The sequence below is a fragment of the Aminobacter sp. Y103A genome (genome assembly GCF_030294925.1).
Lineage (GTDB): Bacteria > Pseudomonadota > Alphaproteobacteria > Rhizobiales > Rhizobiaceae > Aminobacter > Aminobacter ciceronei.
In genome coordinates, this window is sequence record NZ_AP017986.1 from 5,056,493 (window position 1) to 5,111,528 (window position 55,036).

Below are 55,036 nucleotides of genomic sequence, written 5' to 3' on the forward strand. Positions count from 1 at the left end.
GCCATCGCCCTTGCTCGGCAACAAGGCGCTGGCCGCCGAGTGCAGGCGGCGGCTCGACAATAGCGGGCTGACGGTGACGGAGGTCGAAAGCTGGATGATCCGCCGAGGCTTCGACCTGTCGCACAGTGCCGGCGCCATGGAGGCTGCAGCGGAACTCGGTTCACCACGCCTGATCGCCGTAGCTGACATGCGCGGCGCGATCGAACAGGCCGAGATCGAAGATAGGTTCGCAGGTCTCGCCGAAATGGCCTCGGGCTTTGGGCTCGGCGTCGACTTCGAGCCGATTGCCCATCGCGCGGCGGGAACGCTCGACGAGGCGCTGGCGGTGGTAGCGGCGGGTGCACCCCATGGTGCCGGGCTGATCCTCGACATGCTGCATATCGACCGCATGGGCATTTCGCCAGCTGAGCTGGCGATGCTCGACCGTAGCCTGCTGAACAACGTCCATCTGTGCGACGCCCCGCCCAAACCAGCAGATCCTGAAACGATGGTGCGCCATTCGGCCTTCGACCGCGACCTGCCCGGCGAAGGGGCATTGCCGCTCAGGGCCTATCTCGCCGCTCTGCCAACTGACCGGCCACTCAGCATCGAGATCCCGATGCTGCGGCTGGCGAACACGGTTTTGCCGCAGGAGAGGGCGAGGCGCGGCCTGGCCACATCGAAGCGACTGCTTGCAGAGATTGAGGCGGCGGGCTGAGGAACTTGCAGCCGTCGTACGGCGTTCACCTTGTTGTGAAACGAGACTATCGGCGCACTTGTAAACACGGCAGATTTGATGCCCTATTTGTGAGCTAGACTGTCACATCAGCGGCAATGGCGCGGGGTCACCAGCGATGACACAGACCGGGCACTTCCACCCCTCCGACAATCGCCTGGGCGGACAGAGCGGACTTTCCGCATTCTTTTCGCGCCGCTGGAACGGCGACGTGCCGCTCGGCCAGCTGTTCTGGTGGGACATGGTGGTGGTTGGCAGCATCATCAACGTCGCGACGACGATCGTCGCGCTGCTGATCCTGGCCGCAAAAATGTCAGCGCTGCTCGCAGTCGCCGTCCACCTGATCCCGCTGCCCTACAATCTGTTCCTCTATGGCAGCGTACTGAGGACGGCTGACATGGCTGGCACGCCGAATGCCAATGCTGTCAAGCTGAGCGCCACATTGTGGATCATCCTCGCCAGCCTGCTCTGAGCAACACTGGTGCTGCCATCAGACGATCGCGCCGCGGGCAGCACCCGCGGCGTCTCTTGTCAAAAGAGCGAATTAAGCTGCCGGCTCGAAATTCAGCGCCACGCCGTTGATGCAGTAGCGCAGGCCGGTGGGCGGCGGGCCGTCGGGGAAGACGTGACCGAGGTGGCTGCCGCAATTGGCGCAATGCACCTCGGTGCGAACCATGCCGTAGCCGCGATCGACGGTGGTTTCGACCGAACCCTCGACCGGGTCGTTGAAGCTCGGCCAGCCGGTGCCGCTCTCGAATTTGAGCTTGGATTCAAACAGCGGCTGATCGCAGCCGGCACAGGCAAAGGTGCCGGCGCGCTTCTCGTACAAAAGCGCACAGCTGCCGGGCCGCTCGGTGCCGTGGTGGCGCATCACCTGGTATTGCTCGGGCGTCAGCATCGCGCGCCACTCGGCATCGGTACGGGTGACGGGGAAGGTCTTGGCGTCCATTCTGGGTATCTCCCTCGATTGTTCTTCTTGTTCGTGGTCTTCGCACAGATAGTTACGAAAGGTGCCGACTGACAGGGCATCACTTGATGGTGAGCCAAAACGCTCGGGCAACCCGGCCCGCTAGTGCTTGCGCGACAGCTGCCTGGTCGCTCCTTCCAGCCCGGCCAGCGTCAGCGGGTACATGCGGTTGGCGAAGATCTCCGAGATCATCTTGATCGAACTGGTGTAACCCCAGTGCTTTTCCTGTGTCGGATTGAGCCAGACGGCGTTCGGCCACTGGTCGAGCACGCGGCGCAGCCAGATAGCACCCGGCTCCGGGTTCCAGTGCTCGACCGAACCGCCGGCATAAGCGATCTCATAGGGGCTCATCGAGGCGTCGCCGACAAAGATGACTTTGTAGTCGTGGCCATATTTGTGGAGCACGTCGAGCGTCGGGATGACCTCGGCATGGCGGCGGCGGTTGTCTTTCCAGACGCCCTCGTAGAGGCAGTTGTGGAAGTAGAAATATTCGAGCTGGCGGAACTCGACGCGCGCCGCCGAAAACAGCTCTTCCACCACCTTGATGTGGTCGTCCATAGAGCCGCCGACGTCGAAGAACATCAGGAGCTTCACCGCGTTGCGCCGCTCGGGCCTGGTCTTGACGTCGAGATAGCCGTGGTCGGCGGTGGCGTGGATGGTGCCGGGCAGGTCGAGCTCTTCCTCGGCGCCCTCGCGCACCCAGCGGCGCAGGCGCTTCAGCGCCACCTTGATGTTGCGAGTGCCGAGCTCGACGGAGTCGTCGAAATTGCGGAACTCGCGCTTGTCCCACACTTTCACCGCGCGGCGATGGCGGCTCGCCTCCTGGCCGATGCGCACGCCCTCGGGATTGTAGCCATAGGCGCCGAAAGGCGAAGTGCCCGCGGTGCCGATCCATTTCGACCCGCCCTGGTGGCGACCTTTCTGCTCTTCGAGCCGCTGCTTCAACGTCTCCATCAGCTTGTCGAAGCCGCCCAGCGCCTCGACCAGTTTCTTCTCTTCATCGGTCAGCGTCTTCTCGGCAAGCCGGCGCAGCCATTCCTCGGGGATGTTGGCGACGTCGACACTGCCCTCGCCCGCAACGGCCTCGACCCCCTTGAAGTAATGGGAAAAAACCGTGTCGAAACGATCGATATGGCGCTCGTCCTTCACCAGCGCAGCACGGGCGAGGTAGTAGAAACCCTCGACGTCATAGCTGACGAGGTCGGCGTCGAGTGCCTCCAGCAAGGCCAGATATTCACGCAGCGACACCGGAACCTTGGCCGCCTTGAGCTCGAGAAAGAAGGGTATGAACATGGCGGGCACTTTGCTTCGGCGCGCTCGCGCAGGCAAGTCCGCCGATGCCGCAGCCGTGCCGACAATCAGGCGATGGGCGCATTGGCAGCGTTGCAACACCCGAAATCTAATTAAAGTAAAAATCGGATTCAGTCTTTCTTGGTAATTTCCCGTTAGCAATTGCCGTCAGTGGGGAAGCGGGGCGAGTCTGCCTTCGATCCGAGTTTGTTTTGCGTACGGGTACCTATGCGTTTCTCAGCGGCGTCAGCGATCGTTCTCGCCAGCCTGGCCCTTGCCGGCTGCACCTCGAGCTCGGGCCTCGGTAGCCTGATGGAACAGGCGTCGCCATCTCCTGAAACAACGAGTTCGGTGATACGGCCCTCGGCCGACATCGCGCCAATGGTCGCGCAGGCACCAATGCCCCAGCCTGTCATGGCAGCGCCGGTCGAAGTGACCACGTTGACGGCAGCGCCGGTGCAGGTGGCGATGGCAATGCCCACACCGATGCCGCGGGCGCCCATGGAGCCTGCCATCGAACTTGAGGACATGCCCACGCCCGACGCCAAGCCGATTGCGCTGGTGGCGCCGTCCAACCCGATAAAGGCGACGCCGTTCGCGCCGGGCAAGATCTATGGCCGCCGCTTCCGCGACGCCAAGCCGATCAATTTCGGCCGCACGATGTCGCCCAAGAATTTCGCCGTTCACGGCGTCGACGTGTCGCGCTGGCAGGGCGAGATCGACTGGCCCAAGCTGCGCACCCAGGGCGCCAACTTCGCCTACATCAAGGCCACCGACGGCGGCGACCATCTCGACCCGATGTTCCGCAAGAACTGGCGCGCGGCCGAGGCCGCCGGCCTGAGGCGTGGCGCCTATCACTTCTTCTACTGGTGCCGCACCGCCGGCGAACAGGCCGACTGGTTCATCCGCAACGTGCCCAGGGTTCCCGGCGCGCTGCCACCGGTCATCGACGTCGAATATAACGGCGAATCGAGCTGCAAGCGCCGCCACAGCCCCGAAAAGATCCGCGAGAAGATGCAGGTCTTCATGGACAAGCTGGAGCGCCATTACGGCCAGCGTCCGGTCATCTACACCGCGCCCGACTTCTACAAGGACAATCTGCGCGGCCACTTCCAGAACTATCCGTTCTGGCTACGCGCCGTGGCCGAGCCGCCGTCCAAGGTCTATCCCGGCCGCAACTGGGTGTTCTGGCAGTATTCGGGCTCGGGCCTGTCGCATGGTGTCGAGGGCAAGATCGACCTCAACGTCTTCCGCGGCAGCGCAGCCCAGTGGAACCAGTGGCTGGAACGCACCGCGGGCTGATCGCCCGCGGGTCCTGGCCAGTGATTGCCTGTCGCCTCAGAGCAGGTCGTACTCGATGAACCCGGTGCGGCGAGCGACGCGATCGTAGAGCTTGCGCGCCGTGGCGTTGGTCTCGTGGGTCATCCAGTAGACATTGGTAACGCCGAGCTTGCCGGCCTCCTGCTTCACGGCTTCGATCAGGGCGGCGCCGACGCCCTTGCCGCGCGCCTCCGGGTCGGCGAACAAATCCTGCAGGTAGCAATTGTTGGCCTCGGACCAGCCCGAGCGGTGGCAGAGATAGTGCGTCAGGCCGACCGCCTTGCCGTCGACGAGAGCGATCAGCCCCTTGGGCTCGAACTCGCCCTCGGTGAACAGGCGCTTCCAGGCGAGCTTGTAGATGTTTTCAGGCAGGACCGTGTCGTAGAAATCGAGATAAGCGGTCCACAGTCGGCGCCAGTCCTCGTGGTCGGCAAGCTCGAGCGGGCGGATGGTGATGTCGGTCATGAAGCTCTCTCTCTCCTTGGATGCACCAGCGTCCTCAGAAATCTCTGATGGGACAAGGGTCCAGGGCTGCCAAATCGCTGCTCCTGGCTTTCGGGCAACAGTTGGCTGGAAATGACTTCAAATCGACTGGTGCCCTCCAGAGAATCCACAAACCAGGGTCGATACGTATCGACTTCCGCTATTGATCGTCCTTCCGGATCGCAGCCTTGAGACAATACCGAGCAACGCAATGTGCCGGGTTTCGGAAGACGCTGGCCGCATCCAACAACTCTCCCGAAATCACTGCGCATTTTCATGGAAATGCCATTGGCGCCCAGATCGGTCGCTCAAGACGAATTCAATGATTCCCGGCTGCGGTTCGTCGTCAACCCAGCGAATGATCGAGACCTCGACTTCCCTAAGGTCACCGGACGATGCCGCCAAAATTTCACCCCTGCCGTCTCGCCATGAATGCCAGGCGCTCGAACAAATGCACGTCCTGCTCGTTCTTGAGCAGGGCGCCATGCAGCTTGGGCAGCGCGTTCTTGGGGTCGGCGCGCAGGTCTTCCGGTGCGATATCGTCGGCGACCAACAGGCGGATCCAGTCGAGCGCTTCCGAGGTCGACGGCTTCTTCTTGAGGCCGGCAACCTCGCGGATTTCGTAGAACTGGGTCAGTGCGGCGCGCACCAGGTTCTGCTTGATGCCGGGATAATGCACCTCGACGATTTTGTGCAGCGTGTCGACGTCGGGGAAGCGGATGTAGTGGAAGAAGCAGCGGCGCAGGAAGGCGTCGGGCAGCTCCTTCTCGTTGTTCGAGGTGATGATGACGATCGGCCTGACCTTGGCGCTGATCGTCTCGCCGGTCTCGTAGACGAAGAACTCCATGCGATCGAGTTCCTGCAACAGATCGTTGGGGAACTCGATGTCGGCCTTGTCGATCTCGTCGATCAGAAGCACGACCTTTTTGTCGGCGGCAAACGCATCCCACAGCTTGCCGCGCTTGATGTAGTTTTTGATGTCGTTGAAGCGGCCGTCGCCGAGCTGGCTGTCGCGCAGGCGCGAGACGGCATCATATTCGTAGAGACCCTGCTGTGCCTTGGTGGTGGACTTGACGTTCCACTCGATCATTTCAAGGCCGAGGCCGGATGCCACCTGGCGGGCGAGTTCGGTCTTGCCGGTACCCGGCTCGCCCTTGACCAGCAGCGGCCGCTCCAGCGCGATCGCCGCATTGACCGCCACCATCAGATCCTTGTCGGCGACATAAGCCGACGTTCCTTCAAAGCGCATGCGAAACTCCAAATTCGTCGGCGCCGACACTAGGGAGGTGTGGCCGGTGGGGCAAGCGGGACGTCCCGTCGTGATAGGCGTTCGGGGCCGCCGCGGTACAGGAGGCAGAGCTCTCGCTCGAACAGACAACAAAGCGCATGAGCATGAAAAAAGCCCCTCCACACACCACAGCCCCGCAAATATCCTTGCACGAAGCGTCCCACTGCCATGGCGCATTGCGGCCACAGCGCCTATATTGGCGGTGACGGTCTGCGCTTCCCGGCAGGAGAGCATTTTCCCCGGGGCCTTAACGATCCTTAGGGAGCTGTCCCTGGGAGGACCCGTGGGTTCTTCCATACGGCGCCCACCTACTTTGTAGGTCTCCGGGATCGACTTCTTCACCGGTTGTGTGGATCGTCACCTCCCTGTCAGGATAAAACCTGCCCACCCGACGCCTGAAAGCGTCGGTTTCCGCGTTGCCGGTGCAACGGCCAATGTGCCAAACACGTGGCGAACGACAGCAGAACGGGCGAACACCGGCATGACTTCCCATCGCGAAATCAAGAAGCAGCTGCGCAAGGAAGCGCTGGCCCGGCGCGACGCGCTCGATCAGTTCTGGCGCATCGAAGCGTCGCTGGAGATGGCGGAGACGGCGCGCGACAATCTGCAGTTCGAGCCCGGCACGATCGTCTCGGGCTTCTGGCCGATGCGATCGGAGGTGGACGTCAGGCCGATGATGTTTGCCCTGCGCGAGCATGGTGCACGGCTCTGCCTGCCGGCGATCCTCGACAACCACACGATCGTCTTCCGCGAACTGGTGCGCGGCGCACCGATGGTCGATATGGGTTTTGGCACCGTCGGGCCGCATGAGGAAGCCGCGGTGCTGGACCCTGAGATCATGCTGGTGCCGCTGGCGGCTTTCGACAAACGCGGCCACCGCATCGGCTATGGCGCCGGCTATTATGACCGGGCGATCTCCAAGCTGCAGGACAAGGGCATAGAGCCCAGGCTGATCGGCATCGCCTTCGACTGCCAGGAGGTCGAGCGCGTTCCCGACGAGAACCACGACGTCATCATCCCCGAAATACTGACGGAAAGCGGGCTGCGCCGTTTCGAGCCGGCGTGAGGTGATCGGCCAGCGCGAACCCGCTCCGGGCAAATTCGGCCGGCTCCACTTGCATGATTTCGCAATGGCCCTGTAGAAGCATTTTTCATGAGACTTCTTTTTCTTGGCGACATGGTGGGCAAGGCCGGACGCACCGCGGTGTGGAATCAGCTGCCCGGCCTGATTTCTGATTTCCGGCTCGATTTTGTCATCGTCAACGGTGAGAACGCCGCCGGCGGCTTCGGCATCACCGAGGAGATTTTCCGCGAAACGCTTGCTGCCGGCGCCGATGTGGTGACGACGGGCAATCACGTCTGGGACCAGCGCGAGGCGCTGGCGTTTGCGCCGCGTGAGGAACGCTTTTTGCGCCCGGCCAATTTCCCGAAGGGCACGCCGGGGCGCGGCTCCGGCCTCTACATCGCCAGGAACGGCGCCCGCGTTCTCGTCTCGAACATCATGGGCCGGGTGTTCATGCATCCTGAACTCGACGACCCGTTCCAGGCCGGCGAGCGGGAACTGGCCGCCTGCCCATTGGGCGAACAAGCGGATGCGGTGGTGATCGACTTCCACGCCGAGGCGACGAGCGAGAAGATGTGCTTTGCCCATTTCGTCGACGGCCGCGCCAGCCTGGTTGTCGGCACGCATACCCACCAGCCAACCGCCGACCACCAGATCCTCAATGGCGGCACCGCCTATCTGACCGACGCCGGCATGTGCGGTGACTACGACTCCTCGCTCGGCATGGACAAGGAAGAACCGCTCAACCGGTTCCTGTCCAAGGTGCCGAAGGGCCGCTTCGAGGCGGCCAACGGCCCGGCCACCATCTGCGGCGCCGGCGTCGACATTTCCGACCGCACCGGCCTCGCCGAACGGGTTGCGCCATTGCGTCGCGGGCCTAGGCTCGAAGAAACCGTCCCATCCTTCTGGTCCTGACATTGACGTGGGGCCAGTCGAAACCTACTTGCCCGCCGCACGTCAGCATATGTTAGAGCATGATGCATCTATCCGGATGCACCATGTCTCGGCACTGTAGCATGTGAACGAGCGGCCGCCGGCCGCTCGCATCGTATCCAGAAGAACAACGGGGACACTTAGATGATCGAATTCCTGGCGCCGTATTTCGGCTTCATCAACGACCCGACCGCCTGGGTGGCACTGCTGACCCTGATCGCGCTCGAAGTTGTGCTCGGCATCGACAATTTGATCTTCATCTCGATCCTGACCAACAAATTGCCTGAGCACCAGCGCGCCAAGGCGCGGCGGCTCGGCATCGGGGCGGCCCTGATCATGCGCCTGGTGCTTTTGGCCACCATCTCCTTCATCGTCGCGCTGACGGCACCCGTCTTCACGGCCTTCGGCCATGGCTTCTCCTGGCGCGACTTGATCCTGATCGCTGGCGGCCTGTTCCTGGTCTGGAAGGCGACCAAGGAAATCCACCACTCGGTCGATCCCGAGGACCACAAGGACGAGATGGTGTCGCGTACGCTGCAGCTTTCGATGGGCGCTGCGATCTTCCAGATCCTGCTGCTCGACCTGGTGTTCTCGATCGACTCGATCATCACCGCTGTCGGCATGACCGACGAGATCGGCATCATGTACATCGCCGTGATCGTCGCCGTGACGGTGATGCTTTTGGCTGCAACGCCGCTCGCGACCTTCATCGAGAAGAACCCGACGATCGTCATGCTGGCGCTCGGCTTCCTCTTGATGATCGGCATGACGCTGATTGCCGATGGTTTCGGCTATCATGTGCCCAAGGGCTACATCTACGCCGCCATGGGCTTCTCGGCGCTGGTCGAGGGCCTCAACATGCTGCAGCGGAACCGCCGCAGGAAAAGTGGCGGTCACCGATGAACATGACGACGGCGGGCCAAAAGCCCGCCGTTTTCGTCTCGGCCAGCGATTTCACACCGACCGGAACCGGGCTATCATCTGATTCTGGCGCGGCCCACGCCTCCCCCCTCCAGCGGGAAAGTACTGATCGTGCAGGGTGCCTAAATCACCGAACCATCTGTTCGAGCACGTGCATAAGGAGGGGTTGCGACGACAGCTCGTATCTGGAGGTTCGCACAATGAAACTATCCGCGCCCATTCCTGTGCTGAAGCGCAAGGCCAGGCTTCTGGCCAGGACGAAGACGATCCCACTTCATCAGGCACTCGACGAGGTGGCAGCCAGCGAAGGCATTGCCGGCTGGAGCCTGCTTGCCGCCAAGGCCGCTGCCGTGCGCCCGGCGGCAAGACTGTTCGCACGGCTCGCTCCCGGCGACATGGTCCTGCTCGGCGCGCGGCCCGGCCAGGGCAAGACGCTGATGGGTCTCGAACTCGCCGTCGAGGCGATGAAATCAGGCCATCGCGGCAGCTTCTTCACGCTCGAATACACTGAAAAGGAAGTGCTCGATCGCTTCCGCGCCATCGGCGCCGACCGGGCGCAGTTTGGCAACCTGTTTGAGCTCGACAGCTCCGACATCATCAGCGCGGCCCATATCGCCGGGCGCATGGCGTCGGCGCCGCGCGGCACGATGGTGGTGGTTGATTACCTGCAACTGCTCGACCAGAAGCGCGACAATCCGAAGCTGATGGAACAGGTGCGGGCGCTGAGAGCACTGGCGCGCGACAAGGGGCTGATCGTCGTGATGATCTCGCAGATCGACCGCTCCTACGACCCGGCAACGAAGACGATGCCCGACCTCGGCGACGTCAGGCTGCCCAATCCGCTGGATCTCAAGCTGTTCGACAAGGCCTGCTTTCTAGCCAATGGCGAAGTGCGAATCCACTCGGTTTGACAAGACCGGGCGGCGGGAATGCCCGCCGCCCGAACTGTTCCAGCCTCACCAGGCGTCGGGTTCGCGCACCATGTGCACGATGTTGGCCGGGTTCATGATCCAGCCGCCACGGAAGGTTTCGCCGAGCGGCTCGATCGGGTCGCAGCGCACCGCACCGGCATCGCCGAGTTGCTTGAGCGTGCCGGCAAAATCGGGCGTGAACAGCTCCAGCCAGACCTCAGCCTGGCTCATGGTCGGGGCCTCGTCGATCCAGAGCTGGTTCGGGCCGAGCTTGAAGCCAACCGCGGGCAGCTTCTCCGGGATACCCTCGAGGCCGACCACGTCACGGTAGAAGGCGATTGTCGCCTCGTACTGGTGGCTCGGCACCTTCATGGCGATGTTGATGCCGCCTTCGATCTTTGTAGCCATTGTCTCTCTCCTCACTTGCGTTCGCTTGTCGTCGGCAATTGGCCGCGCATTTCAGAGGGATAAAAACCCTTGCGCAGGTTGATGCCGTATTCGAGCCAGGCCTTCATCGCCGACAACATTTCCGCCCAGCCCTCGCAGTTGCCGTAGGACGCCTTGCGCCCGACCGCGTCCTCGACCCAACCTGATTCACCGATGGTGACGAAGGTCGAGCCGTCCTCGAGCACATCGAAACCCATCTCGATCCTGGTTTTGTAGGCCGGTTGGCCCTCGGCCGCCTCGGCGTCCCAGCGCAGCACGATGCGCTTGTCCAACTCGATCTCGTCGACCTCCACCGGCACCGAACCCCACCAGGTGACGGTGGTGCCGGCCACCAGCGGCGCGCTGGCGCCACCCAGCGTGGTGAAGTAGCCGCTCAGCTTCTTCGGGTTGACGACCGCGTCGAACACCTCGTGGACGGGCTTGGCGATACGTCCCGAAACCTTGAATCCCAAGGACATAAGAATCTCCTGTGCTTGCACCCGGCAACAATGTGTTATAAAATTATAACATGTCAAGCGATTCGAAAGATGACAATGTTTTCAAGGCTCTGGCGCATCCGCGCCGGCGATTGATGCTGGACGTGCTGAAGGATGGCGCGCTGACGACGGGCGCCCTGTGCGAGCGTTTCGACGACATGGACCGCTGCACCGTGATGCAGCATCTGAAAGTTCTGGAAGAGGCGGAGCTGGTGGTCGCCCGGCGCGAAGGCCGCGAACGCTGGAACCACCTCAATTCGATGCCGATCAAAGAGATCCACGACCGCTGGATCAGCGAATATGCAAGCCACGCGATGAGCATCCTCGACCGGCTGAAGCTCGACCTGGAAGGCTGAGGCGCGGCCCGAGCTGTTATCTCAGCGAGTGATCAGGCGATCTTCGCCTTGCGCGTCTCGATGGCGGCGCCATGCTCCTTGCCCCACGCCGCTAGCGGCCAGAGCGCCTCGTCGAGCGACTGGCCGAGCGGGGTCGCCGAATACTCGACCCGCGGCGGCACTTCATGAAAGATCTCGCGATGGACGAGGCCATCGGCTTCCATCTCACGCAGTTGCTGGATCAGCATCTTCTCACTGATGTCGGGCACCAGCCGCTTGAGTTCGCCGAAACGGCGCGGCTCGGTGTGCACCAGCCACAAGATCAACGCCTTCCATTTGCCGCCGATCACCTGGAAGGCAGGGCCGAGGCCACAACTTTCTGGCTGGGTCTTCGCCACGAAATCCTCAATTCTTACTTTGAAGTCAGTACCTTACGAAAAGGTAGGTACTTGTTGGAACGAGTTCAATGCATAGGTTCTGCGGCACGCCGCGACTGTCCCGCGGTCAGATCTCAAGAGGATATGACATGGAACCTGTGCTCCTTTACGGCGTGCCGCATGGCTGCTCGTTCGGCTCGATCGTGGCACTCGAATGGCTCGGCCAACCCTACCGCCTGCACCGCATCGACATGACGGCCAAGCATTCCCGCACCTTCGCCAGGGTCAACCCGCTCGGCCAGACGCCGGCGATGGTCACCGGGGATGGCGGCACGCTGACCGAAAGCCTGGCGATCCTGCACAACATCGCCGCGCGCGGCCTCGACAAGAGGCTCGGCTTTGCCCAGGGCAGCAAGGCATTCGATCGGCTGAACCGGATGCTGTCCTACCTGCACACCACGCTGCATTCCGATCTCGGCTATGGCTGGAACGCCTTCAAGCTGGCCGCGGACGACGACGCCGGGCGCAACATGCTGCGCAAGATGGCGCGCGAAAAGGCAGCCATGGACTTCGCCTTCCTGCAGCGCGTGCTCGAAAACAGCGAATGGCTGGCCGGCGACCACAGAACCGTGGCCGACGCCTACTTCATCGGCATCGCGCGCTGGGGCTCGGATCTCGACTTGTTCGACATGGCAAGCGAGTTCCCCGGCATCCACAAGCACATGGCAAAACTCGAAGCCGACCCGGCGGTGATCTTCGCACATGCCATCGAAGACGAGCGAGAAGCCGTGTCATCGGGCGGGTTCCGCGGTCACGCCACGGTCGAGGAACTGGGGCTGCTCATCGCCGCTTGACCTGTCACGCCTCTCGCACCCATCGGTTGCGGAGGCGTCAACGCGGCCAGCGAAATGCTTGGACGTGGCCAGCATCTCAATGTACATCAGAAGGAACTTATTAAGCTCGGATAAAGGCTTGTTGGCCAACAATCCGAACAGGAATTTGCATACGGACGGGGAATGCTGACTGCCACCCGGGAACTGCCTTTCAGGCCAAACACTGAACCGCAACTTGCGATTGCTCTGATCGTTGCCGGCATCGTCTTCCTCGCATCGTTCTTCGGCATACTGACGCGGCCGGTCGGCTTCCTCGCCGCGGTCTGGCCGGCGAACGCCATCCTGCTCGGCATGATGGTGCGCAATCCCAGCTATGCCAAACCTTTGGGCTGGCTCGCCGCCTTCGTCGGCTACATCGTTGCTGACCTTTCAACGGGCGGAAACTTCTTCGTCACGCTGTGGCTGACGATCGCCAACATCACCGGTGCGCTGACCGGGTACCTTTTGTTCCGGCTGGTGCCGGAGAGCGACCGCTGGCTGCAGCGGCCGTCTTCGGTGCTGCACCTCTTCGCCATCTGCTGCGCGGTGGCACTGGCCGCCTCCATCGCCGGCGGCGGCGCGGCACGGCTTTTGTTTGGCAAGGACTTCTTCAGCGGCATCACCTTCTGGTTCATTACCGAGCTGGTCAACAGCCTGATCATCCTTCCGGTGCTGCTGACCTTCCCCGGCTTCCGCAGGCTGCGTGAACATTGGCCGGTCAAGCTTTCGCCAGCACTCTTCCAGCATGCCTTGCCAGCGCTGGTGCTGGTGGCTTCGGTGGGGCTTGCCGTCATACTGGGCGGGCCAGGCGCGTTGGCGATGCCCATCCCTGCCCTGCTGTGGTGCTCGCTGACCTACAGGACATTCACCACCTCGGTGCTGACCATGCTGCTGTGCACGTGGCTGCTGATCTCGATCCCGGCAAACCTCATCCCGTTGCCGGAACTTCCCGATCCGTTGCGCTCGCTTGACTCGCTGCGGCTCGGCATCGCCCTGATGGCGCTGTGCCCTCTGACGGTTGCCAGCATCAACGCCGCCCGCGTCGAGCTGATCGAACGACTGTCGCGTGCAGCCAACCACGACTCGCTGACCGGCGCGCTGTCACGCGGTGCCTTCATCGAGCGAAGCGAAGCCTGCCTGCAAGCGAACCGGGACCAAGGCACGGCGCTGCTGATGCTCGACATCGATCACTTCAAGAACATCAACGACCGCTTCGGCCATGCCGGCGGCGACGCGATGCTGAAGGAATTTGTCGTCCTGATCTCCCGTCTGCTGCGCCCGGCCGACCTGTTCGGCCGCATGGGTGGCGAAGAGTTCGCCGTGGTGCTGCCGGGCCTCGACATGATCGCGGCAACCTCAGTCGCCGAGCGCATCCGCCAGGCACTTGAAATGCGGGCGATCAAGATGCCGTCGGGCGGCGAGGTGTGGGCCACCGTCAGTATCGGTGTGGCGACGCGCGCGCCGGGGGAACACACCGATTTCGACGACATGATGCTGGCCGCCGACCGCGCGCTCTACGAAGCCAAGGAAGCCGGACGCAACATGGTTCGGGTCGGCGCACTGCAGGCCGAGGCAACAGCGCCGACCTTGAACTGAACGCTGACGTCAGACACCGTCGAGAATGACGATGGTTGGCCGCGCCGGCAGCGACCGGAGCGACACCGTGAGCGAGCGGCTGTTGCGGAACTCGACGGCAAAACCATCACCCATCATGCCGGTGAACTCGCCAATCGGGGTGGAATGCCGGTGCATCGGCAAGATCATCGACGAATAGAGCCTGGTCGTGATCTCGGTCATCGCATCGATCGACAAGGTCATGCCGCCGTCGATCGGCACCATGACGACGTCGAGCCGGCCGATGGCGCCATAATGTGCGTCCTCGAGCCGGTGATGCAGATGACCGAGATGGCCGATGCACAGGCCGGCGACCTCGAAGATGAAGATCGAGTTGCCGTCGCGCTCCATCTCGCCAAAGCGCCTGATGTCGGTCGGCACGTTGCGGACATAGACATCGTCGACGACCAGCGCATGCCTGGCCGGCCCGCCCTCGGGGTTCCAGCCGCGCAGGACATGGTCGATGCCCTGGCCCGGCATGTCGGTGTAGTGGGTGCGGTGTGCCTTGTTCATGGTGACGATGCGCGGCAACGGATCTGAACCGTAAATGCCGCTGTAATCGGTGGCGATGCGGACGCCGCCCGGCGTCTCGATGACATAGGTCGAGTGCCCGGCATAGGTGATGGTGACGTCGCCATCGACGAACGTCTGGGCCTGAAAAAAACTGGCATAGGTGACGTCTGGCAACGCCTGCGCGATGGCCATGCATTTGCTCGGCACCGGATCGTCCGCCGCCAATGCAGGGATCGACGCCAAAAGCAGGGTGGCAAGACAGGCGGCGAACAGGCGAAGGGGCATGGCGCTCTCGGGCGTTCGTGGCGAAACGCACTATCCCAGCAGCGGCGTGACGTACGGAGTCACGTTTTCGCGAGGACCGGGAAGCCCTGAAGTCTGGACGTATTGAGCCGATTTATCTATAAGGCGGCCCATTCAAACACTGCCGAAGCGACAAACAGGGGTCCCATGGCCGGCCATTCACAGTTCAAGAACATCATGCACCGCAAGGGCCGCCAGGACGCGGTGCGGTCCAAGATGTTCTCCAAGCTTGCACGCGAAATCACCGTTGCAGCAAAGACCGGCGTGCCCGACCCCTCGATGAACCCGCGCCTGCGCCTTGCCGTCCAGAACGCCAAGGCGGTGTCGATGCCCAAGGACAACATCGCCCGCGCGATCTCCAAGGCCTCCATGGGCGACGCCGAGAACTACGAAGAAGTGCGCTACGAAGGCTATGGCCCCGGTGGCGTGGCGCTGATCGTCGAGGCGCTGACCGACAACCGCAACCGTTCGGCCTCCAACGTGCGCGCGGCCTTCACCAAGGCCGGCGGCGCGCTGGGCGAAACAGGTTCGGTGTCGTTCATGTGGGACCGCGTCGGTGAAATCGTCTATCCGGCAGGCGCCGGCGACGCCGACAAGGTGATGGACGCGGCCATCGAAGCCGGCGCCGATGACGTGCAGTCGGACGAAGACGGCCACACCATCACCTGCGCTTTCGAAAACCTCAGCGAAGTGTCCAAGGCGCTCGAAAGCTCGCTCGGCGACGCCGAGTCGGTGAAGATCATCTGGAAGCCGCAGAACAACATCCCCGTCGACGAAGAGCGCGCCCAGTCGCTGATGAAGCTCGTCGGCACGCTCGAAGACGACGACGACGTGCAGAACGTCTACGCCAACTTCGAAGTCGACGAAGCGACGCTGGCCAAGCTCAGCGCGGCTTGATTTTAGTAACGCCCCGGCAAAGTGAACTGACCCCCGAAAGTTGGACACAACCTTCGGGGGTTTTGCATGTCCAAACACAGTGCGCGTTTCAAGCGCTCGGTTGTCGATAGCTATTTGTGCGGGGATGAAAGCTACGCGAGTGCGGCGTCGAAGCGTGGAGTTGACGCGGCGACTGTCCGCAAGTGGGTGGCTTTTTACCAGGCGCATGGCTGGGCGGGACTGTCGGGCAAATACGATCATTACGACGCGACGTTCAAGCTGTCAGTGCTCGAGCGGATGTGGCGAGAAGGTCTGTCGTATCGCCAGACGGCGGCGTTGTTCAATATCCGCAATGCCAGTTGCCTGGCGGGCTGGGAGAAGCGCTATCATGCGGGTGGGATAGAGGCACTCGGCCCACGTCCCGGAGGACGCCCCATGTCGAAGCCGCCGGCCCCCGCAGTGCCTGTTGCACCCAGTGACGAAGCCAAAAGCCGGGAAGAACTGCTGGCCGAACTGAAGCAACTTCGGATGGAGAACGCCTACCTAAAAAAACTGGAGGCCTTAACGCAGGGACACGTGCCCAAAAAGCACAAGCCGTCCAGGCGTTAAGGCCGTTGCATCCGCTTGAGGGCCTGCTCGATCTGGCGAAGCTGCCGCGCAGCACGTTCTATTACAGGCAAAAGGCAGCCTCGCGCCCGGACCGCCATGTGGCGCTGAAGGAGGCGATCAAGGCCATCTTCGACAGCCACAAGGGCCGCTACGGCTATCGCCGGGTGACCGCGCAACTGCGTCAGTTGGGTCAGCGCGTCAATCACAAGACCGTCCAGAGCCTGATGGCCGGGATGGGATTGAAGTCACTGGTCAGGCCGAAGAAGTATCGTTCCTACAGGGGCGAGGTTGGGCGGACCGCTCCCGATCTGTTGCAGCGCAAGTTCAGCGCCGACCGCGCCAACTGCAAATGGGTGACCGACGTGACGGAGTTCAGCGTGGCCGGCGACAAGCTCTACCTGTCTCCCATCATGGACCTCTACAATGGCGAGATCGTCGCCTTCGAGACGGCGCGCCGCTCGCGCTTCAAACTGGTGGACAATATGCTGACAAAAGCCTTCGCCCGGCTCAATGAGGACGAACGGCCGACCCTGCATTCCGATCAGGGATGGCAGTACCAGATGTCGGCATTCCAGCGCAGGCTGGAAACCAGAGGCCTTGCACAAAGCATGTCACGCAAAGGCAATTGCCTCGACAACGCACCGATGGAGAGCTTCTTCGCCACGCTCAAGTCCGAGCTCTTCCACCCGGAAAGGTTCGAAACTGTCCAAAGCCTCGATAAGGCCATCGAGCGCTACATCGACTATTACAACCACCGCCGCATCAAACTGAAACTGAAAGGGCTGGCCCCTGTGCAATACAGGACCCAGCCCTTAAATCTACCAGCTCAATGAACCGTCCAACTTTACGGGGTCAGTTCAAAGCCGGGGCGTTTTCGTTTGACGCCTTTTGCCCAGCGTGGTCGGAGCCCGCTCTGCGGCGCTTTCAGAATGAGGCCCGTAGGCGTACGGCATGACAACGCTGCCCGTTGCCCGACATCGAACAATGGGCGGATGGCACGAACCTCTCTCGTCTTGAGGTGCCCGCGAAGCGGGTCTCGTAAGACGCACAACACAGCACCGGGTTGCGAATGACCGACTCGCCCTTGCCCCAGATCCGCATCACCTACTGCACCCAGTGCATGTGGTTGCTTCGTGCCGGCTGGATGGCGCAGGAGCTGTTGTCGACATTCGGCACCGAGCTTGGCGAGGTGACGCTGGTACCGGGCACGGGCGGCGCCTTTACCATCACCTGCAATGACACGCTGGTCTGGGACCGTAAGCGCGATGGCGGCTTCCCCGATGCGGCCAAGCTGAAACAGCTGGTGCGCGACATCATCGACCCCGAGCGCGATCTCGGCCATTCCGACAGGAAAGGTCACAAGGCCAAGGACCAGGCGTGAACGTCTGCCCACGGCGAAAATCGCGCAAGCACGCAGCGCCCTGGACGGCGCCACAGATAAGTTGGAATTGCTGAGCAAGCAGGACATCGCGCCGTGGCATGGCGCGAACCCGGCGGCAGAGCGGAAAGCACCCATGACCACCAAACCACGCATCGCAGTTCTTTTCGGCGGACGCTCCTCCGAGCACGACGTCTCGCTCATGTCGGCAAGCAACGTCGTCAAGGCGATCGACGCGTCCAGATACGAGGTCGTGCCTGTCGGCGTCGCCCGGGACGGCCGCTGGTTCCTGGCCGAGCTCGACAGCGACGGCGCACTGCCCGAGGACGTGCCCACCGGTAGCGCCGAGGTGGCGCTGGTTCCGGGCGGCAAAGGGCGGCTGATCGCCCTGCCAGCCGGCGCGGCGCCGTTCGAACTGCCCAGGGTCGACGTGCTGTTTCCGGTGCTGCATGGCCCGTTCGGCGAGGACGGCGCGGTCCAGGGTTTGGCCGAGGTGGCCGACATTCCTTATGTCGGCTCGGGCGTGCTCGGCTCCGCCAACGCCATGGACAAGGACGTCGCCAAAAGACTGATGAGAGAGGCTGGGGTGCCGGTGGCGCGTGGCGTGACCGTGCATTTCGGGGACCGTCCCGCGTTCGACGCCATCAAGGCCGAGCTGGGCCTGCCTGTTTTCGTCAAGCCGGCGCGGCAGGGCTCATCCGTCGGCGTCAGCAAGGCCGAGACGGCGGAACAGTTGGACAAGGCGCTGGCCGAGGCCTTCAGATATGACCGCAAGGTGCTGATCGAGGAGTTCGTCGACGGCCGTGAGGTCGAGTTCGCCGTGCTCGAGGCGCCTGATGGATCGCTCTCCGTCTCCGTGCCGGGCGAAATCGCGCCGGCTGCGAGCCATGGCTTCTACACCTATGAAGCCAAGTACATCGATGCCGACGGCGCTGCCTTGCGCATCCCGGCGGAACTGCCAGAGACGGCCACGGCCAGGCTGCAGGAGGTTGCGCGCAGCGTCTTCCTGGCGCTCGGCTGCGAAAGCATGGCGCGCGTCGACTTCTTTGTGAAGGCGGACGGGTCGGCGCTGGTCAACGAGGTCAACACCATCCCCGGCTTCACCAACATAAGCATGTATCCGAAGACCATGGCAGCCTCCGGCGTGCCCTACCCCGATCTGGTCGGAAAGCTGATCGAACACGCCGTGGCGCGCTGGAAGCGCCAAGCCTGAGACTGAAAGGCCGGGTCAACCCCGGCCTTCTTGTTCATGCGGCACGGAAAGCCATGGCGAACGACGCCAGTGACACCACGCAGGCGACCGTACGGGCATGGTTCCACGGCAGCCACTCGTTGAGATAGCGAGCCCATATCGCGGCACCCTCGGCACTTGCCGGATCGACGGCGGCGAGCGCATCGTTGAGCGGCACGTTGAACACCATCGTCACCAGGAAGCATCCGACCAGGTAGGCGACGCTGCCGGCGAGCAGCCAGGCCGAGCCGGCCTCGGCCCAGCCGAAAATCGCCTTGGCGCCGAGGACCAGCGACAGCACCACGAGCCCCATGAACACAAGCATGAACAGCGGGTTGATGATGGTGACGTTGATCTGCTGCATGGCGGCAATGCCTTGCGCTGCCGGCAGGCGCGCGAACGACGCCATGATGGTGTTGGAGAAGATGAAGAACAGGCCGGCGGCGATGCCGGTGCCGAGCATGGCGGCGAAGACGAGTGCGGTGAAAACGGGCGCGATCATTGTGCTTCTGCCCAGATGCCGGCTGCGGCGGCATTCTTGGCATAGTCTGTGAAGTCGCGCGCGGCGCGGCCGAGCGCGCGGCTGACGTCGTCCACAACATGCTCATTGCGGCCATCGAGAACCTCGGTGAACAGCATCATCAGGAGTTCGACGAAGTCCCTTGGCAGTTGCGCTGCAGCGAGGCCGGCCTTGAAGTCTGCGGCGCCGATCTCGACGAAGCGGATGTCGCGGCCGGCGACCGTGGCGATTTCTGCGATGGCCTCGGCGAAGGTCAGCAGCCGCGGACCGGTAAGTTCATAGAGCTGACCGATGTGGCGGTTGTCCGTGAAGGCTGCGACCGCGACGTCGGCGATGTCGTCGGCATCGATGAAGGGCTCTCCGACAGCCCCCACCGGCAAGGCCACCTCTCCCGCCATCACGGCGTCGAGCAGGAAGCTCTCGCTGAAGTTCTGCATGAACCAGCTGCAGCGCAGGATCGTCCAGTCGGCGCCGGATTGCTGGACCCTTTCCTCCGCGCGCTGCGCCTCGGGTTCGCCGCGACCGGACAGAAGCACCAGGCGCTTGACACCAATGCCGACGGCGAGGTCGGCGAAGGCACCGATGGCTTCGGCAGCGCCGGGGACCGCGAGGTCGGGATAGTAGGAGATGTAGACGGCACAGGCGCCCTCGACTGCGCCTGCCCAGCTGGCGCGGTTCTCCCAGTCGAAGGAGGCGATGGCGCCGCGCGAACCGATACGAACAGGCAGATTGCGCTGCGCAAGCTGTTCGGCAATGCGGCGGCCGGTCTTGCCGGTGCCGCCAAGGATGAGAATGGGCTTCAGGTCATGCTGAAATGCGGTCATCTTGGCCTCCTTCGTTAACGTGAGTAGTCCTCACATTTGCAAATGTGATAAACCCTCATATTATGGCGGTCAAGCGGATTCGCAGCGGGCGGAAGAACCATGGAAGCGATCGAAGACAGTTCGGGCCAGGCGCTGCGGCGCGCGCCGAGCCAGAAGCGCAGCCAGGAGCGCGTCGAGCGCATGCTGCAGGCTGCGAGCGCGCTCATCTCGGAAGGCGGCAGCGACGCCATGCGCATGGGCGAGGTGGCCGAACGCGCCAGCGTGTCGATCGGCTCGCTCTACCAGTACTTTCCCGACAAGGGCGCGATCATCCGCACCCTGGCCGAGCGCTACAACGCCGAAGGCCGCGCCTGCATTTCAAACGGGCTGGCGGGCGTGGACGACATGAAGGGGCTGATCAACGCCTTCGGCGGGCTGATCGACGTCTATTACGGCATCTTCCTCGCTGAACCGGTGATGCGCGACATCTGGTCGGGCACCCAGGCCGACAAGGCGCTGCGCGACATCGACCTGCGCGATTCCAGGGCCAATGGCGCGCTGCTGGCAAAGGCGTGGCAGCGGGTCGCGCCCGCTTCAGATGCTGCCGGCATAGAGCGCAAGGCGTTCCTAATCATGTCGCTGGGCGAGGCCACGATGCGGCTGGCGATTTCGGTCGACCGCGCCGAAGGCGACACGCTGGTGGCCGACTACAAGGCGATGGCACTGCGGGAGATCGGGGCGACCTAGCCTGAGAAGACGCTGGTGGAACTGCGACTAGACCGCGCCGAACTGGTGCTGAAGCATTTCGGTTCGTTCATCGTCGTCACAAAGAGCAAGGCGTCCCAGTGACAACTGCTTGCGGTGCAACGCGACGACGGCCAGCGCGCAGGTCACGATCGTTGGCTCCGACTCGGTCCCCAAGTCGCGCAAGGCGAACTCAAAGAGACGTTGCCATGCCTCGGCATAGTCGCGTTCCAGCCATTCGGGAACCGGTGGATTTCGTGGAAAGACCAGCCGCGCTTCCTCGACCGTTGCCGCCAGACCGTAAAGCGCCCAGTGTGCAGGACGGTGTTGGGCAGAGATGCCGACAAGCTCAGGAATAGCTGCGTAGGACGCCTCCCCGACATCCCCCTGATGATGCAGCTCATTCAGAAGTTCCTCCCAGGCGGCGCTGTCGCGGTAGTTCCTGGAAAGTGCAGCGAAGGCTTGACGGGCGTCATAAGCGACTTTGTATCCGCCAGTCAGGCGAGACCATCGTTCATCACTCGACTTCAGCATGACGTTCACCCCGTGAAGCGAGATGAATATCCCGTCCGCCGGCAACAAAAAACCCGCCATGAAGGCGGGTTCTTATATTCTTGGAAGCGGGTCGGCTTAGATGCCGAGGCCTTCGTAGCGCTTCTTGAACTTCGACAGACGGCCGCCGCGGTCGAGCAGGTTGTGCTGGCCGCCGGTCCAGGCCGGGTGCGTGGTCGGGTCGATATCGAGGTTCATCGTATCGCCTTCCTTGCCCCAGGTGGAGCGGGTCAGGTATTCGGTGCCATTGGTCATGACGACCTTGATGGTGTGGTAGTCGGGATGGATATCGGCTTTCATCGCTCTGTTCCTGCTGTCGCGGCGCGGCTTGCGCAGGTATCCTGCGGCGATGCGCCTCTTTCGAAAATTCGAAGCCACGGCTAGATAGGCCACGGCTTCAGAAACGGTCGGCGTGCCTATACATCAGCCGATTTCGAATCACAAGGCCGCGCAGCCGGCAAATGGCCCGCGGCCGAGAGGGAATTGACATGGCGAACACAACAACGGCCGCCAATGAACAGCGCCGACGTTCGCTCCGCCCGCTGAGCAGGCTTTCGCCCTACCTCTACCGCTATCCCAGGCTGGTCATCGGCGCCATCATTTCGCTTGTCGCCGCCGCCGTCACCACGCTGACCCTGCCGATCGCCGTGCGCCGGATGATCGACCACGGCTTCTCCTCCGCCGATTCGAGCTTCATTGCCAAATATTTCGCCATGCTGGTGGCGATCGCTGCACTGCTCGCGCTGGCCTCTGCCTGCCGCTACTATTTCGTCATCACGCTCGGCGAGCGTGTCGTCTCCGACATCCGCCGCGACGTCTTTTCGCACGTCACCTCGCTCTCGCCAGCCTTCTTCGACACGGCGATGTCGGGCGAGATCGTGTCGCGGCTGGCCGCCGACACGACCCAGATCAAGTCGGCCGTCGGTGCCACCGCCTCCGTCGCCCTGCGCAACATCATCCTCGGCCTGGGCGCGCTCGCCATGATGGTGGTGACGAGCCCGAAACTGTCGGGCCTTGTCATCGCCGCGATCCCGTTGATCGTGCTGCCTTTGGTCGCCTTCGGTCGCTCGGTGCGGCGCAAGTCGCGGCTGGCGCAGGACACGCTTGCCAACGCCACGGCCTTTGCCAGCGAACAGATCGGCGCCATCCGCACGCTGCAGGCCTTCACCAACGAAAAGCTGGTGACGGGCCGATTCGCTGCCGCCGTCGAGACCGCCTTCAACGCCGCCCGCGCCTCGGTGCTGGCCCGCGCCGTGCTGACCTTTTTTGCCATCTTCACCATCTTCGCCTCGGTCGTCGCCGTGTTGTGGTTCGGTTCGCGCGACGTGCTTGAGGGCACGCTGTCACCCGGCACGCTCGGCCAGTTCCTGCTTTATTCGGTGTTCGCCGCGGGCGCGCTCGGGGCGCTGTCGGAAGTGTGGGGCGAACTCAGTTCGGCCGCAGGTGCTGCCGAACGCATCACCGAGATCCTCGCCGAAAAGCCCACCGTCGCGACACCGGCAGCCCCCGTCGCCCTGCCAGCAAGGAGCAGCGGCGCGATCGAATTCCGCGACGTCACCTTCTCCTATCCGGTCAGGCCCGACCGCGCCGCCGTGCGCGGCCTGAGCTTCACCGTGAAACCGGGCGAGACTGTCGCCATCGTCGGCCCGTCGGGAGCCGGCAAGAGCACGGTGTTTTCGCTTCTGCTGCGCTTCTACGATCCCGAAGCCGGCGCTGTGCTGATCGACGGGGTCGACCTCCAGAAGGCCGACCCGCAGGCCGTGCGCGACCGCATTGCCATCGTGCCGCAGGACGTGACGATCTTTGCCAGCACGGCAGGCGAGAACATCGGCTTCGGCCGGCCCGGTGCTTCGCAGGCCGACATCGTCAAGGCAGCCGAGGCCGCGCTCGCCGTCGAGTTCATCGAGAAGCTGCAGGACGGCTATGACACCGAAGTCGGCGAACGCGGCGTCACGCTCTCCGGCGGTCAGCGCCAGCGCATCGCCATTGCCCGCGCCATCCTGCGCGACGCGCCTATCCTGTTGCTCGACGAGGCGACATCGGCGCTCGACGCCGACAGCGAGCGGCAGGTCCAGACGGCGCTCGAGCACCTGATGCAGGGGCGCACCACTATCGTCATCGCACACCGGCTGGCAACCGTGCTGAAGGCCGATCGCATCCTGGTCATGGATGGCGGCCGCATTGTCGAGGAAGGCACCCATGCCAGCCTCGTCGCAAAGGGTGGCATCTATGCCCGCCTCGCCAAGCTGCAATTCGACACCGGCGCCAGCGCCTTCCAGGGCGCCGCGGAATAACGCCTCACAGGAAGGTCGCGATCTCCGACAGCGGACGCTTCTCCGTGGCATGCACGGGGATGGTGGCGCCCTCCTTGGGATAGCCGACGACCATCAGGATGTAAGGCTTGTCCTGCGGGTCGCGGCCGCAGATCTGGTTGAGGAAGCTCATTGGGTTCGGCGTGTGTGTCAGCGTCGCCAGGCCAGCGCGGTGCAGCGCGGCGATCAGGAAGCCGGTGGCGATGCTGACCGATTCGGGCACGTAGTAGTTCTTGCGCGAGACACCGTCGGCCGAGCGGCTCTTGCGCTCGCCGAAGATGCAGATCAGCCAGGGCGCCTCTTCCAGGAAGGGCTTGGAGGCATCGGTACCGAGCGGCGCCAGCGCCTTCAGCCACTCCTCGCCGGCGCGGCCCTCGTAGAAAGCACGCTCCTCGATCTCGGCCGCTTCGCGAATCTGGCGCTTGATGTCGGCGTCGCCGATGACGGCGAAATGCCAAGGCTGGTGATTGGCGCCGTTGGGTGCTGTTCCGGCAGCCATGATGCAGGTTTCGATGATGTCGCGCGGCACCGGCCGCGAGGAAAAATCGCGCACGGTGTGGCGCGTGCGGATCTCGTCGTAGAACGACTTTGCGCCGGCGCGCATCTCCTCGACCGGCTTTTCCTTGTAGTCGGGCAGCGGCAGCGTGCGGTAGGTGTGTGCGGTTGAGACGGTCATGGTTGCTCCCCAGGATTGTCGATTGCGGCGACAATCTCGAATGCCATTGCCCGCGTCAACGGGGATTGGCGACGCCTGGAGCGGCGTCGCCTTGTTCCACGACTAGAATTTGACGCCGAGGCTTGCCTTGACGCCGTGATCGCGGGCGCCGCTGGCGAGCTGGCCGTTGTAGCTGAGGGCCAGATTGGCCTTGGGCGAGACGGCGAAGTCGAGACCGGCTTCGATCAACAGTGCATCGCGGGCGATCGGCGCGCCATGGACGGTGAAGCTGTCGCCGCCGCCTGCGAAGGCGACTGTCGAGGCAGGCGTGACGTCGCCGAAGGCATGGCGCCAGCCGAGGCCGCCCCGCACCGTCGCCTTGGCGTCACCAAGGTTGAAGTCGCTTGCGGCGCGCAGGCCGAGCGTGGTCGTGGTGCTGTCGAAGCTCTTGTCGGTGCTGGTCAGCGCCGCCGCGCCGCCGGTTTCAGTGAAGCCGTCGGTCGAGGTCGAGACATAGGCAAGGCCGGCGAAAGGCTCGAAGGCGACGCGGCCCATCTCGACCTTGTAGCCCGTTTCGACGAAGGCCTGCGCCGTGCCGGCATCGTAGCTGGCCTTGAGCGTTTCGGTGAGACCGGGGAACGAGACAGTGCGGCTCGTGTCGATCGCGTGCCTGGTGTAGGACGCCCCAGCGCGCAGCGCGACGGCGCCGAAGTGACGGCCGCCATAGACACCGACATGGAAGTTGTCGCTGTCGCCCGAGGCGGCGCCGCCATCCGTGTCGAAGCTGGTGCGGCTGTAACCGCCGAGCAGGCCGAGACGCCAGCCGTCGCCGACGATGGTGTCGCCGCCGGCGACGAGGCCGCCGCTCGCGTGCTTGAAACCGCCCGAATTGCCGTTGCCGTCGAACGAACCCCAATTGCCCAGCGCCTGGCCCCAGACGACGAAGCGGTCGGTATCGGCGGCGACAAGTTCGAGACCGCCCTCGCCATAGCCCATGACGGGCAGGTCGGGTGCCGCGACATCGCCGAAGGCCGAGCGCACGCGGTCGTTGGCGAACTCGCCGAGGAACTGGCTCGTCTGCGTCGTGCCGCCGCTGACCGAAGCATGCACGTCACCGGCAAGCTGATCGAGCGCGTCGCGTGCCTCGTCCTCGTCCGTCGACATCAGCAAGGCCGAGCGCACCGGATTGCCACTCGGCAGAGTGTCGACGGCACCCGCGACGGCCGACTGGTTCGGCGACTGGGCGACCTCCTCGACCGACAGGTCGTTGCGGCTGAGCGCCAGCGTTACGTCATTGCCGTCGCCACCGGTGTAGCTGATAAGATGATTGAGGAAGAGCAGGTTGTTGAGATTACCGACCGAGGCGAAGGTTCCGGTGACGGCGTCACCGCCATCATTGGCGATGATCGTGAACGGCCCGTTGAGCGGATCCCAGCCTCCGGCCGCGCTCGGGTCGTTGGGTGTCAGTACCAGATTGAGCGTCGCACCCGATATGTCGACCGTACCGTTGACCGTCAGCTTGTCGGCTGTCGTCGGCGTCGCCTCGATCTCGAGGATGCCGTGATTGACGTAGTCGCCGTTGACGGTCTGGGTATGGACGAGGCCCGTTGTAGCCGGGTTCGCCTTGTCGCCCACAGCATGCGCTGCACCTGATGCGATTGTCACGTTGCCGACAACCGTGCCGCTGCCGCCGAACCGAGCGCCGGAGTCAACGGAGACTGGCCCAGCCAGCGTACCAATGCCCTTGTAACCGACATTCAGCATGCCGGTGTTGACGAAGGTTTCGCCGGCGAATGCGGAACTGTCGCCCCTTAATGTGATGGTGCCCGATCCCTGCTTGAAGAACTGCCCCGCGCCGGCAAGCTTAACGTTCTGCGGCAGGTAGCCCAGGCCATTGGACATGTTGGAAATCAGCTTGCTGCCAGCGTCGATGGTGATCTTGCCATCGGTCCCACCCAACCAACCGCTCGCCCCGCCGTCACCGAACTGGAGTGTACCGCCGTTAGAGATCAGCACGGTGGCCGTGCCGCTGCCGCTGTTGCCAGCGCCGGTAAGGGTCAACTTGCCACCGCCAATATGCTGGAACGAGCCTGCGCTATTGATCTGGCCGGCAACAACGAGGTCGTCGGAGCGATTGAAGACCAGCGTACCGTGATTGTTGACCGCGCCGGCAAGAGAACCTGACGTGCCACCAGATCCCAGCTGCAACGTTGCGCCGCTGGAGATGGCCGTGCTTCCGGTAAAGATGTTGTTGCCGGTGAAAATCTGTGTCCCGCCATCGATGCTGATGCCAGCGCTGCCATCGATCACGCCGGAAAAGGTGCCGCTGGCCGCTGTGATGTTGAGAATCTTGTCAGCGAGCTTGACCAGACCGCTGCCCGTCAACGCCTTGATGCTGACGCCGCCACCCTTGTTCGAGATGTCGAACGTACCGTCGACCGTCAATCCGCTGGAGGCGCTGATGCTGCTGCTGCTGCCAACCATCTGGAGTGTCGTACCGGAGCCGATCGTGGTGGCGCCTGTATAGGTGTTGACCCAATCGCTGAGCTTCAGCGTACCGCCGCCGACAATGTCGAGCCCGGCTGACCCTTTGATGACCATGCCGATCTCGGCGGAAACTCCAGGACCCACATTTATCGTCGCCGAGCCGATTGCCGGCGCCAAGGTAAGCGAGTCGGAAGCAGTAGCCGTAAGCCTGTAGCCGCTGGCCGTGAAACGAAGTGTATCGAAATTCTGGTGCCCCTGGACGTTTACCCCTCCACCAGTGCCGCCGAACACCGCTGTGCCACCAACCCATTGCTGGTTTGTTGTGCCGGTGACGTCGGTCCAGTTGGTGCTGCCAGCAACCCATGTGCCGGCACCTCCATTGACGGCACCATTGGCAACGATGTCGGCACCATCCCAATACTGGTCTGCAAGGACCGGCGACGCAGCGCCGAGCACAACCGCCACGGCCGCGAGCGTCGCCAGCGCCGTGCCGGACCGCAAGGCGGCGAGACGGGCGATTGGTCGGTTCGAGGGTTGGCTGGAAGAGGTCCTGTTGGCTTGAGCCGATTCCAAATGAGTCCGCGCAGCAGAGCTGCGGTCAAAAAAAGGCATGATATCCCCACCACTTATATGCACGCCCAAACCGGGCAAAGGCATTGTGCGGAGACCCCAATCTCCACCCAAAACTCAACAATAGATTTTGCTTAGAACAGCCAAGCTTATTCAGCAACAGAGAATATTAGGTATGAAGCATTAAACTTGCTTCAACCCGTACAACCGCCAACTCCACTCACCGACGTTTCGAGACGACTCGCGCATGCAAGTGAAATGCGCCAGCAAATGCCAAATGGGGCAGCAGGCATTTGCGACTGTTCTACTCCCTCGATATACACCACGCCTCAAATGCCCTCGAACGAACAGATGAGAAGGTCATCAGTGATGTCCTGACCACCCAGGGACCACCGATCGGCCCAGGCAGGCTGGAGCGAACCGCACAGGGCAAAAAGTGGCACACCCGAAAGAGCGCGCGTTCTGGAAAAAATGGCAGGCACTGCTTGCTCCCCACCTGCCGTCGGGAGGGGAGCTTATCCCTCAGGCAGGCCCCTAAATGATGAGCCACACCTAAGCGACAACACCGTGGTTGGGAAGATTTCGTCCCGCGCCATTTTTGGGTCTAATTCCGGAAACCGGCATTTGACAGATTAGGGCCACGCGGCTCCAGCGGGCACCATGGCTCAAAACTTCACCGCCAAGGTGGCCCTGGCCCCGTGGTCACGCGTACTGTTGCCGATCTGGCCGACATAGGCCGTGGCAAGACGCATGCGCAGCTTCTCAGCTATCGGGCGCGAGGCCGCGGTCGATACCGCAGCGCCCCCCGCCTGCGCCAAGCCGCCGAAGAGGAGGAAAGCCTGCTGCCGGGGGATATTTTGGCCGCGGCGCGGACGATCATCGACCAGCGCCACATGGATGCGGAGCCGTCGCCGGGGTGCGTTGCCGCCCGCGGTGGATGCTCGCGTTCCGAGCTTTATCGCGCATTCTCGGGACAGGCCGAGTCCGTCGCGCCTGCCATCTGGACAGCGCGGCTCGAACGATCGCGGCGCATGCTGACGCTGAGCCCGGCGCTCGACCTCAGCGTCGCCCAGATCGCTTCCAGCTGTGGCTTCCTCGATCCCTCCAACTTCAACCGCATGTTCCGCAATCGCTACGGCATGACGCCGCGCGAGATGCGCGAGCTGGACCGCGACAGGTCCGAAAACGGCTAGCGCGCCGCGTGCCGGCCGGCGTTGCGGCCGGAGAATATGCAACCGCCGAGGAAGGTGCCTTCGAGCGCGTTGTAGCCGTGATAGCCACCGCCGCCGAAGCCGGCGACCTCGCCGGCAGCATAGAGGCCGAGAATAGGCTCGCCATTGGCACCGAGCACCTGACCATTCAGATTGGTGTGCAGCCCGCCCAGCGTCTTGCGGGTGAGCACATTGAGGCGGACGGCGATCAGCGGGCCGTTGGCGGGATCGAGGATCTTGTGCGGCTTTGCCGTCCGCACCAGCCGGTCGCCGAGATAACGCCTGGCGCCATGGATGGCGGTGACCTGGGCGTCCTTGGAGTAGGGATTGTCGATCTCGCGGTCGCGCGCTGCGATCTGGGCATGCAGTCGGTTATGGTCGATGAGGTCGTTGCCGGCGAGCACATTCATGCCGGCCACAAGATCACGGAGATTGTCGCGGACGACAAAATCCTCGCCATGCTGCTTGAAAGCCTCGACCGACGGCGGCGCGCCCTTGGCGCGGCGGCTCTTCAGCACCTCGATCCAGCGCTTGGAGGTCAGGTCCGGGTTCTGCTCCGAGCCGGACAGCGCGAACTCCTTCTTGATGATCTTCTGGGTCAGCACAAACCAGGAGTATTCGTGGCCGGCGGACAGGATGCGCCGGAGTGTGCCGAGCGTGTCGAAGCCAGGCAGGAACGGCGCTTCCAGCCGCTCGCCCAGCGCGTCGAACCACAGCGACGACGGCCCCGGCAGGATGCGGATGCCGTGGTTGGGCCAGATCGGGTTCCAGTTGGTCAGGCCCTCTGTGTAGTGCCACATGCGGTCGCGGTTGATGACCGCGCCGCCGGCGGCTTCAGTGATCGCGACCATGCGGCCGTCGACATGGTGCGGCACGCCGGCGACCATCTTCTTGGGCGCCGGCCCGAGCCTGTCGGTCGGCCAAGCCGTTCGAACGAGGTCGTGATTGCCGCCGATGCCGCCCGAGGTAACGATGACGGCGTCGGCATGGAATTCGAAATCGCCTGTCACCTTGCGGCCGGATTGCTGGCCACGCTCGACGGCAGACGACTCCAGGATTTCGCCGGCGACACCGGACATTGCACCATGGGTCTTGATCAGCCGGCTGGCCTGATGACGGAATTTCAGCGCGATCCGGCCCGCCGCAGCATGATCGCGGACACGACGGACAAACGGTTCGAGCACGCCCGGGCCGGTGCCCCAGGTGACATGGAAACGCGGCACCGAATTGCCGTGGCCATGCGCCAGCGCGCCGCCACGCTCGGCCCAACCAACGACGGGAAACCAGCGCATGCCCTGGGCATGCAGCCACGGCCGCATCTCGCCGGCAGAGAAATCGATGAAGGCTTCGGCCACCTTGCGCGGCCAATGATCTTCTGGCCGGTCGAATTGCGCCGATCCCATCCAGTCCTGCAAGGCGAGCTCGCGGCTGTCCTTGATGCGCATGCGGCGCTGTTCGGGACTGTCGACGAAGAACAGCCCGCCGAGCGACCAGAACGCCTGGCCGCCGAGCGAGTTCTCGCTCTCCTGCTCGAGCATGATGACCCGCTTGCCGGCATCGGCCAGCTCTGCCGCGGCAACCAGACCGGCAAGTCCGCCACCGACAACGATCGCATCCGCCTGGTCAGCCAACTGCCCCTCCCAAGGTCCTCTGCTGTCGCGGCGAGTTTCGGGCAACGGACGGCAAGATCAAGCAGAAAGTCTGGCCGCATTGGTTCCGCTGGGGAAAGAGCGGTCAGCCGGAAGTCAGATCGTAGTGAGTCAGAGCCACGGTGAAGAAGACCCCGAAGACCATCCAAACCTTGTCCCAGCCGCTGAGCAGGGCGTTTCGAGCCAGATACTCGGGATTTCTTTCATTGATGCGATTGATCGCGACAACGAGTGGCAGCGGCGCGAGCGCGGAAATGGCCAAACCGCCGAATATCCTGAGACCATTCGCCCAGAATGCTTCGGGTGGCTCGATCGCAAAGGTGTAGACTTCACTGCCCAGCAGCAGCAATCCGGCTACTACGCCCAGCCCGGTTGCGACCTGCCGGGCGCCGAGGTCTCGGTTGACGCGGAGGAAAATCTGTACTGCGAAGAACGACAGAAAGACCCCGCGCAGAAACGACCAATAACGCGCGCCATATGCCAGGTTCTGCTGGCGGAACACGCGCCAGCCCCACAGCATGCCGTACAACCCTCCTGTCATCACCGTCATCACGACGAACTTCTGAGGCGAGATCGGCCAGTAAAGCTGGCCGGGCCGTGGTTTGAAGGTCCGCTGTTCGACCACACAGGTCGCAAGCACGGCCAACAGCCATGCGACAAATGTGATCGCCTGAAGTCCCGACATGCCCTCTTCTTCGTCGGGCTCCTCATGGGTGAAATCATAGAACCACCGTGTATTGTCGGTAATCTTGCCGACCGCCGCTACGTAGTCGCCCACGGCTGACGCCGGCACCTCAGATGCCAGCTTTTTCAGGTCCCAGTTGAGAGTGAACTCCGTTGGCGTGTTGCTCCATTCGATCCGCATGGTCATGTACGGCGTCATGACGTTCGGCGCCTCCGGCCCGGCGAACCGGGCCTTCAGGTTCTTGACCACCACGCTGTGGCGGCGAAACATCGGATTGCCAATCCATATCGGACCGACCCGGCCAATCATTGTGGGCTTGGGAAAGCTGCCGTCGTCAAGATCGGCGCGGAGTGGAAACTTCTTGGCCAGGTCGTTCGCAGCTAGAGCCTCCGGAGACAGCTCATAGGCTTCCGACAAGGTGATCACATTGCGATCGCGATCATCCACCGGTTTCAACGCCGCCACGCTGCGAATACCAGGATATTGCTGGTCATAATATTTGAGGTAGCTGTCGGCGAACTCTTGAAGCGACTGGCCCGCCAGCTTGCGCCGCATCGCATCCGCGTCGGCGCCACGGTAGGTGCTGACCGTCCTCAGGGTCAGCGGATCGCCGGCCTGCACAGGAAAACTGATCTCCTCGGCAACGGCAGTCGTCGGTTCGTGGGCCTCGGCTGCCTGCATCTTTTCCAGCTCGCCTCTCGAACTCGAGAGCGGCAGAACATAGCCGTAGTCGGGCTCGACGAGCCGGCCGCCGCGGCCCCCCTGGAGGTAATCAGTACCATCCAGCCAGAAGACGCGGGAGCCGATTTCTGCGCGCACGATCGCGTGGTCGAATGCCCGCAACGCAGGCAGGAAGCTGGCCAGGCCATAACCGCCATCAAGGTCGGCGAGCGCAACCTCGGCCTTGACCCCGAGATAGGTCAGAGCCGACGCAAGCAGCAGCGCCTTGTCCTTGCAGTCGCCAAAGCCGCTGGCGATCACGGTTGCAGGGTCACGCGGAAGGTATGACCCGGCGCCCATCGAGAGGCTGATGTAGCGAACCTCGTCCTGAACGATGCGCAAGGCCTCGACCATGCGTTCCCGCGGATCGCTCTGGTGCGCAGCAATTTCATCGAGCTTCGCCGCGAAGGCAGGAGGGAAGGTGTTGACCGGCTGATAGCTCGCGGCCACCGCATCAGCCACGTCTCGCCAGCTTGTGGTGGACGATATCTGGACATAACCCCAAGGCGCAAATGAAGCCGGCAGATTGTCTTCAACCTTGACCGGCTCCGGATTGACGATCTCCCAGAGGTAGCGCGTGTGCCCGGCAACATTCGATATCTTCGGCTTGACCGTGGTGCGCTCCTCCTTGAGCGTCAGCGGGCGCGACGTCGGCCAGATGATCTCGCGTCGCATCATGCCGATCGGCATCTCCCACTCGGTGGCAAAGCGATAGTAAAACAGATCTTCGCCGACGAGCTGTTTTCTGTCCGACGTGGTCGCATAGTCGATGGTGTCGCCGACGCGAACGTCCCTGACATCGAGGCGCGCCGTCAGCCAACCATCAAAGACACCGCGCACCGAATCGCGCTCCTGTCGATAGATATCGAAGGTGGCCTCGGCCAGCCTGTCTTGCACGACACCGTCGCGGATGACCCGCAGATGGTTCAGTTTGATGCTATGCCGCGCCGGATCGAAGTTCAGGTTGATCGTCGCAGCCTGCTCGAGCCCCGGGCGGTCGACGACCTTGTAGACCTCGCGCTCATATTCAACATAACCGCCGGGGCGATACATCACCTGCCAATCCGAAAGCAGGCTGGAAATTCCGTTGCGGATCTGGTCGGCCCGGGTCGGGTCGGCAGTCGGAATATCGACTTCAGTTACCCAGCTTTCGGCAGGTCCCTTGCCAACGTCACTGCCAGCATTGGCAAGTCGAGGATGCAAGACCATCAGAAACAGAACAAGGCTGGCGAGGAGCCAGTCCCTTGCCGAAATACTGCAACCCACAACCAAAACCCCGCCGAACAACAACAGCGATGTTGTCGGCGGGATCAATCGGGAAGTAAAGGCCAGGCCTCGAAAGAAGACCTCGCGCTTTTGTTACCTGCCGTAGCGCTTCTTCAGATGTGCCGTGAAATGCGCCGCATTGAGCCTTTCGCCGGTGGCGCGTTCGAGCAGGTCGGGGGTCGACCAGCGCGAGGCCTGCGACCAGATCTTGTCGCGACGCCAGGCGTTGACCGTTTCGAAATGACCGCGTGCGATCTCGTCGTCGACCGAAGGATGTTCCCTGCTCAGCGCTGCCCACTGCTGCGCCGCCATCATCGCGCCCAGCGTGTAGGAGGGGAAGTAGCCGAAGGCAGCACTCGGCCAGTGCACGTCCTGCATCGGACCGTCGGCCGGATTGTCGATGGTCGACAGGCCGAGATAGTCGCGCATCCTGGCGTCCCAGGCCTCGGGCAGGTCGGCGACCGCAAGACGACCCGAAATCAATTCCTGCTCGAGCTCGTAACGCAGGATGACGTGCAACGGATAGGTGACCTCGTCGGCGTCGACGCGGATCAGTCCGCGCTCGACATGGTGCACATGCGGCAGGATCTCCTCCATCGACCAGCGCTCGCCGAGATGCTGCTCGACCAGCGGCAGCGCCCATTGCCAGAAGGCCGGGTTGCGGCCGAGCTGCTTTTCGACAAACAGGCTCTGGCTCTCGTGCACTGCCATGCCCCGCGCCTTGCCGAGCGGCCAGTGCGACCAGGCTTCCGGCAAATTCTGTTCGTAGAGCGCATGGCCGGTCTCATGCAGCACGCCCATCAGCGCCGACAGGAAATCGGAAGTCTTGTAGCGCGTGGTGATGCGCACGTCGGACGGCACGCCACCGCAGAACGGGTGGTGCGACACAGACAGGCTGCCGCGGGTCAGGTCGAAGCCGACGGCGCCCATCATCGCCAGGCCAAGCTCGCGCTGGCGCTCGATGGCATAGACGCCCGACAGCGGCCGCTTCGGGCTTTTGGCCAGGCGCTCCTGCTGCACAGCCAGCGCCTCCGGCACGAAATCCCTGAGGAAGGCCTTGAGGTCGGTGAAAACGGGTGTGATGTCGGCAACGCGGTTCCCGGGGTCGTATTGCTCCATCAGCGCATCATAAGGATCGAGGCCGAGCGCTTCTGACCGCAGCGCCGCCTCCTCGCGCGCAATGGCGACGATGCCTTCAAGCGCCGGCTGGAAGCCGGCCCAGTCGTTCTTGGCCCTGAGGTCGCGCCACAGCTGTTCGCAACGCAGGCGGGCAGCGGTCTGGCGCTCGACGAATTCCGTCGGCAGGCAGGTCATGTTGGTGTACTGGCGGCGGAACTCACGCACGGCGAGGCGCTGATCGTCATTGAGCGCCTCGGTCTCGGCGGCAGCGATCCAGTCTGATATTTCGGGCGCGGTTGCCTGGCGGTGATGCATGCCGGCGAGCGCGGACAGCGCCTCGGCGCGCTTGGCGCCGCCGCCAACCGCCATATGGGTGGCTTCGTCGGCGCCGAGGATGGCGAGCGCATGTTCGAGCGCTTCGAGCTTGCGGCCGAGTTCGTCTAATCTTGCGAAGGACATGGCATTTCCTCTGTCTCAAAGTCGCGGCGAGAGGATACCAATCCGTGCGCCTTCGCAAGACCGTTCGGCTGGTCCACCACTTGCCGGAACGGCAGCCGGCATGCTCAACTTGTGCAACTGAGGTCGAAGGGGGCGACTATGGTCGCAAACATACTGGTCGGGCTCGTCGCCCTGATCCATCTCTACATCGTCTGTCTCGAAATGGTGCTGTGGGACACGCCGCGCGGCCACAAGGCGTTCGGCCTCAAGCCGGACTTCGCCACGGCGTCGAAAGTGCTGGCGGCCAACCAGGGGCTCTACAACGGCTTCCTCGTCGCCGGCCTGATCTGGGGCCTGTGGCTCGGCGAAGCGGGTTTCCAGGTCAAGGTCTTCTTCCTGCTCTGCGTCGCCATCGCCGGGCTCTACGGTGCGGCGACCGTCAGCCGCAAGATCCTCTACATCCAGACCGTGCCGGCAGCATTGGCACTGGCGGCACTCTGGCTCGGCTGGTAGCTCAAAACCCAGTCACCCCCGGGGAGCGATCCGGGGGGACTGGGTACTCGCTTCTCCTAGCGGAGAGCGGCGTCGTGGTCGAGCTGCAGGCCGAGATCGTTGACCTCCGCCATCAGTTGGTCGTACGCGCCAGCAGGAATGTTGCCGCCGTCACGGGCCGAATCACGGACAGCGGTCCTGCGGATCCTCGCCTCTTCGCCGCGCAGACTGCGAAGCTCGGCCGGGGTGATCAGCCTTGCCTTGCTGTCGCTCATGATGCGGGCATCGTCAGCCTGGAGATCCTCAAGGATGGCGCGCAACTGGCCGCCGGTCGCATAACCGTCGGACAGTGCACCGGCGCGTCCGGCTTATCGCCGCCGCTGGGGCTGTTCTGGAACGAAAACTCGCGCATCGTTCCGTGATGCTCCTTGGCGAAAGCCGTCGCCAGGGGCGTTGAAGCAAGGATTGCGGCAAGCGCCGCCTTGAATGCCATAGAGCGCGTTTTTGCGACTTGCGGACCCGCCGGACGCGACAGGACGCCACGTCAATAGCAGGCCGTCTGGAACCGTCGTGTCACGGTGGGAGGTCATCGCCGGCGGTTCCCGGACCGCCAGCGAAAACTAGGCGCGTCACCGCCAGAAACCTAGTTAAGAAAAGATGATCTTGGCCGCCACATTCGGCCTCGGCCTGCCGCAACTCCACCCCCGATGGGGCGGGCCTGTTCACACACGAAATCTTGAGAACGGCCTCACCTGAGTCCGGTGCTGCGGGCTAGCGCTCGGTCAGCTTTAGCTCGATGCGGCGGTTCCTGGAGCGCGCCTCGTCGGTGCCGCTGTCGTCGAGCGGTTGGAATTCGCCAAAGCCGGCGGCGACGAGGCGATTGGCCGGAACGCCGTTCTCGATCAGAAACTTGACCACCGAGGTCGAGCGCGCCGAGGAAAGCTCCCAATTGTCGCGATAGCGTCCGGTGCCTGACAACGGAATGTTGTCGGTGTGACCGTCGACGCGCAGCACCCAGTTAATTTCCGGCGGAATTTCCTTCTGCAGCTCGATGATGGCGTCGGCGAGCTTCTTCATCTCGCCACGGCCGGCCTCGTTGATCTGTTCTGATCCGGTCGGGAACAGCACTTCCGACTGGAACACGAAACGGTCGCCAACGATGCGGATGTTCTCGCGGTCGGACAGGATCTCGCGCAGGCGGCCGAAGAAGTCGGAGCGGTAGCGGTTGAGCTCCTGCACACGCTGGGCCAGGGCCACGTTCAGCCGGCGGCCGAGGTCGGCAATCTTGGTGTTGGATTCCTTGTCGCGCGCCTCGGACGCGTTGAGCGCCTCTTCGAGGGCGCCGATCTGGCGGCGCAGCGCCGAAATCTGCTGGTTGAGCAGCTCGACCTGGCTCAGCGCGCGCTGGCTGACCTGGCGTTCGCTCTCCAGTTCGCCCGACAGCGTGCCGATACGGGCATTGGCCTCGGCGCCGGCGCCGGCGCCCTGGGACAGCAGCTGTTCAAGGCGGCTCTTTTCGCTTTCGGCCGCATTGAGCGAGGCCTGCAGATTGGCGAGCGCATCTTCGGCGTCCTGCGAGCTGGATTTTTCGAGCGCCAGAAGCTGGGTCAGCTCGTTGATCTGCGAGTTGAGCCTGGTCAGTACCTCGTCCTTGCCGGAGATTTCGCGGCTGAGCAGGAACTGCGCCAGAACGAAGACCGAGAGCAGGAACATGATGGCCAGAAGCAGCGTCGACAAAGCGTCGACAAAGCCCGGCCAATAGTCGATCCGGCGGTCGCCGCGCCGCCCGCGCGCCAATGCCACCTTAGTGCACCCCTTCCTTCTTCAGGGCGTCAGCGATCTTTTCGAGCGTGTTGCGCATCGCCTTCTGTTCATCCGACTGCGCCTCGACCCAGTCGCGCATGATTTGCTGTTCGCTGCGCATGTTCTTGACCAGGCCGGAGATGCCATCGGCGAGATTGGCCATGGCGGCGGCGACACGCGGGTTCGAGCCGCCTTGCTCCTGCATGTTGCGCAGGCGCTCGCTGAGCACGCGGAGTTCGTCGGCCGAACCGTTCTTGGCGTCGGCGACGACCATGTCGGAGGACAGATCGGTGACCGACGACAGCCAGTTTTCCAGTTCGGTGTAGAAACGCGTCTGGGCACGTCCGGCCTGGAGGTCGAGAAAGCCGAGCACCAGCGAGCCGGACAGACCGAACAGCGACGACGAGAACGCCGTGCCCATGCCTTGCAGCGGTGCCGCGAGGCCGGCCTTCAGTGCTTCGAGCACAGCCGAGGCATCACCCGAACCGGGATCAAGCGACTGGATGGTCTCGCCGATCGAGCCGATGGTGCCGAGCAGGCCCCAGAAGGTGCCGAGCAGGCCAAGGAAGACGAGCAGGCCGACGAGGTAGCGCGAGACGTCGCGGCTTTCGTCGAGGCGCGTCGCGATGGAATCGAGCATCGTGCGCATCGAGCTGGTCGAGAATGCCATTGATGCGGAACGCCCGAGCATCGCCTTCATCGGCGCCAGCAGCACCGGTTCGGTGGCTTCGGAGCCGGCGCGGAAGGAATTGACCCAGCGCACCTCGCGGAACAGCCGGCCGACCTGGACGAAGGCCAGCCCGATGCCGATGACGAGCACGCCGAGGATCAGACCGTTGAGGCCGGGATTTGTGCCGAAAGCGCTGGAGATCTGCCGCGTCAGAATCGCGGCGATGAAGGCGACGATTGCCAGGAAGATGATCATCGTCAGCAGGAACACCTGCGGAGAGGACAGGCGGTGCGGGTCGTAGCTCAGCACATCGGAGCCTTTACCCACCCCGAGAGATTTCAACAATGCCATCGGCGCCCCGGTTCCGGTTTCCTGCGATCGGAGCCCCGCCTATCCATACGGATGCGCCCGGGCTGCTCCATCGCCGTAAAGTCTATGCACCGAGCTTTTCATGAGTTTCGGCGCGTTACGTTAGTGGACTACGACTGTAAGCGGAAATGTGACGAAAATGAAAGACGCTTGCGCGCGCTGAGCTGGGACCGGCCGTCGGTCAAAGCCGCGCCACGACCAGAAGGTCCATCATTGCGGCCAGATGCAGGCCAGCGCCGGTGACAACGAAGCCATGCCAGACCGCGCTCTGGAAGCGCAGCCGCTGCCACGCGTAGAAGAAGACGCCGCAGGAATAGACCATGCCGCCGGCAAACAGCAGCCACAACGTCGCCGCCGGCAAGGTGGCGATCAGCGGCTGCAGGATGACGATGCCGCTCCAGCCCATGGCAAGGTAGAAGGCGATCGCCAGCCGGTCGAGCCGGCCGGGCAGGAACAGCTTGATCGCCATGCCGGCTGCCGCCGCCGACCAGACGATGCCGGCCATCCAGCCTGCCGTGACGCGATCGTCGAGCTGGACAAGGAACGGCGTGTAGGTGGCGGCGATCAAAAGGTAGATGCCGGCATGGTCGAAGCGGCGCAGCACCCACTTGGCCGGCGATACCGGCCACAGATTGTAGGCACATGACACCGACAGCACGGTAAGCAGGGCGACGACGAAGACGATCGCGGCGAGATATTCGCCCGTGGCCGTAAAGAATGCGGAGACGGAGAGCAGCACAGCACCGGCGGCGACGGCGAGCACGATGCCGACCGCATGGACCACGCCGTCGGCGATCAGCTCGGCGCGCGAATGACTGTAGCGCCCGACGAAGGGCACAGCTGTGTCAGGCTTGCGCTGCGTGTCCGACATGGTCCGTCCCTGCGCCCTTCATGGTGCATGACCTCGAAAATCGGTACCGATTTCGGAAAGGATCATGCACCGCTCAAACGTTCTACAGCGTCCTTGGCGCGTCCACATGGACGCGCGGCACTGTAGATATGGGCAGGCGTAATTGACGATGGCAAGAAACCGGCGACGCGGCGGATCAGCGCGGCGTGACCGGGCGCTTCAGCGTCTTGATGAGCGCGCGGTGTATGGTCTCGTTGCCGGCGACGATCGAGCCGCCGTCGAGCATGTCCTGGCCGCCCTTGTCGTCGGAGACGAAACCGCCGGCTTCGCGCACGAGCAGGATACCCGCAGCGACGTCCCAGGGCGACAGCGACGTCTCCCAGAAACCGTCCATGCGGCCGGCAGCGACATAAGCCAGGTCGAGCGCGGCCGAGCCGAGACGACGGATGCCCGCCACTTCGCCCATGACGTTGCGCAGCTCGAGCAGGAAGTTGCCGTGATGGCCACGGCCGAGATGCGGCACGCCGCAGCCGATGACGGCATCGACCAGCTTGGTACGGCCGGAAACACGCAGGCGGCGATCATTGAGGAAGGCGCCACCGCCACGCTCGGCGGTGTAGAGCTCGTCCATCGCCGGGTTGTAGACGACGGCGGCAACGATCTGGCCCTGGCGCTCCAGCGCGATCGAGATCGAGAACACCGGAATGCCGTGCAGGAAGTTGGTGGTACCGTCGAGTGGATCGACGATCCAGCGATGCTGGTCGTCCTCGCCGGCGACGGCGCCGCGCTCTTCCATCAGGAAGCCATAGCCGGCGCGTGCCTTGGACAGCTCGGTGAAGATGATGTCTTCGGCCTTGCGATCGGCCTGGCTGACATAGTCGCCCGGGCCTTTCAGCGAGACCTGCAGATTCTGCACCTCGCCGAAATCACGCGCCAGCGAGCGGCCGGCCTTCATGGCGGCCTGCACCATAACATTTAGGATCGCTGAACGCGCCATTTCTACAACCTCAGCAGTGTCGAAATCAGTCCGCGCGGCGGACGTAGGTGATTTCGTTGGTGTCGACGATGATGCGCTCGCCCGAAGAGATGAACGGCGGAACCAGCACGCGGACGCCGTTTTCCAGCACGGCCGGCTTGTAGGACGACGCAGCCGTCTGGCCCTTCACGACAGGATCGGCTTCGGTGATCGTCAGCGTCACCTGGTCGGGCAGCGCGATGCCGATCGGGCGCTCGTCATAGAGCTCGACGGTAACCATCATGCCGTCCTGCAGGAACGCAGCGCGATCGCCGACAAAATCCTTGAGCAGTTCGAGCTGCTCGTAGCTGGCGGTGTCCATGAACACCAGGGCGTCGCCCTGCTCGTAGAGGAACGAAAAATCCTTCTGCTCCAGGCGGACCTTCTCGACGGTCTCGGCTGAGCGGAAACGCTCGTTGAGCTTGGTGCCGTTGATGAGGTTCTTCAGTTCGACCTGGTTGTAGGCGCCGCCCTTGCCGGGCTTGACGTGATTGGTCCTGACCGCCACCCAGAGGCCGCCGTCATGCTCGATGACGTTGCCGGGACGGATTTCGTTGCCGTTGATCTTGGCCATGATTGGATTCCGGAAGAGAGGTTTGCGCCGGAAGGGGCGCTATCGGCGCCTCCAAGACCACAAAATGGCTTTTTAGGCAAGAGAAGTCGAGATTTTCGCTGGATCAGCGCAGACGGTTGGCACGTTCCAGCGCCTGCTTCATCTCGGCGTCGGTCAGGCCACGCAGGAAGTCGTCCATCTCGGGATCGTTGAGCCCGGCACGGCGGGCGTTGATGTACCACGCCGCCGCCAGAATGGGATCGGGATCGACGCCGATGCCGCCCATATAGAACTTGGCGAGCCGGTTCTGCGCCGCGACATTGCCGCCATCGGCGGCAAGCTTCATCCAGCCGAAGGCGGATTTCAGGTCGCGATCGCCGCCACGGCCATCGGCCATCCATAAGCCGAGGTCGAACTGGGCCGAGTCGTAGTTCTGCCTGGCGGCACGGACGAGCAGCAGCCGCGCCTGGTTGTCGTCGCGGCGCTTGCCGCCGACGCCGTTGGCGTAGACCTGGGCCATGGCGTATTGCGCATCGGGCAGCCCGGTGGCCGCCGCGCGCTCGTAATAGGGCACGGCCTTTTCGAGGCCCTTGCCGCCCGGTTCGCGCTGCACCAGCATCTGGGCATAGTTGAACTGGGCGAAACGGTTGCCGGCTTCGGCCGCCGCCTGCATCAGCGCATTGGCGGCCTTGTCGTCGCGGGTAACGTATCTTCCATCGAGCAGCATCAGCGCATATTGGAACTGGGCTTCGGGAATGCCCTGTTCTGCGGCGCGTTCATACCATTTGGCCGCCTCGCTGTCGTTGCGGGCGACGCCCAGGCCGCGCGAAAGGATCTCGGCGACCAGCGTCTGCGCAGCGGCATCGCCGGCCTCGGCACGTGTGATGCCAAGATTGTAGGCCGTCTTGTAGAGGCCACGCTGGAAGGCGCCGTAGGCTTCGTCAGAATGCTTGCCGCCGAAACGGTTGGGGTCGATGCCGTCTGTCGTCTTGGCCGCCGGATTGGCGCCGAGGTCTGGAGTTTGAGGTGCGGGCACCGGTTCGACGACCGGCATGGGCGCGGCGTCGAGCGGCATCGGCGCCGGTCCGAAGCGATTTGGATCGATCAGGTCGAGCGGCTTGCCGAGCGAAGGAATGGCTCCCTGGTCGGACGGCGTGATCGGCGCGCTCTCGACGGCAATCGCGGGCTCGAGCCCAAAGCCCAGGCACAGCAAAGCGGCAAGAAGGCGCGAACGATCCATCGATGACTACTCCTCGAAACGCGGCGCGGTTTCGTCGAGCAGCGCATTGGCGCGGGCCACCGCCTCGCGCGGGTCGATGCCTTCGCCGAACACCGCCGACGACAGGGCAACGAATTCGACGCCGGTAGCAGCCACTGCCTCGACCGAGGCGATGTCCGAACCGGCCATGACGATGCACGGGATCTCGATCATCTCGGACCACCATTCACCGAGCGAGAGATTGCGCGAATGCGGCTCGGGCTTGTTGTCGTAACCGAAGCGACCGAAGAAGATGTAGTCTGGTCGCTCTTCGCCGAGCTCAAGCGCATCGTCGCGCGTCTTTGCGCCACCGGCACCGACCATCATGCGCTGCTGGTAGCTTTCGACGGCCTCCGCAAGCTCTTCCTTGTTGCCCTCTATATGGATGCCATCGGCATGGACACGCCCGGCGACGCGGGTGTCGCCGGCGACGACCACTGCCACCCCGGCCTTCTGCGCGGCGGCCACGACCTTTTCGGCAAAGCTCTGGAACGACGCTTCATCGACGCCCTCGCCGGGCAGGATCAGCGATGCGACGTCGCCACCGGCGAGTGCCGCCTCGACCTGTTGCGGGGCGACTGTCGGCGGCGCGATCAGCACGATACGGCAGCGATTGGGTGGCGTGGTTGGGTTCATGTGCATCGATCCGGGTGCTTGTCGCCTATGCAAGGCGATCATGTTTGCATTGGGGCATAGAACAAAGTGCTGCCGTTGAACAGGATGGGCGGCAAAGCCCAAGCATATGAAAACATGGGGAAGGCACTCGCCAACTGCCCGGCATCCCGATATTGCGGATTCGAGAGGCCCTCGATGACCGACCTTCTTCTCGACCCGTGGTTCTATGCAGCGGCAGTTCCTGCCGTGATTCTGGTTGGCCTTTCCAAGGGTGGCTTTGGCGGTGCCGTCGGCTTCGTCGGCGTTCCGCTGATGGCGCTGGTGATTTCGCCGGTGCAGGCTGCTGCAATCCTTTTGCCGATCCTGATCCTGATGGATGTGGTGTCGCTGTGGACCTGGCGCGGCGTCTTCGACCGCACGATCCTGTGGCAGATGCTGCCGGGCTCGATCATCGGCATCGGCATCGGCTGGCTGATGGCCTCTGTCGTGACTGCCGACAATGTGCGCTTCATCGTCGGCGCCATCGCCTTCATCTTCGTGGCGCGCTGGATTTACACCAGCCTGCGCCACGGCGCCGACCACAAGACCGAGCCGAACGGCGCCGCCGGCGCCTTCTGGGGATCGATCGCCGGCTTCACCAGCTTCGTCGCCCATGTCGGTGGCCCGCCATTCCAGGTCTACACCTTGCCGCTGAGGATGGATCCGAAGGTGCTGACCGGCACCAGCGTCATCTTCTTCGCCGTCACCAACGCCATCAAGCTGGTGCCCTACTTTGCGCTCGGCCAGTTCGACACAGCCAATCTGACCGCCTCGCTGGCGCTGATGCCATTGGCACCGCTGGCGACGCTGGCCGGCGCTTGGCTGGTCAGGCGGATGCGGCCGGAAATCTTCTACCCCTTCACTTACGCGACGGTGGCAATCGTCGCCCTGAAGCTGCTTTATGACGGGGTGGTCGACTTTATGTGAGGATGACCGCCTCGCGGCGGTGGAATAGGCTCGTCGCGACCAGGGAGGAGAACTGTCATGGGCAAGTACGAGGAAGACCTCGACAAGACCCCCGCCAATCACCAGCCGCTGACGCCGCTGAGCTTTCTCGAACGCGCCGCAAAGACGTTCCCAGACCATGTCGCCATCATCCATGGCAGCCAGCGCACGAGTTACCGGCAATGGTGGGAACGGTCACTGAAACTTGCCGCGGCGCTCAAGGCGAGCGGCATCGGCAAGGGCGATACGGTGACGGTGATGCTGTCCAACACCCCGCCGATGCTGGAGGCGCATTTCGGTGTGCCGATGACAAAGGCGGTGCTGCATTCGCTGAACACCAGGCTCGACGCGGCGATCATCGCCTTTCAGCTCGACCATGCCGAGACCAAGCTGCTGATCGTCGACCGCGAATTCACAGGCGTGGTCAAGGAGGCTCTGGCGCTGGCAACGGTGAAGCCGCTGGTCATCTGCTATGACGACCCTGAGTACCCCGCGGACGCCCCCTATCCCAAGGGCGAGCGTATCGGCAGCCTCGACTACGAAGACTTCGTCGCGACAGGCGACAGGGCTTTCGCATGGTCGATGCCCGACGATGAATGGGACGCGATCTCACTCAACTACACATCGGGAACGACCGGAAATCCCAAGGGTGTGGTCTACCACCATCGCGGTGCCGCGCTGATGGCCTACACCAACACCATCCACGCCGGCATGGCCAAGCACGCCGTCTATCTCTGGACGCTGCCGATGTTCCACTGCAACGGCTGGTGCTTTCCGTGGACGCTCGCCGTGCAGGCCGGCACCCATGTCTGCCTGCGCTGGGTACGCGCGAGGCAAATGTATGATGCCATCGCCGACCATGGCGTGACGCATCTGTGCGGGGCACCGATCGTCATGTCGATCCTGATCAATGCCCAGGACGAGGACAAGCGCACATTTCAGCAGCAGGTCACCTTCAACACAGCTGCCGCGCCGCCGCCGGAAGCGGTGCTGTCTGGCATGGCCGACGCCGGCTTCGCCGTCACCCATCTCTATGGCCTGACCGAGACCTACGGGCCTGCGGTCGTCAACGAATGGCACGGCGAATGGGACAAACTCGAGAAGGAACCGCGCACGGCGAAGAAGGCGCGCCAAGGTGTGCGCTATGCCGCACTCGAGGACCTGACCGTGATGGACCCCGAGACGATGCAAAGGACACCCGCCGACGGCGAGACCATCGGCGAGGTGATGTTCCGCGGCAACATCGTCATGAGGGGCTATCTCAAGAACAAGAAGGCGACCGACGAGGCCTTTGCCGGCGGCTGGTTCCATTCCGGCGACCTCGGTGTGATGCATCCGGACGGCTACATCCAGATCAAGGATCGCTCCAAGGACATCATCATTTCGGGCGGCGAAAACATCTCGTCGATCGAGGTCGAGGACGCGCTCTACAAGCACCCCTCGGTCGCTTCATGCGGAGTGGTGGCGCGGTCCGACGACAAATGGGGCGAAGTGCCCATTGCCTATGTCGAGCTGAAGCCAGGCAGGCAAGCGACGGAGGCCGAAATCATCGAGCACTGCCGCTCCCTGCTCGCGCGCTTCAAGGTGCCGAAGGCGGTGATCTTCGCCGAGATTCCCAAGACCTCGACCGGCAAGATCCAGAAGTTCCGGCTGCGCGACATGGCCAAGGGATAAGGATCGAGGGCGACGCGCCGGAAGCGCGCCCATTCCTTCAGGCCGCAACCACGGTGGACGGGTGCAGGCCATCGAAGGCTGCCCACAAGCCGGCCGCGAAAACGACAGCCATCGCCGAGAGGATCGGTAGGTCGGAAGCCGTCGGCTTGAGCACCATGTCGGCGACGATGATCAGCATCATCGCATAGTCGAATCGCGCCACCTTGAGGATGCGCCGGCCCTGATCGAGCGCTGCAGGCGTCACGCCATCGCGGGCGATGATCGCAGCCATGCGGTCGGCGGTCGGCTTGAACACCAGGGTGCCGATCAGGAAGGCCATGGCGTAACCTGCAAGCCCGAGCACGATCCAGAGATCGGTGAAGCCGACCCAGAACCAGCACATGACGAGGCCGAGCAGAAGCGTGACCAGCGATGCCGGCATGAACAGCCGGTTGCCGAGTTCGCCGACCGAACGCATGACCTGCAACATGCCGTCGGTGTCGCCGGCACGGTCGGCGCGAACCGCGAGCAGCATCAGTGCGAAGCCGCCGCCGACCCAGAGAACGGCTGCGACGACGTGAAGAAACTTGAAGAGAGAGTACCAATCCATACTCCTGACCTTTCCAATCCGGTTTTGCGAAATCGCAGCACCCACTTCAGGCCGCGCTCATTTTCGGGCCGGCTAATAGCGCCGGTGCTGTTTCGGTAGTGTGTCGATGAAAACGGCGGGATGTTTCGGCAATGGAAACGATGGTCGGGGGCCCCACAAGGTGGCAGGGGAAAACACGTCATTTCAGCTACAAGGCATGTAATGCCGACCGGGCGACGTGATATCGTCCTTCATGCGCTGGAGGGGCGCGTATCCAACCGGCCGCGGGGGGCGAATGGCCGGACACATCATCCTGACGATATCTGCAATGTAACGACCCGACATGCGCGCGGCCTGGCCGTGCGGCATGCTGCGGAAACACGGCCGGTGCACATGCGCCGTAACAGCGGTTCGTCACGGGCCGACATCAACCCATTCCCTGCTGGGGGAAAAGGCATCAGGAGACTACAATGCAAGGGGTAGCACGGAATTTCTTCACGCTCGCGGTCGTCTACGCGCTGTGCGGCATGGCGCTTGGCCTGCACATGTCGATCAGCCAGGACCACAGCCAGATGCCGGTTCACGCCCACACCATGGTGGCGGGCTGGCTGATGTCGGCGGTGTTCGCCTTCTTCTACCATCTTTTTCCTGTCGCCCGCGACAAGACGCTGGCCAAGGTCCATTTCTGGCTGACGGCGGTCAGCGGCATCGGCCTTCTGGTCGGCTTGTTCTTCCTGCTCGGCGGCAATGCGGCGATCGAACCTGTGGTGGCGATGTCGTCGATGGGCTTTTACGCAGCGATGCTGCTGTTTGCCTTCATCGCCCTGCCGACGGTGTGGAAGTCCTGAGTCGGCATAAGATCCTGCCTGCCGGCAACGCCACACCGTTGTGCCGTGCCGGCACAGTCTAACGCGCCATAAGGCGAAATCGGCACCGATCTTAAGCGCCCATTAAGCATTCCCAGTGTTTACTGTGCGTATCCAGTCATCTGGATTCTTACCGAGTGGTTGGAGCCACTTTGTTTGACGCCTCCCTGTTAAACTCCTGAGAGCCGCGCTTTTCCGCGGCTCTTTTTTTCGCCCGCGCGCCTTCGGAAATGCCCTCCAAAAGCTATCCGATCCGGCGCGTTAACCCTTTGTTAAACATGCGCTTGCGTTCACATCGGCGGAAGCGCATTTTCATCGGGCTTGGCGTATAGGAACGGCCGCGCAGAATCCGTCGGGAAAGACGGGCAGAACGCGAACAGGGTGCAGGGTAGCGATGATGAACGAGCCTTCGAGGGAAAGCGCAAACACGATCAAGCTCGCCGAAAGGCGGGTGTTTTCGCCGTCCTTCAAGCCCCTCTACAATGAGGGCATGGGCCTGGTCGAACAGGCCGCCGAGTATCTCGACGGTGCCGGCCGCGTCGAGGCCAAGAAGCTGTCGCGGCTTGCCGCCACCCTCTACGCCGCCGAATCGATGCGGCTGACCACCCGCCTGATGCAGATCGCCTCGTGGCTGCTTTTGCAGCGCGCCGCCAACTCAGGCGAGATGACCCGCGACCAGGTCGCCTCGGAGAAGTCCAAGGTGCGGCTCGACACGGCTTCCGCCCATGACGACGCCGCCGGCTGGAACGAACTGCCCGCCGATTTCGTCGACCTGGTGCGCCGCTCGCTGCGCCTTCAGGCGCATGTGCGCCGCATGGACGATGAAATCTATGGCAACGGCGCAACCGTCGTGCCGGTGCAGGCGATGCGCCGCAGCAACCCGGTTTCCGACCAGATCAGCCTGCTCAACACGGCCTTTGCCCGCAACTGACGCAGCACAATCCCTGCGATGACGCGGGGATTGTTTCTGTTTTGTTCACATTTTTCTGGCGTCTTGTCTCCGTGAAGATAGAGTTCGCGGATGAGAGAGACGATTCGTATCATTGGTATCGATCCCGGCCTTCAGCGCACCGGTTGGGGCATCATCGAGAGCCTCGGCAACGCGCTGCGGTTCGTCGCCGCCGGCACCGTGCGCTCCGACAACAAGGCGGCGCTCGCCAGCCGGCTTTGCCAGTTGCATGACGGCCTAGCCGACGTGCTTCACCGCGAAATGCCGCATGAGGCGGCCGTCGAGGCGACCTTCGTCAACAAGGATGCCACTGCAACCCTGAAGCTCGGCCAGGCGCGCGGCATCGCCATGCTGGTGCCGGCCCGCGCCGGGCTCGTCGTAGCCGAGTACTCACCCAATGCGGTGAAGAAGGCGGTCATCGGTGTCGGCCACGGCGACAAGAAGCAGATCGCCATGATGGTCAAGGTGCTGTTGCCGAAGTCGGTGTTCGACACCGCCGATGCCGCTGATGCCCTCGCAATCGCCATCTGCCATGCCCACCACCGCCAGAGCCCGGCATACAGGCTGGCTGCATTGGCTGCCGCTCACGCGTGATGTTCTTGACTTGTTCTCATCGCTGCAACATTCCTTTCCGGCAAGAAGAGGAATGATTCCATGCGGGTTACCAGCAAGGGCCAAGTGACGATCCCTCGCGATCTGCGCGAGACGTTCGGCATCGGCGCCAACACCGAGGTGATTTTCGGTATCGAAGGCGGCAAGATCACCATCGTGCCCAAGGATGAGATCAACAGGCTGGCCGACCGCGACCGGCTTGACCGGTTCCTGGCCATTCTCGACCGGCTCGAAGGCGCCGGGGATCTGGCGACAAATGGTGACGAAATGCTGGCGCTGGTGAAGGGCCGGTGACGTCCAGTCAGGCGCCCCGACCGCACACCACACCCTCGCCGCGACCTACGTGTTCTTGACTTGTTCTCACATCGCCACTAAGTAATACCTACGAGGTATTACCATGCGCGTGACCACAAAGGGCCAGGTGACGATCCCCAAGGAAATCCGTGACCGGCTCGGCATCGAGGCAGGGTCGGAGGTGGATTTTGTCGAACGCGCCGACGGCGCTGTCGAACTGGTGCGCGGCACCGAGCCAGATATGCGGGCGAAGGCGCTTGACCGCAGCCTGGAGGATTGGTTCCGGCGTATCGAAGGTACGGGCGACAGCAATCTGACTGCCGATGACATCATGGCCATGACCAGGGATCGTGATGTCCGCGACAATCATTGATTCCAACGTCATCATTGATGTCGTCGAGCCCGGCTCGCAGTGGGCGACCTGGTCCAGGCAGCAGATTCGAGAAGCACGACGGTATGGCGACCTGATATTCAATGCCATTGTCGCAGCCGAAGTTTCGCATGAGTTCGTTTCGGCGGAGCGTTATCAAGGCGTCTTTGTCTCGACGCTATGGACCTTCGAGGACATACCTTTCGAGGCCGCGCTGGCCGCCGGTTGGGCGCACCGCGAATACCGGCAGCGGGGCGGTCGCGGTGAGCGGGCCCTGCCCGACTTCCTCATCGGGGCGCATGCGCTTGTGTCCGGACATCGCCTGTTGACCCGAGACGCCACCCGCTACCGCACCTATTTCCCCGAGCTCGAGATCATCGCGCCCGATACCCATCCATGACGAGGCTTGAACCATGATCGGCAAGTTGAAGGGCACCGTCGACGAGATCGGCGAGGATTTCTGCGTGCTCGACGTGCATGGCGTCGGCTACGTCGCCTATTGCTCGACGCGCACGCTCGCAGCCTTGCCCGGCGTCGGCGAAGCCGCGATCCTGTTCATCGAGACTTATGTCCGCGAAGACATGATTCGGCTCTACGGCTTCAAGACCGAGCTGGAACGCGAGTGGTTCAAGCTCTTGATGGCCAACGTCCAGGGCGTCGGCGCCAAGGTGGCGCTGGCGATCCTGTCGACGCTGGCGCCTTCCGATCTCGCCAACGCGATCGCGCTGCGCGACATCGCCATGGTCAGTCGCGCGCCCGGCGTCGGCAAGAAGGTTGCCGAGCGCATCGTCACCGAGCTCAAGAACAAGGCCCCGGCTTTCGCCGGCGAGGCAACGGGCACGATCGGGCTCAAGCAGGAACTCGGCGAAGGCGTCGCCCCTGCCCCCATCGCCGACGCGGTCTCGGCACTGGTCAATCTCGGCTATTCTCGCGACATCGCCGCCAACGCCATTGCCGCCGCCATGAAGAGCGTCGGCGAAGACGCCGATTCCTCCAAGCTGATCCGCTTCGGCCTGAAGGAGCTGGCACGGTGAGCGCCTTGCTCGCAGCCGGTCTCCGTGCGAGGACGGACGCATGAATTCGCCTGACCGTCTTATCACCCCCGACAAACGCGGCGAGGATGCCGACAACAGCCTGCGCCCGCAGACGCTGGACGATTTCGTCGGCCAGGCGGCGGCGCGCGCCAATCTCAAGATCTTCATCGAGGCGGCAAAGGGCCGTGGCGAGGCGCTCGACCATGTGCTGTTCGTCGGTCCGCCCGGCCTCGGCAAGACGACGCTCGCCCAGATCATGGCACGCGAGCTCGGCGTCAATTTCCGTTCGACCTCCGGCCCGGTCATCGCCAAGGCCGGCGACCTTGCCGCACTGCTGACCAATCTCGAAGAACGCGACGTGCTGTTCATCGACGAGATCCACCGCCTCAACCCGGCAGTCGAGGAAATCCTCTATCCGGCGATGGAGGACTACCAGCTTGACCTGATCATCGGCGAAGGTCCGGCGGCGCGCTCGGTCAAGATCGACCTGGCCAAGTTCACGCTTGTCGCCGCGACCACCCGTCTCGGTCTGCTGACGAACCCGCTGCGCGACCGCTTCGGCATCCCGACCCGGCTCAATTTCTATACGGTCGAGGAGCTTGAGCTGATCGTGCGGCGCGGCGCCCGCATCCTCGGCATGCCGCTCGCCGACGACGGCGCCATCGAGATCGCGCGCCGGGCCCGCGGCACCCCGCGCATCGCCGGCCGCCTCTTGCGCCGCGTCCGCGACTTCGCCGCCGTCGCCGGCTCCGGTCCGGTCGACCGCCGCATCGCCGATGAGGCGCTGTCGCGGCTGGAGGTCGACGCACTCGGTCTCGATTCGCTCGACCGGCGCTACCTCTCGATGATCGCGATGAATTTCGGCGGCGGCCCGGTCGGCATCGAGACCATCGCCGCCGGCCTGTCCGAGCCACGCGACGCCATCGAGGACATCATCGAGCCCTATCTGATCCAACAGGGCTTCATCCAACGCACGCCGCGCGGCCGCGTGCTGACGGCCAATGCCTGGAAGCACCTTGGCCTCGAGATCCCGCGCGACCTTGCCGTGCAGCAGATCAACCTGTTCCAAGAGGAAGACTGATACATGATCGGCTATCGCCCCGGACTGATAGCCGACATCGTTGGACTGCACGCCGTCTACTACGCCCGCGACTGGGGTTTTGGGCTGCCTTTCGAGGCCAAGGTCGCCAGCGAGCTTTCCGCCTTCATGCGCGACTTCAGACCCGGCCTCGACTTCTTCGCCGCTGAGGATGACGACAACTGCGCCCTGCTTGGCACGATCAGCCTGGAGGCTCCGACCTCGACGGAGCTGCTGGCGCATCTGCGCTGGTTCATCACCAGCGATGGCGCGCGCGGGACGGGCCTTGGGCGCCGGCTGATGGACAAGGCCATGGCGCATGTCGACGCCAAGGGTTTTCCCGGCGTCTATCTCACGACATTCGTCGGGCTCGGTCCGGCCCGGCATCTCTATGAATCGTTCGGCTTCAACCTCGTTGCCGAGGAAGAACGCGACCAGTGGTCCGGCGGCGTGCGCGAGCAGCGCTTCGAGCGCCATCGCACGAGTGCCAAAGCTTGATCACTCGCCGCGGCTTCTTCCGTTTTCTCGGCGGTTCGGTCCTGGCTGCGGCGGCGCTTGGCAGCTATGCGGTCGGCATCGAACCGATGCTGCTGACACGGGTGAAACGCTACGCGCTGACCCCGCCCAACTGGCCCGATGGCTTGAAGCTGCGCGTCGTGGCGCTCGCCGACATCCACGCCTGCCGGCCATGGATGACGCCAGAGCGCATCGCTTCGTTGGCGGAAGAAGCCAACGCGCTGGAGCCCGACATCATCGTACTGCTTGGCGACTACGTCGCTGGAACCCGCATGGTAAGCAGCTGGGTCGATTCCCATGAATGGGCTTCGGCCCTTTCGGGCCTCAAGGCACCGCTCGGCGTGTTCTCCATCCTTGGCAATCATGACTGGTGGGAGGACCTGACGGCGCAAAAGGCCGGGCAAGGTCCGACAATTGCCAGGCGGGCGCTGGAAGCGGCGGGTATTCCCGTCATGGAAAACGACGTCGTCCGGCTGGAAAAGGAAGGTCATGGCTTCTGGATCGCAGGCCTCGCCGACCAGCTGGCCTTGCGGCCAGGCAGAGCATGGGGCCGCAAGGGCTTCACCGGGCTTCACGACCTTAGAGGCACGTTGGCGAAAGTCGGCGATGAGGCACCTGTCCTCCTGCTCGCCCATGAGCCCGACATTTTCCCCGACGTTCCCAGCCGCGTTGCGTTGACCCTGTCGGGCCACACCCATGGCGGCCAGGTGCGCTTGTTCGGCTATTCGCCGGTCGTTCCCTCGCGTTACGGCAACCGCTACGCCTATGGCCACGTCGTCGAAGCTGGCCGCAACCTCATCATTTCGGGCGGCCTCGGTTTCAGCATCGCACCGATCCGTTTCGGCGTGCGTCCGGAAATCCTCACGATCGACCTGGGTTGAGCTGAAGCGAAGCTACTTCAGCCCCTTCACAACCTCGAGCACGTCAGGTTCCGCCTTCCGCCCCTCGAATTCGTCGACGATGCCGAAAGCGCCGCCGTAGCCCCAGATCGACCAGGCATAACCGCGCGCCTCGGCGCGAGCGATCATGTCGTTGACATAAGCGGCGCGCCAGGCACCGGGCATGACGTAGGGATTGTTGTACTCCTGGCGGATCATGCCGAACTCGCCGAGATAGATATTGTCGGGCGAGATGTCGTGCTTCTTCGCCCAGGCATCGACCTGGCGGAACGGCGCGTCGAGCTCGGCTTCGAGCTTTTCCTTGCTGTCGATCAGGGCGATCTGCTCATCGAGATAGGCGAGCATGCCGGCCCGGCGCAGCATCGGCGCCTCGGCCCGGATCTTGGCCCGGACCTTGTCGAGCACAGCATCAAGCTCGGCGCGAGGCACGGCATAGGGCGGATAAGGCAGCCCGGTAACATAACGAATGAAGTCGCCGGCCCAGGTGGCGCCCTGGCTGGTCAGCAGGAACGGCTGGTAAGAATGGAACGTCCAGATGACATTGTCGTCGGGAATATCCTTGGGGTCGAGCGCGGCGAGACCTTCCGCACCGGCCCAGCAACTGCCGGACAGCACAAGGGTCAGGCGGGTCGCCGTTGCGCGCGCGGCGGCATAAAGGCGCTTGAGACGTTCAGGCCAGAGCTTGGCCTCGCCTTGTTCGCAATCGACGACCGGCTCGTTCATCAGCTCAAAGGCGACCAGGCCCGGATCTTCCTTGGCCAAGGTGAGTCCCATCTGCCGGACCAGCTCGACATAACGGTCGAAATTGGCCGGATCGTCCATCACCTCGGACATGCCGATCTGGCCATTGCCGCCTGACGGAATGAGGTGAAGGTCGACCACCGCCTTGAGCCCGGCCGCGTTGACCATGCGCGCCGACTCCAGGACGCTCTCAAGCAATTGTTCGCGCAGCGGTTCTGTCTTTTTGGACAGGAACACCGAAGGGTCGACGGGAATGCGCACGACGTCGAACCCGCCGGCCTTGAGCGTTTTCAGGTCGCCCTCACCGAGCCGTTGGCGCCATTCGGGAAACGGCAGGATGACGTTCGCGTCGTCCCATTTGCCCTCACCGGGCCAGGTTTCCCAGATATCGAGATTGATGCCCCGCTTCATCGTGAAAGTCGCCGCGTCGGCCGTGCAGAGCGGCAACGCGAGCACAAGCAAGGCCATCACTAAGGTTCGGATCATCACCACCATCGCCACCCTCTCGGTCAGACAGAATTGGTGCCCAAAAGCCCGGAGAAAGGAAAGCCCCAAGGCCGAACATGGTGAAAGTCCAGGCCACCGACGCACTAAAGCACCTTCTAAACAACACGTCGACAGATTCGTCGGCACGATTCATTACAAAAGCTGCGCGAGATCCATTGCGAATGTATCTGCATTGAAAGCAATAAATTTTCAGGTTAACCGTAAACGATGATCTTCATGATTTGTTTGCTAAGCATGGATACTTGTTTGCAGATCACAGCTATTGATAGAATTTCGATCGATTGCGCAGCGGGGGTTATGCAATGACGGTGGTTGACCAATGGCGGCCTGAGACAGCAGCCGGCGGATTTACCCGGGACGATGAGGCGATCGAGTTCTACACGCGCGTCAACGCCCTTGTGGAGCCCGATATGGTGGTCGTCGACCTGGGGGCCGGGCGCGGCTCCCGTTTCGACCACGGCAGTGCGCCTTTCCGCAAGTGGTTCTGCAATTTCCATGGCCGCGTGAGGAAGGTCATCGGCATCGACGTCGACCCGGTGGTGATGACGCATCCGCATCTCGACGAGGCGCGGGTCATTGAACCTGGCGGCCGCCTGCCACTGGAAGACGCAAGCGTCGACATCATCATCTGCGAATGGGTGATCGAGCATGTCGAACATCCCCGGCAGTTCGCGCAGGAAATCCACCGGGTGCTCAGGCCCGGCGGATGGCTTTGCGCGCTCACCCCGAACCGCCTTGGCTATGTCGGGATTGGCACCACGCTGGTGCCGGAAACGGTGAAGGATCGCATCATGAGGCTGGTGTGGCCCGAGCGGCCACGGGAAGATGCGTTTCCGACATTCTACCGCATGAACACCTTGGGCAGCATTCGGCGCGCCTTCGACGAAAAGAGCTGGTCGCACCATGGCTACGTTTCCAACGGCACGCCGAAATATCATGGCGGCACGGCGGCGGGCTTTGCCTTCGTCTCGCTGCTGCAATGGCTCATGCCGCCGGCCATGCGGACCAACCTGCTGGTGTTTTCGCGCAAACGTCCGGGGCCGATGGGTACGCAGGCTCGACTGCAGAAGGCATGCCAGGACCTGAGCGTCGCACCTGCCGAAAGGCAGGGCGAAAAGGTCTGACGGAACTGCCGCAAGGCGCTGCCCTGGCCAAGGCTGCTCGGCTGTCGACAAACCCGTGCCGGCAATGCGTCAGACAGTTCTTGATCGTTGCCACCGATAATGCCATCGGACTCCCTGCCCTGTTGCCGGATCGTGCCGACAATGGACCGCAAAGAGGATGTGCAATGGCGGATGATGTGGACCAGGACTTGCTGGCGGCCGGCCTATCCGGCGCCCTGACGCCGTTCGGCCACCGGCTGATGGCGCGGGTCTATTATGCCGACACCGACTTCTCCGGCGTCGTCTACCATGCGCGTTATCTCGAATTCTTTGAACGCGGGCGCTCGGACTTCCTGCGCCTCGCCGGCGTCCACCACACCGAACTTGTCGACGGCAAGCATGGCGAAAAGATCGTCTGGGTGGTGCGCCGCATGGAGATCGATTTCCGCGGATCTGCCAAGATCGACGACATCCTGACCATCGAAACCCGGACGCAGGACGTCTCGGGCGCCCGCATCACCATGGCCCAGCAGTTGAAACGCGGTGACGAGGTGCTGGTCGAA

59 protein-coding genes and 1 other RNA gene (2 of these 60 cut by a window edge) are annotated in these 55,036 nt (G+C 63.3%); 34 read left to right on the forward strand and 26 right to left on the reverse strand.

Annotated elements, in window-relative coordinates:
- Nucleotides 1–697, forward strand: the 3' portion of a protein-coding gene (locus Amn_RS24830; protein WP_286292920.1) for a sugar phosphate isomerase/epimerase family protein. It extends 128 nt beyond the left edge of the window; 697 of the gene's 825 nt are visible here — the last part of the coding sequence; its start codon lies beyond the left edge, outside the window; it ends in the stop codon at nt 695–697.
- Between the two features lie 136 nt (nt 698–833).
- The gene (locus Amn_RS24835) at nt 834–1,187 is read left to right on the forward strand and encodes a hypothetical protein (protein ID WP_286292923.1); all 354 of its coding nucleotides are present in this window, start codon (nt 834–836) and stop codon (nt 1,185–1,187) included.
- 72 nt (nt 1,188–1,259) lie between these two features.
- On the opposite strand, the gene msrB is transcribed toward Amn_RS24835, so the two are convergent.
- Complete coding sequence (gene msrB / locus Amn_RS24840) at nt 1,260–1,664, reverse strand: peptide-methionine (R)-S-oxide reductase MsrB (protein ID WP_182573724.1); 405 nt, start codon at nt 1,662–1,664, stop codon at nt 1,260–1,262.
- Nucleotides 1,665–1,784: 120 nt separating this feature from the next.
- Complete coding sequence (locus Amn_RS24845) at nt 1,785–2,975, reverse strand: vWA domain-containing protein (protein ID WP_067956942.1); 1,191 nt, start codon at nt 2,973–2,975, stop codon at nt 1,785–1,787.
- Nucleotides 2,976–3,200: 225 nt separating this feature from the next.
- On the opposite strand from Amn_RS24845, the gene Amn_RS24850 reads away from it, so the two are divergent.
- Nucleotides 3,201–4,274, forward strand: coding sequence for a glycoside hydrolase family 25 protein (locus tag Amn_RS24850; protein ID WP_286292927.1), 1,074 nt, complete (start codon nt 3,201–3,203; stop codon nt 4,272–4,274).
- Between the two features lie 36 nt (nt 4,275–4,310).
- Here the strand turns inward: Amn_RS24850 and Amn_RS24855 are convergent, their stop codons facing one another.
- Nucleotides 4,311–4,757, reverse strand: coding sequence for a GNAT family N-acetyltransferase (locus tag Amn_RS24855; RefSeq protein WP_286292929.1), 447 nt, complete (start codon nt 4,755–4,757; stop codon nt 4,311–4,313).
- Nucleotides 4,758–5,184: 427 nt separating this feature from the next.
- Nucleotides 5,185–6,024: an AAA family ATPase gene (locus tag Amn_RS24860; RefSeq protein WP_154387228.1), complete on the reverse strand. Its 840-nt coding sequence runs from the start codon at nt 6,022–6,024 to the stop codon at nt 5,185–5,187.
- Between the two features lie 243 nt (nt 6,025–6,267).
- On the opposite strand from Amn_RS24860, the gene ssrS reads away from it, so the two are divergent.
- The 5 genes from ssrS to Amn_RS24885 all read left to right on the forward strand — a co-directional run bounded on the left by ssrS (nt 6,268) and on the right by Amn_RS24885 (nt 9,891).
- Nucleotides 6,268–6,423, forward strand: a non-coding RNA gene (ssrS, locus tag Amn_RS24865) — 6S RNA.
- Between the two features lie 121 nt (nt 6,424–6,544).
- A complete protein-coding gene (locus Amn_RS24870) occupies nt 6,545–7,129 on the forward strand; it encodes a 5-formyltetrahydrofolate cyclo-ligase (RefSeq protein WP_286292934.1) in 585 nt (194 codons plus the stop codon).
- Nucleotides 7,130–7,216: 87 nt separating this feature from the next.
- Nucleotides 7,217–8,041, forward strand: coding sequence for a TIGR00282 family metallophosphoesterase (locus Amn_RS24875; protein WP_286292938.1), 825 nt, complete (start codon nt 7,217–7,219; stop codon nt 8,039–8,041).
- A 162-nt stretch (nt 8,042–8,203) separates the two neighbouring features.
- Complete coding sequence (locus Amn_RS24880) at nt 8,204–8,962, forward strand: TerC family protein (RefSeq protein WP_154387227.1); 759 nt, start codon at nt 8,204–8,206, stop codon at nt 8,960–8,962.
- Between the two features lie 218 nt (nt 8,963–9,180).
- The gene (locus Amn_RS24885) at nt 9,181–9,891 is read left to right on the forward strand and encodes a DNA helicase (protein ID WP_286292941.1); all 711 of its coding nucleotides are present in this window, start codon (nt 9,181–9,183) and stop codon (nt 9,889–9,891) included.
- Nucleotides 9,892–9,936: 45 nt separating this feature from the next.
- Here the strand turns inward: Amn_RS24885 and Amn_RS24890 are convergent, their stop codons facing one another.
- On the reverse strand, nt 9,937–10,299 hold the full coding sequence (locus Amn_RS24890) for a VOC family protein (protein WP_286292944.1): 363 nt from the start codon (nt 10,297–10,299) through the stop codon (nt 9,937–9,939).
- Nucleotides 10,300–10,310: 11 nt separating this feature from the next.
- Nucleotides 10,311–10,796, reverse strand: coding sequence for an SRPBCC domain-containing protein (locus Amn_RS24895; protein WP_286292946.1), 486 nt, complete (start codon nt 10,794–10,796; stop codon nt 10,311–10,313).
- Between the two features lie 50 nt (nt 10,797–10,846).
- On the opposite strand from Amn_RS24895, the gene Amn_RS24900 reads away from it, so the two are divergent.
- Entirely contained in the window at nt 10,847–11,170 is a 324-nt protein-coding gene (locus Amn_RS24900; RefSeq protein ID WP_067956912.1) for an ArsR/SmtB family transcription factor, read from the forward strand.
- A 32-nt stretch (nt 11,171–11,202) separates the two neighbouring features.
- On the opposite strand, the gene Amn_RS24905 is transcribed toward Amn_RS24900, so the two are convergent.
- On the reverse strand, nt 11,203–11,547 hold the full coding sequence (locus tag Amn_RS24905) for a winged helix-turn-helix transcriptional regulator (RefSeq protein ID WP_286292948.1): 345 nt from the start codon (nt 11,545–11,547) through the stop codon (nt 11,203–11,205).
- Nucleotides 11,548–11,675: 128 nt separating this feature from the next.
- On the opposite strand from Amn_RS24905, the gene Amn_RS24910 reads away from it, so the two are divergent.
- Nucleotides 11,676–12,380, forward strand: a complete 705-nt coding sequence (locus tag Amn_RS24910) for a glutathione S-transferase family protein (protein ID WP_286292950.1) — start codon at nt 11,676–11,678, stop codon at nt 12,378–12,380.
- 162 nt (nt 12,381–12,542) lie between these two features.
- On the forward strand, nt 12,543–13,994 hold the full coding sequence (locus Amn_RS24915) for a GGDEF domain-containing protein (protein WP_286292952.1): 1,452 nt from the start codon (nt 12,543–12,545) through the stop codon (nt 13,992–13,994).
- 9 nt (nt 13,995–14,003) lie between these two features.
- On the opposite strand, the gene Amn_RS24920 is transcribed toward Amn_RS24915, so the two are convergent.
- The gene (locus tag Amn_RS24920) at nt 14,004–14,810 is read right to left on the reverse strand and encodes an MBL fold metallo-hydrolase (RefSeq protein WP_286292955.1); all 807 of its coding nucleotides are present in this window, start codon (nt 14,808–14,810) and stop codon (nt 14,004–14,006) included.
- 165 nt (nt 14,811–14,975) lie between these two features.
- Here Amn_RS24920 and Amn_RS24925 point away from each other — a divergent pair, with 165 nt between their 5' ends.
- The 4 genes from Amn_RS24925 (at nt 14,976) to Amn_RS24940 (ending at nt 18,904) form a co-directional block, all read left to right on the forward strand.
- Nucleotides 14,976–15,725: a YebC/PmpR family DNA-binding transcriptional regulator gene (locus Amn_RS24925; protein WP_115730462.1), complete on the forward strand. Its 750-nt coding sequence runs from the start codon at nt 14,976–14,978 to the stop codon at nt 15,723–15,725.
- A 66-nt stretch (nt 15,726–15,791) separates the two neighbouring features.
- A protein-coding gene (locus Amn_RS24930) for an IS3 family transposase (protein WP_502874740.1) occupies nt 15,792–17,146 on the forward strand; the annotation gives its coding sequence in 2 pieces (ribosomal slippage) (nt 15,792–16,268 and nt 16,271–17,146; 1,353 coding nt in all).
- A gap of 236 nt (nt 17,147–17,382) precedes the next feature.
- Complete coding sequence (locus Amn_RS24935) at nt 17,383–17,694, forward strand: Rdx family protein (protein ID WP_286292959.1); 312 nt, start codon at nt 17,383–17,385, stop codon at nt 17,692–17,694.
- 133 nt (nt 17,695–17,827) lie between these two features.
- Nucleotides 17,828–18,904: a D-alanine--D-alanine ligase family protein gene (locus tag Amn_RS24940; RefSeq protein WP_286292962.1), complete on the forward strand. Its 1,077-nt coding sequence runs from the start codon at nt 17,828–17,830 to the stop codon at nt 18,902–18,904.
- A 34-nt stretch (nt 18,905–18,938) separates the two neighbouring features.
- Here the strand turns inward: Amn_RS24940 and Amn_RS24945 are convergent, their stop codons facing one another.
- Nucleotides 18,939–19,424, reverse strand: a complete 486-nt coding sequence (locus Amn_RS24945) for an anthrone oxygenase family protein (RefSeq protein WP_263005848.1) — start codon at nt 19,422–19,424, stop codon at nt 18,939–18,941.
- Nucleotides 19,421–20,266, reverse strand: a complete 846-nt coding sequence (locus Amn_RS24950; protein WP_286292969.1) for an NmrA family NAD(P)-binding protein — start codon at nt 20,264–20,266, stop codon at nt 19,421–19,423. Before Amn_RS24950 ends, Amn_RS24945 begins: the two co-directional genes overlap by 4 nt.
- 99 nt (nt 20,267–20,365) lie before the next feature.
- Here Amn_RS24950 and Amn_RS24955 point away from each other — a divergent pair, with 99 nt between their 5' ends.
- Nucleotides 20,366–20,992, forward strand: coding sequence for a TetR/AcrR family transcriptional regulator (locus Amn_RS24955; protein WP_286292971.1), 627 nt, complete (start codon nt 20,366–20,368; stop codon nt 20,990–20,992).
- A 27-nt stretch (nt 20,993–21,019) separates the two neighbouring features.
- Here Amn_RS24955 and Amn_RS24960 read toward each other — a convergent pair whose 3' ends face one another.
- Together Amn_RS24960 and rpmE are read right to left on the reverse strand one after the other, a co-directional pair.
- Entirely contained in the window at nt 21,020–21,583 is a 564-nt protein-coding gene (locus Amn_RS24960; RefSeq protein ID WP_246340609.1) for a hypothetical protein, read from the reverse strand.
- 36 nt (nt 21,584–21,619) lie between these two features.
- The gene (gene rpmE / locus Amn_RS24965) at nt 21,620–21,841 is read right to left on the reverse strand and encodes a 50S ribosomal protein L31 (protein WP_067956883.1); all 222 of its coding nucleotides are present in this window, start codon (nt 21,839–21,841) and stop codon (nt 21,620–21,622) included.
- A gap of 188 nt (nt 21,842–22,029) precedes the next feature.
- On the opposite strand from rpmE, the gene Amn_RS24970 reads away from it, so the two are divergent.
- Complete coding sequence (locus Amn_RS24970; RefSeq protein ID WP_067956880.1) at nt 22,030–23,835, forward strand: ABC transporter transmembrane domain-containing protein; 1,806 nt, start codon at nt 22,030–22,032, stop codon at nt 23,833–23,835.
- A gap of 4 nt (nt 23,836–23,839) precedes the next feature.
- Here Amn_RS24970 and Amn_RS24975 read toward each other — a convergent pair whose 3' ends face one another.
- Together Amn_RS24975 and Amn_RS24980 are read right to left on the reverse strand one after the other, a co-directional pair.
- Entirely contained in the window at nt 23,840–24,529 is a 690-nt protein-coding gene (locus tag Amn_RS24975) for a nitroreductase family protein (protein ID WP_286292977.1), read from the reverse strand.
- A 102-nt stretch (nt 24,530–24,631) separates the two neighbouring features.
- Complete coding sequence (locus Amn_RS24980; protein WP_246340719.1) at nt 24,632–27,568, reverse strand: autotransporter outer membrane beta-barrel domain-containing protein; 2,937 nt, start codon at nt 27,566–27,568, stop codon at nt 24,632–24,634.
- 695 nt (nt 27,569–28,263) lie between these two features.
- Here Amn_RS24980 and Amn_RS24985 point away from each other — a divergent pair.
- The gene (locus Amn_RS24985; RefSeq protein ID WP_067956871.1) at nt 28,264–28,758 is read left to right on the forward strand and encodes a helix-turn-helix transcriptional regulator; all 495 of its coding nucleotides are present in this window, start codon (nt 28,264–28,266) and stop codon (nt 28,756–28,758) included.
- Here Amn_RS24985 and Amn_RS24990 read toward each other — a convergent pair.
- The 3 genes from Amn_RS24990 to Amn_RS25000 form a co-directional block, all read right to left on the reverse strand.
- On the reverse strand, nt 28,755–30,407 hold the full coding sequence (locus Amn_RS24990) for an FAD-binding dehydrogenase (protein ID WP_067956867.1): 1,653 nt from the start codon (nt 30,405–30,407) through the stop codon (nt 28,755–28,757). The genes Amn_RS24985 and Amn_RS24990 overlap by 4 nt on opposite strands.
- 103 nt (nt 30,408–30,510) lie before the next feature.
- Nucleotides 30,511–33,144: a DUF3857 domain-containing transglutaminase family protein gene (locus Amn_RS24995; RefSeq protein ID WP_286292979.1), complete on the reverse strand. Its 2,634-nt coding sequence runs from the start codon at nt 33,142–33,144 to the stop codon at nt 30,511–30,513.
- A 45-nt stretch (nt 33,145–33,189) separates the two neighbouring features.
- Nucleotides 33,190–34,674 (reverse strand): carboxypeptidase M32, encoded by a 1,485-nt coding sequence (locus Amn_RS25000; RefSeq protein WP_154386612.1) that lies wholly within the window; start codon nt 34,672–34,674, stop codon nt 33,190–33,192.
- A 138-nt stretch (nt 34,675–34,812) separates the two neighbouring features.
- Between Amn_RS25000 and Amn_RS25005 the strand changes: the two genes are divergently transcribed.
- On the forward strand, nt 34,813–35,166 hold the full coding sequence (locus Amn_RS25005) for a DUF1304 domain-containing protein (RefSeq protein WP_067956860.1): 354 nt from the start codon (nt 34,813–34,815) through the stop codon (nt 35,164–35,166).
- A gap of 74 nt (nt 35,167–35,240) precedes the next feature.
- Nucleotides 35,241–35,567: a hypothetical protein gene (locus Amn_RS25010; RefSeq protein WP_154386613.1), complete on the forward strand. Its 327-nt coding sequence runs from the start codon at nt 35,241–35,243 to the stop codon at nt 35,565–35,567.
- A gap of 349 nt (nt 35,568–35,916) precedes the next feature.
- On the opposite strand, the gene Amn_RS25015 is transcribed toward Amn_RS25010, so the two are convergent.
- The 7 genes from Amn_RS25015 to Amn_RS25045 form a co-directional block, all read right to left on the reverse strand.
- Complete coding sequence (locus tag Amn_RS25015; protein ID WP_067956854.1) at nt 35,917–36,948, reverse strand: peptidoglycan -binding protein; 1,032 nt, start codon at nt 36,946–36,948, stop codon at nt 35,917–35,919.
- 1 nt (nt 36,949) lies between these two features.
- Nucleotides 36,950–37,969, reverse strand: a complete 1,020-nt coding sequence (locus tag Amn_RS25020; protein WP_286292991.1) for a MotA/TolQ/ExbB proton channel family protein — start codon at nt 37,967–37,969, stop codon at nt 36,950–36,952.
- A 199-nt stretch (nt 37,970–38,168) separates the two neighbouring features.
- Nucleotides 38,169–38,858, reverse strand: coding sequence for a PAQR family membrane homeostasis protein TrhA (gene trhA / locus Amn_RS25025; RefSeq protein ID WP_067956848.1), 690 nt, complete (start codon nt 38,856–38,858; stop codon nt 38,169–38,171).
- 175 nt (nt 38,859–39,033) lie between these two features.
- Nucleotides 39,034–39,834 (reverse strand): inositol monophosphatase family protein, encoded by an 801-nt coding sequence (locus tag Amn_RS25030; protein ID WP_067956845.1) that lies wholly within the window; start codon nt 39,832–39,834, stop codon nt 39,034–39,036.
- Between the two features lie 25 nt (nt 39,835–39,859).
- On the reverse strand, nt 39,860–40,426 hold the full coding sequence (gene efp, locus Amn_RS25035) for an elongation factor P (protein WP_018429990.1): 567 nt from the start codon (nt 40,424–40,426) through the stop codon (nt 39,860–39,862).
- 103 nt (nt 40,427–40,529) lie between these two features.
- Nucleotides 40,530–41,645: a tetratricopeptide repeat protein gene (locus Amn_RS25040; RefSeq protein ID WP_067956843.1), complete on the reverse strand. Its 1,116-nt coding sequence runs from the start codon at nt 41,643–41,645 to the stop codon at nt 40,530–40,532.
- A gap of 6 nt (nt 41,646–41,651) precedes the next feature.
- Nucleotides 41,652–42,299 (reverse strand): thiamine phosphate synthase, encoded by a 648-nt coding sequence (locus tag Amn_RS25045; RefSeq protein ID WP_154386614.1) that lies wholly within the window; start codon nt 42,297–42,299, stop codon nt 41,652–41,654.
- A gap of 174 nt (nt 42,300–42,473) precedes the next feature.
- Here Amn_RS25045 and Amn_RS25050 point away from each other — a divergent pair, with 174 nt between their 5' ends.
- Both Amn_RS25050 and Amn_RS25055 read left to right on the forward strand, forming a co-directional pair.
- Entirely contained in the window at nt 42,474–43,244 is a 771-nt protein-coding gene (locus tag Amn_RS25050; protein WP_067956835.1) for a sulfite exporter TauE/SafE family protein, read from the forward strand.
- A 57-nt stretch (nt 43,245–43,301) separates the two neighbouring features.
- Complete coding sequence (locus Amn_RS25055; protein ID WP_182574292.1) at nt 43,302–44,936, forward strand: acyl-CoA synthetase; 1,635 nt, start codon at nt 43,302–43,304, stop codon at nt 44,934–44,936.
- A 37-nt stretch (nt 44,937–44,973) separates the two neighbouring features.
- Here the strand turns inward: Amn_RS25055 and Amn_RS25060 are convergent, their stop codons facing one another.
- Nucleotides 44,974–45,525 (reverse strand): DUF2269 family protein, encoded by a 552-nt coding sequence (locus Amn_RS25060; protein WP_067956829.1) that lies wholly within the window; start codon nt 45,523–45,525, stop codon nt 44,974–44,976.
- Between the two features lie 449 nt (nt 45,526–45,974).
- Here Amn_RS25060 and Amn_RS25065 point away from each other — a divergent pair, with 449 nt between their 5' ends.
- The 10 genes from Amn_RS25065 (at nt 45,975) to Amn_RS25110 (ending at nt 52,104) form a co-directional block, all read left to right on the forward strand.
- Nucleotides 45,975–46,352, forward strand: coding sequence for a hypothetical protein (locus Amn_RS25065; protein ID WP_067956827.1), 378 nt, complete (start codon nt 45,975–45,977; stop codon nt 46,350–46,352).
- Between the two features lie 415 nt (nt 46,353–46,767).
- The gene (gene rcdA / locus Amn_RS25070; RefSeq protein ID WP_067966050.1) at nt 46,768–47,301 is read left to right on the forward strand and encodes a protease adaptor protein RcdA; all 534 of its coding nucleotides are present in this window, start codon (nt 46,768–46,770) and stop codon (nt 47,299–47,301) included.
- A gap of 90 nt (nt 47,302–47,391) precedes the next feature.
- Nucleotides 47,392–47,913, forward strand: coding sequence for a crossover junction endodeoxyribonuclease RuvC (ruvC, locus tag Amn_RS25075; RefSeq protein WP_154386616.1), 522 nt, complete (start codon nt 47,392–47,394; stop codon nt 47,911–47,913).
- A 60-nt stretch (nt 47,914–47,973) separates the two neighbouring features.
- Nucleotides 47,974–48,225: an AbrB/MazE/SpoVT family DNA-binding domain-containing protein gene (locus Amn_RS25080; protein ID WP_154386617.1), complete on the forward strand. Its 252-nt coding sequence runs from the start codon at nt 47,974–47,976 to the stop codon at nt 48,223–48,225.
- A 103-nt stretch (nt 48,226–48,328) separates the two neighbouring features.
- Nucleotides 48,329–48,598 (forward strand): AbrB/MazE/SpoVT family DNA-binding domain-containing protein, encoded by a 270-nt coding sequence (locus Amn_RS25085; RefSeq protein ID WP_154386618.1) that lies wholly within the window; start codon nt 48,329–48,331, stop codon nt 48,596–48,598.
- Entirely contained in the window at nt 48,579–48,995 is a 417-nt protein-coding gene (locus Amn_RS25090; protein ID WP_210283767.1) for a type II toxin-antitoxin system VapC family toxin, read from the forward strand. The genes Amn_RS25085 and Amn_RS25090 overlap by 20 nt, the downstream gene beginning before the upstream one ends.
- A gap of 13 nt (nt 48,996–49,008) precedes the next feature.
- Nucleotides 49,009–49,629 carry a Holliday junction branch migration protein RuvA gene (gene ruvA, locus Amn_RS25095; RefSeq protein ID WP_182574289.1) on the forward strand — a complete coding sequence of 207 codons (621 nt, stop codon included), beginning with the start codon at nt 49,009–49,011 and terminating at the stop codon, nt 49,627–49,629.
- A gap of 40 nt (nt 49,630–49,669) precedes the next feature.
- Nucleotides 49,670–50,710 (forward strand): Holliday junction branch migration DNA helicase RuvB, encoded by a 1,041-nt coding sequence (gene ruvB, locus Amn_RS25100; protein ID WP_067956812.1) that lies wholly within the window; start codon nt 49,670–49,672, stop codon nt 50,708–50,710.
- Nucleotides 50,711–50,713: 3 nt separating this feature from the next.
- Nucleotides 50,714–51,205 carry a GNAT family N-acetyltransferase gene (locus tag Amn_RS25105; protein ID WP_182574288.1) on the forward strand — a complete coding sequence of 164 codons (492 nt, stop codon included), beginning with the start codon at nt 50,714–50,716 and terminating at the stop codon, nt 51,203–51,205.
- Nucleotides 51,202–52,104, forward strand: coding sequence for a metallophosphoesterase (locus tag Amn_RS25110; protein ID WP_182574287.1), 903 nt, complete (start codon nt 51,202–51,204; stop codon nt 52,102–52,104). The genes Amn_RS25105 and Amn_RS25110 overlap by 4 nt, the downstream gene beginning before the upstream one ends.
- Before the next feature lie 12 nt (nt 52,105–52,116).
- Here Amn_RS25110 and Amn_RS25115 read toward each other — a convergent pair whose 3' ends face one another.
- Entirely contained in the window at nt 52,117–53,358 is a 1,242-nt protein-coding gene (locus tag Amn_RS25115; RefSeq protein WP_376775606.1) for a glycoside hydrolase family 5 protein, read from the reverse strand.
- Between the two features lie 314 nt (nt 53,359–53,672).
- Here Amn_RS25115 and Amn_RS25120 point away from each other — a divergent pair, with 314 nt between their 5' ends.
- Entirely contained in the window at nt 53,673–54,494 is an 822-nt protein-coding gene (locus Amn_RS25120; protein ID WP_182574285.1) for a class I SAM-dependent methyltransferase, read from the forward strand.
- Nucleotides 54,495–54,658: 164 nt separating this feature from the next.
- Nucleotides 54,659–55,036 carry the 5' portion of a tol-pal system-associated acyl-CoA thioesterase gene (gene ybgC, locus Amn_RS25125; protein ID WP_067956802.1) on the forward strand. 90 nt of this gene lie beyond the right edge of the window, so the window shows 378 of its 468 coding nt (coding positions 1–378); its start codon is at nt 54,659–54,661; its stop codon lies beyond the right edge, outside the window.

Bases quoted from the DNA above. Each gene is read 5' to 3' on its own strand.
- Amn_RS25000 (WP_154386612.1), bottom strand. From the start codon at position 34,674: ATGTCCTTCGCAAGATTAGACGAACTCGGCCGCAAGCTCGAAGCGCTC.
- Amn_RS24875 (WP_286292938.1), top strand. From the start codon at position 7,217: ATGAGACTTCTTTTTCTTGGCGACATGGTGGGCAAGGCCGGACGCACC.
- Amn_RS24920 (WP_286292955.1), bottom strand. From the start codon at position 14,810: ATGCCCCTTCGCCTGTTCGCCGCCTGTCTTGCCACCCTGCTTTTGGCG.
- Amn_RS24845 (WP_067956942.1), bottom strand. From the start codon at position 2,975: ATGTTCATACCCTTCTTTCTCGAGCTCAAGGCGGCCAAGGTTCCGGTG.
- Amn_RS25050 (WP_067956835.1), top strand. From the start codon at position 42,474: ATGACCGACCTTCTTCTCGACCCGTGGTTCTATGCAGCGGCAGTTCCT.
- Amn_RS25055 (WP_182574292.1), top strand. From the start codon at position 43,302: ATGGGCAAGTACGAGGAAGACCTCGACAAGACCCCCGCCAATCACCAG.
- Amn_RS25020 (WP_286292991.1), bottom strand. From the start codon at position 37,969: ATGGCATTGTTGAAATCTCTCGGGGTGGGTAAAGGCTCCGATGTGCTG.
- Amn_RS24860 (WP_154387228.1), bottom strand. From the start codon at position 6,024: ATGCGCTTTGAAGGAACGTCGGCTTATGTCGCCGACAAGGATCTGATG.
- Amn_RS24855 (WP_286292929.1), bottom strand. From the start codon at position 4,757: ATGACCGACATCACCATCCGCCCGCTCGAGCTTGCCGACCACGAGGAC.
- Amn_RS25065 (WP_067956827.1), top strand. From the start codon at position 45,975: ATGCAAGGGGTAGCACGGAATTTCTTCACGCTCGCGGTCGTCTACGCG.
- Amn_RS25030 (WP_067956845.1), bottom strand. From the start codon at position 39,834: ATGGCGCGTTCAGCGATCCTAAATGTTATGGTGCAGGCCGCCATGAAG.
- Amn_RS24910 (WP_286292950.1), top strand. From the start codon at position 11,676: ATGGAACCTGTGCTCCTTTACGGCGTGCCGCATGGCTGCTCGTTCGGC.
- rcdA (WP_067966050.1), top strand. From the start codon at position 46,768: ATGAACGAGCCTTCGAGGGAAAGCGCAAACACGATCAAGCTCGCCGAA.
- Amn_RS25090 (WP_210283767.1), top strand. From the start codon at position 48,579: ATGTCCGCGACAATCATTGATTCCAACGTCATCATTGATGTCGTCGAG.
- ruvB (WP_067956812.1), top strand. From the start codon at position 49,670: ATGAATTCGCCTGACCGTCTTATCACCCCCGACAAACGCGGCGAGGAT.
- Amn_RS24975 (WP_286292977.1), bottom strand. From the start codon at position 24,529: ATGACCGTCTCAACCGCACACACCTACCGCACGCTGCCGCTGCCCGAC.
- Amn_RS24835 (WP_286292923.1), top strand. From the start codon at position 834: ATGACACAGACCGGGCACTTCCACCCCTCCGACAATCGCCTGGGCGGA.
- Amn_RS25085 (WP_154386618.1), top strand. From the start codon at position 48,329: ATGCGCGTGACCACAAAGGGCCAGGTGACGATCCCCAAGGAAATCCGT.
- Amn_RS25060 (WP_067956829.1), bottom strand. From the start codon at position 45,525: ATGGATTGGTACTCTCTCTTCAAGTTTCTTCACGTCGTCGCAGCCGTT.
- Amn_RS24890 (WP_286292944.1), bottom strand. From the start codon at position 10,299: ATGGCTACAAAGATCGAAGGCGGCATCAACATCGCCATGAAGGTGCCG.
- Amn_RS24950 (WP_286292969.1), bottom strand. From the start codon at position 20,266: ATGACCGCATTTCAGCATGACCTGAAGCCCATTCTCATCCTTGGCGGC.
- Amn_RS25080 (WP_154386617.1), top strand. From the start codon at position 47,974: ATGCGGGTTACCAGCAAGGGCCAAGTGACGATCCCTCGCGATCTGCGC.
- Amn_RS25120 (WP_182574285.1), top strand. From the start codon at position 53,673: ATGACGGTGGTTGACCAATGGCGGCCTGAGACAGCAGCCGGCGGATTT.
- Amn_RS24850 (WP_286292927.1), top strand. From the start codon at position 3,201: ATGCGTTTCTCAGCGGCGTCAGCGATCGTTCTCGCCAGCCTGGCCCTT.
- Amn_RS24940 (WP_286292962.1), top strand. From the start codon at position 17,828: ATGACCACCAAACCACGCATCGCAGTTCTTTTCGGCGGACGCTCCTCC.
- Amn_RS24900 (WP_067956912.1), top strand. From the start codon at position 10,847: ATGTCAAGCGATTCGAAAGATGACAATGTTTTCAAGGCTCTGGCGCAT.
- Amn_RS24880 (WP_154387227.1), top strand. From the start codon at position 8,204: ATGATCGAATTCCTGGCGCCGTATTTCGGCTTCATCAACGACCCGACC.
- ruvC (WP_154386616.1), top strand. From the start codon at position 47,392: ATGAGAGAGACGATTCGTATCATTGGTATCGATCCCGGCCTTCAGCGC.
- Amn_RS24895 (WP_286292946.1), bottom strand. From the start codon at position 10,796: ATGTCCTTGGGATTCAAGGTTTCGGGACGTATCGCCAAGCCCGTCCAC.
- trhA (WP_067956848.1), bottom strand. From the start codon at position 38,858: ATGTCGGACACGCAGCGCAAGCCTGACACAGCTGTGCCCTTCGTCGGG.
- Amn_RS25115 (WP_376775606.1), bottom strand. From the start codon at position 53,358: ATGGTGGTGATGATCCGAACCTTAGTGATGGCCTTGCTTGTGCTCGCG.
- Amn_RS24960 (WP_246340609.1), bottom strand. From the start codon at position 21,583: ATGGCGGGTTTTTTGTTGCCGGCGGACGGGATATTCATCTCGCTTCAC.
- rpmE (WP_067956883.1), bottom strand. From the start codon at position 21,841: ATGAAAGCCGATATCCATCCCGACTACCACACCATCAAGGTCGTCATG.
- Amn_RS24885 (WP_286292941.1), top strand. From the start codon at position 9,181: ATGAAACTATCCGCGCCCATTCCTGTGCTGAAGCGCAAGGCCAGGCTT.
- Amn_RS24870 (WP_286292934.1), top strand. From the start codon at position 6,545: ATGACTTCCCATCGCGAAATCAAGAAGCAGCTGCGCAAGGAAGCGCTG.
- Amn_RS24935 (WP_286292959.1), top strand. From the start codon at position 17,383: ATGACCGACTCGCCCTTGCCCCAGATCCGCATCACCTACTGCACCCAG.
- Amn_RS25005 (WP_067956860.1), top strand. From the start codon at position 34,813: ATGGTCGCAAACATACTGGTCGGGCTCGTCGCCCTGATCCATCTCTAC.
- Amn_RS24945 (WP_263005848.1), bottom strand. From the start codon at position 19,424: ATGATCGCGCCCGTTTTCACCGCACTCGTCTTCGCCGCCATGCTCGGC.
- Amn_RS24955 (WP_286292971.1), top strand. From the start codon at position 20,366: ATGGAAGCGATCGAAGACAGTTCGGGCCAGGCGCTGCGGCGCGCGCCG.
- Amn_RS25105 (WP_182574288.1), top strand. From the start codon at position 50,714: ATGATCGGCTATCGCCCCGGACTGATAGCCGACATCGTTGGACTGCAC.
- Amn_RS24925 (WP_115730462.1), top strand. From the start codon at position 14,976: ATGGCCGGCCATTCACAGTTCAAGAACATCATGCACCGCAAGGGCCGC.
- ruvA (WP_182574289.1), top strand. From the start codon at position 49,009: ATGATCGGCAAGTTGAAGGGCACCGTCGACGAGATCGGCGAGGATTTC.
- Amn_RS25045 (WP_154386614.1), bottom strand. From the start codon at position 42,299: ATGAACCCAACCACGCCACCCAATCGCTGCCGTATCGTGCTGATCGCG.
- Amn_RS24915 (WP_286292952.1), top strand. From the start codon at position 12,543: ATGCTGACTGCCACCCGGGAACTGCCTTTCAGGCCAAACACTGAACCG.
- Amn_RS25040 (WP_067956843.1), bottom strand. From the start codon at position 41,645: ATGGATCGTTCGCGCCTTCTTGCCGCTTTGCTGTGCCTGGGCTTTGGG.
- Amn_RS24970 (WP_067956880.1), top strand. From the start codon at position 22,030: ATGGCGAACACAACAACGGCCGCCAATGAACAGCGCCGACGTTCGCTC.
- msrB (WP_182573724.1), bottom strand. From the start codon at position 1,664: ATGGACGCCAAGACCTTCCCCGTCACCCGTACCGATGCCGAGTGGCGC.
- efp (WP_018429990.1), bottom strand. From the start codon at position 40,426: ATGGCCAAGATCAACGGCAACGAAATCCGTCCCGGCAACGTCATCGAG.